General features: G+C 63.9%; 32 protein-coding genes, 1 tRNA gene and 2 rRNA genes. 17 read left to right on the top strand and 18 right to left on the bottom strand.

From position 1 onward, the window contains the following. Positions 1 to 1,680: ribosomal RNA gene (locus AAGD32_09760) — 23S ribosomal RNA — on the bottom strand; the annotation flags it as partial. Positions 1,681 to 2,056: 376 nt separating this feature from the next. Next, complete coding sequence (gene pheS, locus AAGD32_09765; protein MEM8874534.1) at positions 2,057 to 3,094, bottom strand: phenylalanine--tRNA ligase subunit alpha; 1,038 nt, start codon at positions 3,092 to 3,094, stop codon at positions 2,057 to 2,059. 98 nt (positions 3,095 to 3,192) lie between these two features. Here pheS and AAGD32_09770 point away from each other — a divergent pair, with 98 nt between their 5' ends. Next, positions 3,193 to 3,672, top strand: a complete 480-nt coding sequence (locus AAGD32_09770; protein MEM8874535.1) for a hypothetical protein — start codon at positions 3,193 to 3,195, stop codon at positions 3,670 to 3,672. Between the two features lie 216 nt (positions 3,673 to 3,888). Here AAGD32_09770 and AAGD32_09775 read toward each other — a convergent pair whose 3' ends face one another. Beyond that, on the bottom strand, positions 3,889 to 5,388 hold the full coding sequence (locus AAGD32_09775; protein MEM8874536.1) for a polysaccharide biosynthesis/export family protein: 1,500 nt from the start codon (positions 5,386 to 5,388) through the stop codon (positions 3,889 to 3,891). A gap of 28 nt (positions 5,389 to 5,416) precedes the next feature. Beyond that, the gene (locus AAGD32_09780) at positions 5,417 to 6,091 is read right to left on the bottom strand and encodes a sigma-70 family RNA polymerase sigma factor (GenBank protein MEM8874537.1); all 675 of its coding nucleotides are present in this window, start codon (positions 6,089 to 6,091) and stop codon (positions 5,417 to 5,419) included. Positions 6,092 to 6,246: 155 nt separating this feature from the next. Here AAGD32_09780 and AAGD32_09785 point away from each other — a divergent pair, with 155 nt between their 5' ends. Genes AAGD32_09785 through AAGD32_09805 form a run of 5 tightly spaced genes read left to right on the top strand, consistent with a single transcriptional unit; the run spans position 6,247 to position 10,466 of the window. Then, the gene (locus AAGD32_09785) at positions 6,247 to 6,696 is read left to right on the top strand and encodes an SET domain-containing protein-lysine N-methyltransferase (GenBank protein MEM8874538.1); all 450 of its coding nucleotides are present in this window, start codon (positions 6,247 to 6,249) and stop codon (positions 6,694 to 6,696) included. 8 nt (positions 6,697 to 6,704) lie between these two features. After that, a complete protein-coding gene (locus AAGD32_09790) occupies positions 6,705 to 8,327 on the top strand; it encodes a UbiD family decarboxylase (protein MEM8874539.1) in 1,623 nt (540 codons plus the stop codon). Between the two features lie 7 nt (positions 8,328 to 8,334). Further along, positions 8,335 to 8,715: a clan AA aspartic protease gene (locus AAGD32_09795; GenBank protein MEM8874540.1), complete on the top strand. Its 381-nt coding sequence runs from the start codon at positions 8,335 to 8,337 to the stop codon at positions 8,713 to 8,715. Between the two features lie 2 nt (positions 8,716 to 8,717). After that, entirely contained in the window at positions 8,718 to 9,074 is a 357-nt protein-coding gene (locus AAGD32_09800; GenBank protein ID MEM8874541.1) for a hypothetical protein, read from the top strand. Between the two features lie 18 nt (positions 9,075 to 9,092). Continuing rightward, positions 9,093 to 10,466: a glycerol-3-phosphate dehydrogenase/oxidase gene (locus tag AAGD32_09805; protein ID MEM8874542.1), complete on the top strand. Its 1,374-nt coding sequence runs from the start codon at positions 9,093 to 9,095 to the stop codon at positions 10,464 to 10,466. Here AAGD32_09805 and AAGD32_09810 read toward each other — a convergent pair whose 3' ends face one another. Further along, entirely contained in the window at positions 10,467 to 11,219 is a 753-nt protein-coding gene (locus AAGD32_09810) for a hypothetical protein (GenBank protein MEM8874543.1), read from the bottom strand. A 63-nt stretch (positions 11,220 to 11,282) separates the two neighbouring features. Further along, entirely contained in the window at positions 11,283 to 14,081 is a 2,799-nt protein-coding gene (gene polA, locus AAGD32_09815; GenBank protein MEM8874544.1) for a DNA polymerase I, read from the bottom strand. Positions 14,082 to 14,241: 160 nt separating this feature from the next. On the opposite strand from polA, the gene AAGD32_09820 reads away from it, so the two are divergent. Then, positions 14,242 to 15,699 (top strand): hypothetical protein, encoded by a 1,458-nt coding sequence (locus tag AAGD32_09820; protein MEM8874545.1) that lies wholly within the window; start codon positions 14,242 to 14,244, stop codon positions 15,697 to 15,699. A 64-nt stretch (positions 15,700 to 15,763) separates the two neighbouring features. On the opposite strand, the gene AAGD32_09825 is transcribed toward AAGD32_09820, so the two are convergent. Together AAGD32_09825 and AAGD32_09830 are read right to left on the bottom strand one after the other, a co-directional pair. After that, entirely contained in the window at positions 15,764 to 16,150 is a 387-nt protein-coding gene (locus AAGD32_09825; protein ID MEM8874546.1) for a hypothetical protein, read from the bottom strand. Beyond that, positions 16,147 to 17,973 (bottom strand): HEAT repeat domain-containing protein, encoded by a 1,827-nt coding sequence (locus AAGD32_09830; protein MEM8874547.1) that lies wholly within the window; start codon positions 17,971 to 17,973, stop codon positions 16,147 to 16,149. Before AAGD32_09830 ends, AAGD32_09825 begins: the two co-directional genes overlap by 4 nt. A gap of 112 nt (positions 17,974 to 18,085) precedes the next feature. Here AAGD32_09830 and AAGD32_09835 point away from each other — a divergent pair, with 112 nt between their 5' ends. Then, entirely contained in the window at positions 18,086 to 19,273 is a 1,188-nt protein-coding gene (locus AAGD32_09835) for a pyridoxal phosphate-dependent aminotransferase (GenBank protein ID MEM8874548.1), read from the top strand. A gap of 7 nt (positions 19,274 to 19,280) precedes the next feature. On the opposite strand, the gene AAGD32_09840 is transcribed toward AAGD32_09835, so the two are convergent. Beyond that, positions 19,281 to 19,580: a hypothetical protein gene (locus AAGD32_09840; GenBank protein MEM8874549.1), complete on the bottom strand. Its 300-nt coding sequence runs from the start codon at positions 19,578 to 19,580 to the stop codon at positions 19,281 to 19,283. 214 nt (positions 19,581 to 19,794) lie between these two features. Here AAGD32_09840 and AAGD32_09845 point away from each other — a divergent pair, with 214 nt between their 5' ends. After that, entirely contained in the window at positions 19,795 to 20,241 is a 447-nt protein-coding gene (locus AAGD32_09845) for a hypothetical protein (protein MEM8874550.1), read from the top strand. 95 nt (positions 20,242 to 20,336) lie between these two features. After that, positions 20,337 to 20,666, top strand: coding sequence for a thioredoxin (gene trxA, locus AAGD32_09850; protein ID MEM8874551.1), 330 nt, complete (start codon positions 20,337 to 20,339; stop codon positions 20,664 to 20,666). Between the two features lie 78 nt (positions 20,667 to 20,744). Here trxA and AAGD32_09855 read toward each other — a convergent pair whose 3' ends face one another. Beyond that, complete coding sequence (locus AAGD32_09855; GenBank protein MEM8874552.1) at positions 20,745 to 21,935, bottom strand: DegT/DnrJ/EryC1/StrS family aminotransferase; 1,191 nt, start codon at positions 21,933 to 21,935, stop codon at positions 20,745 to 20,747. A gap of 132 nt (positions 21,936 to 22,067) precedes the next feature. On the opposite strand from AAGD32_09855, the gene AAGD32_09860 reads away from it, so the two are divergent. After that, on the top strand, positions 22,068 to 23,942 hold the full coding sequence (locus tag AAGD32_09860) for an ABC transporter ATP-binding protein (protein ID MEM8874553.1): 1,875 nt from the start codon (positions 22,068 to 22,070) through the stop codon (positions 23,940 to 23,942). 60 nt (positions 23,943 to 24,002) lie between these two features. Here AAGD32_09860 and AAGD32_09865 read toward each other — a convergent pair whose 3' ends face one another. Genes AAGD32_09865 through AAGD32_09890 form a run of 6 tightly spaced genes read right to left on the bottom strand, consistent with a single transcriptional unit; the run spans position 24,003 to position 31,818 of the window. Next, positions 24,003 to 25,652, bottom strand: a complete 1,650-nt coding sequence (locus tag AAGD32_09865; protein ID MEM8874554.1) for a sigma-70 family RNA polymerase sigma factor — start codon at positions 25,650 to 25,652, stop codon at positions 24,003 to 24,005. Positions 25,653 to 25,700: 48 nt separating this feature from the next. Further along, complete coding sequence (locus tag AAGD32_09870) at positions 25,701 to 26,921, bottom strand: sigma-70 family RNA polymerase sigma factor (protein MEM8874555.1); 1,221 nt, start codon at positions 26,919 to 26,921, stop codon at positions 25,701 to 25,703. 52 nt (positions 26,922 to 26,973) lie between these two features. Continuing rightward, on the bottom strand, positions 26,974 to 29,298 hold the full coding sequence (locus AAGD32_09875) for a DUF4159 domain-containing protein (GenBank protein MEM8874556.1): 2,325 nt from the start codon (positions 29,296 to 29,298) through the stop codon (positions 26,974 to 26,976). Between the two features lie 42 nt (positions 29,299 to 29,340). Beyond that, entirely contained in the window at positions 29,341 to 30,495 is a 1,155-nt protein-coding gene (gene sppA / locus AAGD32_09880) for a signal peptide peptidase SppA (protein ID MEM8874557.1), read from the bottom strand. 27 nt (positions 30,496 to 30,522) lie between these two features. Continuing rightward, entirely contained in the window at positions 30,523 to 30,903 is a 381-nt protein-coding gene (queF, locus tag AAGD32_09885) for a preQ(1) synthase (GenBank protein ID MEM8874558.1), read from the bottom strand. A gap of 51 nt (positions 30,904 to 30,954) precedes the next feature. Next, entirely contained in the window at positions 30,955 to 31,818 is an 864-nt protein-coding gene (locus tag AAGD32_09890) for an exonuclease domain-containing protein (GenBank protein ID MEM8874559.1), read from the bottom strand. A 96-nt stretch (positions 31,819 to 31,914) separates the two neighbouring features. Here AAGD32_09890 and AAGD32_09895 point away from each other — a divergent pair. From AAGD32_09895 to AAGD32_09920, 6 genes are all read left to right on the top strand, one after another. Further along, positions 31,915 to 31,987, top strand: a tRNA-Gly gene (locus AAGD32_09895). A gap of 62 nt (positions 31,988 to 32,049) precedes the next feature. Beyond that, positions 32,050 to 35,481 (top strand): alginate lyase family protein, encoded by a 3,432-nt coding sequence (locus AAGD32_09900; GenBank protein MEM8874560.1) that lies wholly within the window; start codon positions 32,050 to 32,052, stop codon positions 35,479 to 35,481. A gap of 134 nt (positions 35,482 to 35,615) precedes the next feature. Next, complete coding sequence (locus AAGD32_09905) at positions 35,616 to 36,593, top strand: ABC transporter permease (protein ID MEM8874561.1); 978 nt, start codon at positions 35,616 to 35,618, stop codon at positions 36,591 to 36,593. Between the two features lie 87 nt (positions 36,594 to 36,680). After that, positions 36,681 to 37,706: an ABC transporter substrate-binding protein gene (locus AAGD32_09910; protein ID MEM8874562.1), complete on the top strand. Its 1,026-nt coding sequence runs from the start codon at positions 36,681 to 36,683 to the stop codon at positions 37,704 to 37,706. A 66-nt stretch (positions 37,707 to 37,772) separates the two neighbouring features. Continuing rightward, positions 37,773 to 38,963 (top strand): TIM barrel protein, encoded by a 1,191-nt coding sequence (locus AAGD32_09915; GenBank protein MEM8874563.1) that lies wholly within the window; start codon positions 37,773 to 37,775, stop codon positions 38,961 to 38,963. Between the two features lie 112 nt (positions 38,964 to 39,075). Then, a complete protein-coding gene (locus AAGD32_09920; GenBank protein MEM8874564.1) occupies positions 39,076 to 40,050 on the top strand; it encodes a diacylglycerol kinase family protein in 975 nt (324 codons plus the stop codon). 96 nt (positions 40,051 to 40,146) lie between these two features. Here AAGD32_09920 and AAGD32_09925 read toward each other — a convergent pair whose 3' ends face one another. After that, a complete protein-coding gene (locus tag AAGD32_09925; protein ID MEM8874565.1) occupies positions 40,147 to 40,893 on the bottom strand; it encodes a hypothetical protein in 747 nt (248 codons plus the stop codon). Between the two features lie 59 nt (positions 40,894 to 40,952). Further along, positions 40,953 to 41,581: ribosomal RNA gene (locus AAGD32_09930) — 16S ribosomal RNA — on the bottom strand; the annotation flags it as partial.

Raw genomic sequence — 41,581 nt, forward strand, 5'->3', positions numbered from 1 at the left:
CGAAGTTACAGGGTCAATTTGCCTAGTTCCTTCACCACAGTTCTCTCGAGCGCCTGAGGCTACTCGCCTCGCCTACCTGTGTCAGTTTTAGTACGGACAATGCCATTGTCACCACCACACTCTTCTCGGCCCTTAAGCCGCCTGCTTCGGAATCAAAGCGTCCTCGGCCTTTCGGCACGCCCACGTCTAGTCGGGCGACAGGATCAATAGGGACACATGTGGAGGTTCAACCGCCGGCATCGGCACGGGAATATTAACCCGTTGTGCATCGTCTACGCCTTTCGGCCTCGACTTAGCTCCCGGCTAACCCTGGGCGGATTTACCTTCCCCAGGAAACCTTAGGCTTTCGGCGTGCAGGATTTTCACCTGCATTATCGTTACTCATACCGGCATTCTCGCTAGTACACGCTCCACGACTGCTCACGCTATCGCTTCGACGCCGAGTACTACGCTCTCCTACCGAGCTTTCGCTCCCATCGTTTCGGTATCTTCCTTATTCCCGATCATTTACGGCGCCTCTCTGCTCGACCAGTAAGCTATTACGCACTTTTTAAATGGTGGCTGCTTCTAAGCCAACATCCTGGTTGTCACAGCAGAAAGACATCCTCACGAACTGAGGAAGATTTAGGGACCTTAACGGATGGTCTGGGTTGTTTCCCTTTCGACCGCGAAGATTATCCCTCGCGGACTCACTGCCTGGATAGTCTCACAGGTATTCGGAGTTTGGAAGCGGTGGGTACCCGGGGAAGGGCCCCAGCCACTATCAGTCGCTCTACCCCCTGTGAGTAGTTGCCAGACGCTGCCCCTAGAGGCATTTCGGAGAGAACCAGATATCTCCTGGTTTGATTAGACTTTCACTCCTCCCCGCAGATCATGCCAAAACTTTTCAACGTTTAAGGCTTCGGGCTTCCCACGCCTGTTACAGCGTGTTCACCCTGTCCACGGGTAGATCACCAGGTTTCGGGTCGCAACACCACGACTGATTCGCCCAGTTAGGACTCGCTTTCGCTGCGGCTCCACGTCTAGAAACGCTTAGCCTTGCCGTCATGCTGCACTCGCCGGTCCATTATGCAAAAGGTACGCCGTCACCCGTGCCGCAAGGGCATAGGGCTCCGACAGTTTGTAAGTGTTTGGTTTCAGGTACTTTTAACTCGGCTTGACGCCGTGCTTTTCACCTTTCAGTCGCCTTACTGATTCACTATCGGTCATCGAGTAGTATTTAGCCTTGGGTGGTGGTCCACCCGGATTCACACGGAGTTCCACGAGATCCGTGCTACTCTGGAACGCGCTAGGCCTATCCGGTTGCCGTCTACGGGACTTGCACCCTCTTTGGTGTGGCTGTCAGCTCACTTCGACTAACGTTCAAGGTCCATGTCGCACGCCCGCAACCCCGGGCCGAAGCCCGGTTTGGGCTGTTCCGCTTTCGCTCGCCGCTACTCACGGAATCGTGGTTACTTTCTTTTCCTGCGGGTACTTAGATGTTTCAGTTCCCCGCGTTCGCTCTCGTTGACTATGCGTTCACCAACGAGTGACGGCTATCACTAACCGCCGGGTTTCCCCATTCGGACATCTCCGGATCAACGCTCGGTTGCCAGCTTCCCGGAGCTTTTCGCAGGCTCCAACGTCCTTCATCGCCTCTCGATGCCAAGGCATCCACCAAACACCCTTAGTAGCTTGATCACATTTATCGAACACCGGCGGACATACTTACCGACGTTGCTCGACACTGTGTTCACTTTCAGCTTTCAGGTGCTCGCCAGCCACGGACAACAGAAAGACCTGAAATCAGTCCGTGGCTGCAATGTAAAACATCCATCTCTGGATGTTTTTGAGAACCTTACCTCTTCACTTGTCAAAGAGCGGCAACGGCTGCTGTTGCAAGTGACCGTTTTCGCGTCGTGTGAGCGTCGCGTTGGCGATCAGTTATCCGTTGCGGGTCAGCACGATAGGCACGGCCAGGACAGCGTCAAACGCAGGGGTCGAATTTTTCCGGCCCGGTCGTTTATCGGCCCTGACGGCCCTTCCTGCCGCCCCAGAACGGCTCTTATGGGCCGGGCTAAAACTGTCGCAGGAACCGCACGTCGTTCTCGATGAACAGACGGATGTTGGGGATGCCGTACTTGCGCATGGCGATCCGCTCGATGCCGAAGCCGAAGGCCCAGCCGGAGTATTTCGTCGGGTCGATACCGCAGGCGGTCAGTACGTTGGGATGGACCATCCCGCAGCCACCCAGTTCGATCCACTGCTGCTTGTCCTCGAAGAACACGTCAACCTCGGCCGACGGCTCGGTGAAGGGAAAGAAGCTCGCCCGGAACCGCATCTTCGTCTCCGGCCCGAAGTAGGCGTGGACGAACTGCGTGATGGTGCTTTTCAGGTCCACCATCGTGACGTTCTCGTCGACGACGAGGGCCTCGAGCTGGTGGAACATGCTCAGGTGCGTGTCGTCGTGGGTGTCGGGGCGATAGACACGGCCGGGGATGACCACGCGGATCGGGGGCGGTTGGGTCTGCATCACGCGGATCTGGACCGTGCTGGTTTGGGTCCGCAGGAGCCGCAGGTGCTTCTCGTCACGACCTTCGGGCGGATCGGCGAGGTAAAAGTTGTCCAACGGGTCGCGGGCCGGGTGCTGCTCGGGGATATTCAGGGCGACGAAGTTGTGGAACTCGTCCTCCACCTCCGGCCCGGACGCCACGTCGAAGCCCATCCGGCCGAACAGGTCCGTCAGCTCATCCGCCGTTCGCAGCAGCAGGTGCAGGTTGCCGACCGGCGGTGCGACGCCTGGCTCGGTGACATCAATGGCGTCGGCGGCCTCGGTCGCGCCGGCGGTAAGGGCTTGTTTCTTCTCCTCAAACGCCGATTGTAGCCGCTTTTGCAGGGCATTGACGCCCTGCCCGACGGCCTTCTTCTGGTCGCCGGGGACCTTGCCGAGCAGCTTCATCAGCCCCTTGACGCGGCCCTTTGTGCCGAGGAACTGGATGCGAAACGCTTCGAGCTCGTCGGCGTTGGTCACCGCGGCCAAGCCGGCGTCGGCGTCGGCGGTGGTGGCTTCGATTTCCTGCAGCGGGTCGGCGGTTGGGGCGGAATCTTGGGACATGGTGCTGGTTGAAGTATTCTCATCACAGACGCCGCGACAACCGGCCCACGCCAACAACTGCCCACATCATGGCCCTCGACCCCGAAAAACTGCCGAGCATGAAACGCACCGAGCGACCCGCCGAGTCAGTCGAGCCGGTGACCACCGCGACGCTGCGGTCGGCCGACACGAGCATCGGTTGGCTCAACATCGCGCTGGGCGTGATCTTCCTGATCGTGTTCAACCGGTTTTGGTTCTGGCTGCTCAGCCTGGCGGGGATCGGCGAGTTCACTTGGACCTTTACCGACACCGACGGTTCGCCGTTGGCCTACACGGAAACGCTCTTTTTCTGGGGCGATCTGGCGATTTCACTGTTCTGCTTCTGCATTCTTCTCGAAGGCGTCGCGATCGTCTTTCGCCTGCCGCGTGCAGTGGTTCTCGGGATCGGTGGGCTCATCGCGGTTTCCACGCTGCTCAATGTGGGCTACGTCGGCGTGATGCTGGCAAACGGGTACGGCCTCCAGATTCCGTCGGCGCTCGCGACCGTGTTCGGCATCTTCATGTTCTTCCAGCTACGTGATCTGATCGTCCAGCGCTGAAACATGGCGCGTCCGAAGGAGGCGTGTGGGCGCAGAAAATGACCCCGGGCGTGGGGAAGAAAATGCCCGGGGTCTGGGGTAGGGAGTTTCGTGTATCCGCCGTGGTTCGCGGCGTTTGCGTGACCGTCCTGCTCTGATGTAAATACGCCGCCGACGGGCGAATGTTTCATGTCGTTGTCGGAATTCGGCCGCCGAAACCCGCCCGGCCTGTTCAGGTCACTTCGGCGCGGCCGGCAAGACCGGACGGATCACGATCAGCGTATCGACCACCGCATCACCTCCCGGCGGCATCGGCGGATCGGCGAACGACACCCGCACCTTGGGTTCGGCACCGATGAAGCCCTCGCGATACTGATAGTCAATGAGGTTCGCCAACTCCTGCGGCCGGAAACCGCTGGCAAAGATGGGGTCGAGTTCGGGCACGCTGACCATCCCGGCCGCATCGACAACACGCACTTCGGAGACGTCCCCGAGCGCGATTTCGAGCCGGTCGCCGGGCTTGATGCGTCGGTCTGGATCGACGGGCGTGACTTGGCCGTTCGACTGCCGGCGGACGTTGACCTGCAACGGACCGTCCTCGCCGAGCTGGGATTCGAGCGCGTCGGCGAGTTCCTGCTCGGTCGCACCAGCGGCGGGCAGCGGGCCGACCTCACGTGCAAGCCCGCCGACGACGCGGACGGTGCCGTCCGGCCTCACCTCGACATCGACCGCTTCGGCCTGGGTCGGGTCGTTACGCTTGATCAGTTCGACCCGCAGCGTCTCCCCCGGCTCGATCAAGCCGCCGGCCGACGCCTCGGCGTTGAGCAACGTCACCCGCTCGGCCGACGCCAGCGCATCGGCCAGCATCAATGCGTCCCGCCGAGACATGCGTAGCGCGAACGTCCCATCGGCGTTGCTTTGAACGACCAAGCCTTGGTCGGCAATGAATCGCTCGATCTCCGCCTGAACCGCAGCCGAATCGACGGTCTCGGCGATGACCATCACCGGCCGGACTCGCTCATTCGCAGGCCCGGCAGCGAGAGACGGATTGGGGTCGATATCCAAGGGGTTTCGCGGCCGCGTATCCAGCGGATTACGCGGCTGAAGATCGAACCACAAACCGCCCGGCAATCGCCCCCCGCCGATCCGTGACGGCGTGTCGGCCGCGAACATGTCACGCGTGAACGTCGGCGTGGGATCATCTTCACCATCGACCGGCTCATCCGGTGGCAACGATGGCGTTGGTGTGCCATCCACATCGACTTCCGGCTCATCCATCACCGGCGATCCGGCGTCAGTTTCCTCGCCCGGCACTTCGTCGATGTCCCCGCCGATGCCCCCCCGCGTGGCCGAGTCGCTGGCCGCGGTCTTCACCGACTCGTTCGGCTCGGGCAGTCCGAAAAGGACGAACGCCACCAAGCCGCCCGCGAGCAACAGCACCACGGCTGCAGCCAACGCCAGCGGTCGCTGACGCGCGGGTTTGATCGCAAGACCGGCCGGCTCAAGCAATGCGGCCCGCTCCAACTGACCGAGTACGTCATCCGCCAGCCCGACCGGTGCCGGCTCGGTCGGCAGCCCCTTGACGAGTGCCCGTGCACGACGCATCTGGTCGACCATGGCCGCGTGGCTGGGCCGCTTGGCCAGCGATGCTTCGACAGCGGCACGTTGCTCGGCGTCGAGTTCGCCATCGATGTAAGCCGCGAGCAGCGCTTCGGTATGTTGTTCGTCCACAGCCATCTGCTTTTCCTGACTCGGTGTCCCGCGATCACAACGCCGGGGAACGCTCACTATTCTCCGTCGAACTTGGGGCCGATCGGCCGGTCGGGTCCGGAGCGGACGCCGGTGATCTCTCTTCGACGCCGAAGTACGGGGCAAGTTCTTCGCGAAGTGCGAGCCGGGCGCGAAACAGCCGGCTCTTGAGTGTGCCCAGCGGCAGATCCAGCAAATCCGCCATCTGCCGATAGTCGAAACCCTCCAGATCACGGAGCACGATCAGCGTCCGGTATTCGACGTCCAGACGCCCCACCGCCGCCAACACCAGCGCGTCCCGTTCCCGCCGGTCGAGCCGATCGCCCGGCTCGGGCGCATGATCGTCGGCAACCCGCTCGCTCGGCTCCCGGTCATTGGCGTAGCTGCGAGCGTTGAGCGAAAAAGTCCGATGACGACGCACTTTGCGGAGCCGACTGATCGCCAGATTCATCGCGATGCGGAACATCCACGTGTACGCCCCGGACTCGCCGCGGTGGGTGCCGATGTTCTGCAACGCCTTGAGCAAGGCTTCCTGGACGATTTCCTTGGTTTCGTCGTGGTCACCGACGAGCCGCAGCACGCCGTTGTAGAGCCGATCCTGGTAAATTCGGACAAGTTGCCCGAAAGCCGCCCGATCCCCGGCCCGCGCAGCGTCGAATAGTGCTGCGGGATCCGGTTCGCTGTTTGGCATTTGCAGTGTTCCGTTCAGTCCAGACCTCACGCGCTGCTCCTTCAGACGCCGGGGATGGTTGCAAGTTCTCCCGAACGCTCGGTCCCGCATCTTTGTATCAATCCGGTGCCGTGCAAGCGAAACTTGGTGGCCAATTTCCGAATAGGCTGTGGCCGATGCGACGCCCCGCGCCGATCGCCGTGCAGTCGCCACTGATTGAAGTGAGACGTGTGAACGACTGCGACCCCGCCGGCCGCGGTGTCTTTGCGCGAACCGACATCTCTGCCGGATCGCTCATCGAACGAATGCCGGTCCTGCTGATTCCTCGCAAACAAGTCTTCGGCGCGAACCCGACCGCTAAGCGGGCGGCACGGATTTCGTGGTATGTGTTTGATCGTGGCAAGGTTGATGGTCAACACATGGTCGGCCTCGCCCTGGGCTACGGGTCGCTCTACAACCATGCGACCAACCCCAACGCGGAGTTCGAACACATCTCGCCCGACCTGATGCACGTCAACGCTCGCCGCGACATCACCGCCGGGGAGGAGATCACGCTCCACTACAAAGACGACCCCGGCGTCGAGGTTGACCTGGGGTTTGAACAGCGTGACAGCCAAGTGACGTAAGCTCTCGCATGCCCGACGGCCCCTTCCGCAACTTCGGCGAGTTCCACAAATTTCTCGACGCCAACGACGAGCTTCGGCGTGTCTCCGCGAGCGTCGATCCGGTGCTGGAGCTGGCGGAGGTCAGCGATCGCGTCATGAAGTCGCAGGCACCGCACGGGCCGGAGGCGACGGGCGATCTCGACAAACACGTCCACGCGGATAAGGGCGGGCGGGCGTTGATCTTCGACAATGTGCAGGGCTCGGACATCCCCGTCGCGATCAACACCTTCGGCAGCTACTGGCGCATCACCCGCGCACTCGGCACGGACAACCTCGAAGACCTCGCCGCCCGCATCGGCAAGTTCGTCAAGCCCGTCCCGCCGCCGACGCTGGCGGGGAAGGTGAAGTTCGCGGCAGAGGCCGCCGGCGATTTGAAGGGGCTGCTTCCGTCGATGTCGAAGTTCCTGCCGAGCGTGCTGCGTGGCGGAGCGCCGTGCCAAGAGGTCGTCTGGACCGACGACAAGATCGACCTCGACAAGCTGCCGATCATCCAGTGCTGGCCGCACGACGGAGACATCGACAGCGGGCAGGTGTTTGGGCATCTCGGTGAACAAATCACGGCGTTCAAGGACAAGCCACGCACGGGCAAGTACATCACCCTTGCCGGCATCTACACCAAGGACCCCGACGACGGCACGCCCAACGTCGGCATGTACCGCGTGCAGAAGTTCGACAAGAAAACCTGCGCGATGCACTGGCATATGCACCACGACGGCGCACGCCACTACCGCGGCTATGCGAAGCGCGGGGAGCGAACGCCGCTGGCGATCGTGCTGGGCGGGCCGTCGGTAATGCCCTACTCGGCGACCGCGCCGCTGCCGCCGGGGATTCCGGAGTTGCTCTTCGCCGGCTTCGTCAACCGCACGCCGATCGAAATGGCCCAGTGCAAGACGATCGACATGCAGGTGCCCGCCGAGGCGGAGATCGTCATCGAAGGGCACGTCCACCCCACCGACAAACTCCTCGAAGGCCCGTTCGGCGACCACACCGGTTTCTACTCGCTCGCCGACATGTACCCGAAGTTCGAGGTGTCCGCGATCACGATGCGACGCGAGCCGGTGTATCCGACGACGATCGTCGGCAAGCCGCCGATGGAAGACTACTTCCTTGGCAAGGCGACCGAGCGTGTCTTTCTACCGCTCCTCAAGACGCTCATCCCCGACATACTCGACTACTCGCTACCGATGGCCGGCGTGTTCCACAACTGTGCGTACGTGAAAATCAAGAAAGAGTACCCCCAGCAGGCCCGCCGGGTCATGCACGCGATCTGGGGCGCGGGGCAGATGGCGTTCACCAAGTTCATCATCGTCGTCGACGAACACGTCGACGTACATGACGAGCAGGACGTGCTGTTCCACCTCTTCGCCAACGTCGACCCGAAGCGTGACGTCGAGATGGCGACCGGCGTGCTCGACATCCTCGACCACTCCTCCCCCAAGCTCGGCATCGGTTCCAAGATCGGCTTCGACGCCACCGAAAAATGGGAAGGCGAAGGCTACAACGCCGACGTCCGCACCTGGCCACTGGAACTGCAAATGGACGCCGCGACACGACAGCAGGTGGATGAGCGCTGGAGCGAGTTTGGGTTATAATCCGGACATGGGAATCGTCCACGGTCGTATCCTGCTCTCCAACGCCGCGAAGCCGGATCTCAAGGGGTTGAACCTCGAGGTCATCTGCGACTCAGGGGCGATTGTGACTTGCATTCCGCAGTCGGTAGCCGAGCAACTTCAACTGGAACAGGTCGAGACACGCGTTGCCACGATCACGGATGGGACATCGCATCGCGTTCCCTACGTCGCACCCGTGAAGATCCAGTTCGACAACCGCACGTCCGTCGGCGGTGCGCTCGTGTTCGGCGAGCAGGTCCTGCTCGGCGCCACCGCGGTGCAGGACATGGACCTCATGCTCGACATGCGGAACGAGGAGTTGATTGTCCCGCCGGATCGGCCGAACTTCGCGGTGAATCCGGTGCTTTGACCATGACCCACACCGCACCATCCCCGCCCGAGACACGCCAAACACCGCGGCAAATCTTCATCGCGTGGGAGAAACTTCGTCCGCTCTACATCGCCATCAGCGGCATGCCCGCGGCGATGGTGTTGCTCGGCGAACTCACGCATCCGTCGGGTGAGTTCGGTCGACTCACGCTGGTCGCGCTGCAGGGCGGACTCGTCGCCAACGTGATTTACTTCGCCGGCCCACTCATCGAGGCCTACGCCAACCGCGTCGGCTGGCGGAGCATGATCACGCTGCGCATCTTCCTGTTCTGCGTGTACACGTTCTTCTCGTTCTTCGCCGGGGCATTCCTGCTACTGCGAGCCAGTGGGCGGTACTGACGGCCCATATCCTCCAAGGTGCAACGCGAGGCAATGCTCTCTCAACTCCGCAACGGGTCGTTCGACATTGTCGTCATCGGCGGCGGTGCGACGGGGCTGGGCATTACGCTGGACGCCACCACGCGCGGCTATCGCACCGCCCTGCTCGAACGCTTCGATTTCGGCTCGGGTACGTCATCGCGTTCGACCAAACTCGTCCATGGTGGCGTGCGTTATCTGCGACAGGGCAACATCGGCCTGGTGCGGGACGCACTGCGGGAGCGGCGGCGACTGCTCCGGAACGCACCGCACTGCGTACATCGATTGCCGTTTGTCATCCCGACGTTCTCGTTCTTCGAGACGGCGTACTACCGAACCGGACTGGCGGCGTACGACCTGCTGGCCGGGCGAGACGACTTTCCCAACGCGGGCACGCTCGGCCGCTTCGCCGTTCGCGACGCGATTCCCGGGATCAACAAGGATCGACTTCGTGGTGGTGTGCGTTACTTCGACGGGCAGTTCGACGACGCGCGATTGTGCGTCGATCTTGCCCGCACTGCGGCGGAGCACGGCGCGACGCTGCTGAACTATGCCGAGGTGGTCGGCGTCGAGCGTGGCGCGGTCACGGTGCGTGTCGATGGTGAGACGCTCGGGCTCTCGGCGAAGGTCGTCATCAACGCGGCCGGGCCGTTCACCGACTCGGTCCGCCGACTCGCCGACGCCGATGCTGCACCGATGGTCGCGGCGAGTCGCGGGTCGCACATCGTGTTGCCGCTGCGTTTCCTCGGCGGCGAGACGGCACTGATGGTGCCCAAGACGCCGGACGGCCGTGTGCTTTTTGCCATCCCGTGGCACGGCGTCGCCGTGGTCGGAACGACCGACATCCCCATGGACGCCCCCGTCGCCGACCCGACCGCGACCGACGCGGAGATCGACTACATCCTCGAAACGCTCAATCCCTATCTCGCCCACCCGGCGACACGAGGCGACATTCTCTCGACCTTCGCTGGCATCCGCCCGTTGGTGTCGAACCCGAACGCATCAAACACCGCCGCCCTCTCGCGTGATCACACGATCGTTGTCGACGGCACGCTGCTAACAATCACCGGCGGCAAGTGGACGACCTACCGCAAGATGGCCGAGGACGCCGTTGACCGTGCGGCAACGATCGCCGACTTGCCGGCGCAACCGTGCAAGACCGCCGACCTGCCGATCATCCCGCCGACCGACGTCGACGGCGAACGCCTGCACCCCGACCTCCCGATCACCGGCGGCCATGTCCGCCGCGCGGTTGACGACGAGATGGCCGTCACCGCCGACGACGTGCTCAGTCGCCGTACCCGCTGCGCCCTGCTCAACGCCGCGGCGACCGATGCGATCCGTCCGACGGTCGAGGCGATGATGCGGGCTTGATCAACCGCCGCACCCGCCACAGCCGCCCCCACCGCAACCAGAACCGCCGTCGGACGAACAACCCGAGCCGCAGCCGAACCAGCCGCCGAGGAAGCCACTGTCTCGGCCGCCGCGTCCGGCGCCTCGACCGCGCTTGCCCGAGAGCAGCACAACCAGAAGCATCAGGAGCGCAATCCCGATGATCAAACAAAAGATCGCCGTGATCGCGTCAACGGAAAATGCTGCCAGAGACATCGGCAGGATCACCGCCGCGACACCTGCTGTAAGCATGCGTGGCTTTCGCACCACCCAGTTCCGTTTCACATCCACCCACCGCCAGTCCGCCGCGAAGCGCTTTTCGACCGGCGGCCAAATGTCGGCCGGCGGCGCTTCCCCGAAGACTCGGCGATAGCTTGCCAAGGTCAGTGCGTACCAGTCGTGATACTTGGCGGATTCATCGGCACCGCCTTGAGTGGGACCGTGGTGAAGCGGGCGCTCAAGCACGTTGCCGCACATGTCGTCCCAGTAGCTGCGCGTGTAACACAGGTGCAGGTGCCAGGCTTGGTCGACTTCCTCGCTCGGCGTCACCGAATGCCCGGCCCGCATGGCGAGGTACACGAAATTCTTGTACTCGTCGACCACGCGCTCGGCGAAGTCGACCGACCACTCGTTCTCGCGTGCCAGACGATGCGTGAACGTCAGTGCCGCCCCGGGCACGTCAAGGGAAAAGGATTGAAGCTTCTGCCACAGAACGTCGGATTGAATGGCGTTCATGTCGGCGATTGTCGCGATCGACGCCGGCTCCGCCATTCGAAACTTCGGCCGCGATTCAACCGGTCACTTGGCGTCCTGCCAATTGGGGGCCCAGTTGGCGTCGACCTTGAGGGGGACGCGCAGCCCCATCGCGTTTTCCATGGCGTTGCAGACGAGGCTCGCTTCGACTTCGACGACATCCTTCGGGCATTCAAGCACGAGTTCGTCGTGGACTTGCAGGAGCAGCTTGCTCTTGCTCTTTGCCTTGGTCATCGCGGCGTGGAGATCGACCATCGCGATCTTGATCAGGTCGGCGGCACTGCCCTGGATGACGCTGTTGATCGCTGTCCGCTCGGCGTACTGTCGCATGCTCACGATGCGACTCTCGATCTCGGGGATCGGTCGGCGTCTTCCCTTAATCGTTTCGACATAGCCGTGCTCCTTAGCGTCGGCGATGCACTGGTCGAAGAACTCGAAGATCTTCGGGAAGCGCTGCTTGTAGGTGTCGATGGTTTCCTGGGCCTGCTTCTGCGAGAGGTCTTCGATGCGGCGGGCGAGGCCGAAGGCGGAGACGCCGTAGATGATGGCGAAGTTGATGGTCTTGGCGAGACCGCGCTGCTTGGGCGTGACATCGTCGAGTTTGGTGTCGAAGACGTCGGCGGCGACGGCGCGGTGGATGTCCTCGTCATTCGCAAACGCCTCAATCAGTCGCGGCTCCTCGCAGTAGTGCGCGAGCATGCGCAGCTCGATCTGCGAGTAGTCGCAGGCGAGCAGCACCTCATCTCCACCGCCGGGGACGAACGCGCTGCGGATGAGCGCGCCTTCCTCGGTGCGGATGGGGATGTTCTGCAGGTTCGGGTCGGAACTGCTCAGCCGACCGGTCGCGGCACCAGTCGGGTTGAAGCTTGTGTGAATCCGGCCGGTGTGTTTGTTGATGTCGTTACCGAGCGCGTCGAGGTAGGTGCTCTTGAGCTTTTCGAGTTGGCGATACTCGAGGATGAGCGCCGGGACGGTGTGGTCAGAGGCAAGTTGTTCGAGCACGGCGGCGTCGGTGCTGTAGCCGGTCTTGGTCTTGCGGACCGGCTTGAGGCCGAGGTCGGTGAAGAGGATTTCCTGGAGTTGCTTGGGGCTGCCGATGTTGAACGGCTTGCCGGCCTCGGTGTAGATCTTCTGCTCCAGGTCGTCAATGCGTGCGCCGAGGACTTCGGACTGTTTGGCGAGCACGTCGGCGTCGACGGTGATGCCGTTGAACTCCATCTCGGTCAGCACGTCGATCAGCGGCACCTCGACGTGATCGTGCAGCTTGCGAATCTCAGGGAACTCATCGAGCTTGGGCAGCAAGAGCTCGGCGAGCCGCAACGTCATGTCCGCGTCCTCGGCGGCGTAGTCGGCCACACGGTCAAGCGGCACGTCGCATATGCTGATCTGCTTCTTCCCCTTGCCGATGAGGTCGCTGATGGGCGTCATCATCTCGCCCAGCAGGTCGGTCGCAAGGCGATCGAGGCTGTAGCTGTTGTGGGCAGCGTCGAGGAGAAAGGCGGCGACCATCGTGTCGGTCTCGATGCCGCGCACGTCGACGCCGACACGACGCATGGCCAGCACGTCGTACTTGATGTTGTGGCCGACCTTCTTGAGCCTCGGGTCTTCCAGCACCGGCTTGACCGCGGCAATGACGTCATCCTTCGGCAGCACGGCATCGCCCATGCCCTTGACCGCGACGTACCAACCCTCCCCTGCTTCGGTCGAGAAGCTCATCCCTGCCAGGTCCGCCGACATCGCGCCGAGCCCGTCGGTCTCGGTATCGAACGCGAACCGCTGTGCGGATTTGAGATTGGAGATTCGGGATTTGAGATCGTCGAGGTCGGTGACGAGGTGGTAGCGCGTTGCGGGCTTCTCGTCGGCATCGGGTTGTGGGTCGAACAGGCTTGCCTCGGAGAGCGGCGCGTACTTGCGCGGGGCGGCTTCGACCTTCGGCATGTCCGGCTTCTCGACCGGGCCATCGTCGATCTTCTCCAGCAGCCGCTTGAACCCGAGTTCTTCCAAGTGCCCCCGCAGCGCCGGCGTCGCGAGGGTCTCGAACTTGCACGCGGCCTCGTCGAACTCCGGCAGCTCCAGATCCCGCTTGAGCGCGACTAGCGTCTTGCTCAACTCCAGCTTCTCCGCGCCGTGCTCCTTGACGCGCTCGCTCTGCTTGGGCGTGAGTTGGTCGGCGTTCTCGAAGACGGCGGCTGCGCTGCCGTACTTGTTGATGAGCTTGGCCGCGGTCTTCTCGCCGATGCCGGGGACGCCGGGGACGTTGTCGATGTTGTCGCCCATGAGCGCCTGGACCTCGACGGCCTGCTCGGGGCCATAGTCGAGCTTCTTGCGCATCGCCTCAGCGTCGAACTCCTCGTCTGTGTGCACGTCGTACATCACTACGCGGTCACACAGCAGTTGCCGCAGGTCCTTGTCCTTGGAAACCAAGTACACGTCATGCAAATCCCGTAGCCGATCGGCGAGGGTTGCGATGATGTCGTCGGCCTCGTAGCCGTCGTGCTTCAGGATCGGCACCCCCGCGTCATGGACGATCTGCAGGATCCGGTCCTCCTGCGGCTTGAAATCATCCGGCTTGGGCGGGCGGTTGGCCTTGTACTCGGGGAAGATCTCCTTGCGAAAGACCGTCTCGTCCGACGCGTCGATCACCATCAGCAGGTAATCCGGCTTGCGCAGCTCGACCAGATTGATCAGCATCTGCGTGAACACGAAGGTGCCCTTGGTCGGCTCGCCGGTCGGACTGGTCAGGTCGCGGAACGGGGCGTGGTAAGCCCGGTAAATCTGGGCGTGGCCGTCGATGATGTAGAACGAGGGACGTTTTTGCTCGGTTGTCGACTTGGGCGCGGCCATCGCGGGATGCTACGCCGGCATGGGACCAACACGGGGAAGAGACGGCCGGCCTGTCGTGACAACCGGCCTGCTTGACCGCCTACGACGCATTCGGGTAACGTTGCCCGACCGTCGCAAGGCGGCCCCGCCCTGTTACGTACCCCTCAATCGGAGACGCCCCATGGCCGTTGCTCGCCAAAGTTCATCCACAGGACCCATCGTTTACGCCGTCATTGCCACGGTTCTGTTCGTCGTTGCCGCCGTCTTGGCCGTCATGCAGTACGCCAGCGCCCAGGCGGCCGAGCAGGAACTGGCCGATGTCGAGGCCGAGTATGGCGACATCGTGAGCCGGGCCGACACGCAGGGGGCCGACGTGAACGCGATCAAGGACGCACGAGGCACCGACGTCAACGCGAGCACCCCGGTGGTGCCCGCGGCCGTTCAGATGATCGGCCAGCTCTCGGCCGCCGCGGCCGGCAACGCCGAAGGCAACTACCAGACCGCGATCGAGACTATCCGGACAGCACAGGCCGCCGCGGCCGAGCAGGTCGCCGATGCTCCCGGCGGTGACCAAGTCAACGTCCAGCAGGCCAACGCCGTCGAGACCATCGACTCGCTGACCAACGCCCTGGTCAGCAGCCTCCGCGAGCAGCAGGATCAGCAGGACGAACTTGCCGCGATGGAAGCCCGCCTGGCCGAGATGGAGCAAACCCTCGCCGACCAGAAGTCGACTTTCGACGAGAGCGTCGAAAAGGCTCAGCAGGACGCGGCCGGTGCCTTGGGTGACGCCCAGCAGACCAGCGAGCAGGCCGAGGAAGTCATCAACGGCGTGATCGCGCAGCTGACCGCCGTCCAGGAAGCCGCCGCGGCCGACATCGAAAACATGCAAGTGGAGATCCGCAGCCAGCGCAGCGAGATCGCCCAGAAGGACATCATCATCCAGAACCTCTCGGCCCAGTTGGCCGACCTGCGACCCAGCGGCATGCAGATCTCGCAGATGGCCGACGGGCGGATCGAAGCTGTCGCCGGCGGCAACACGGTCTACATCTCGCTCGGCCGGGGCGACGGCATCACGGCGGGCATGACCTTCGAGGTCTTCGAATCCGACGGCGGCGTGCCCAGCCCGCTGACCGACACCCCCGAGGTCAACGACACGGCGAACCTGCCCCGGGGCAAAGCCAGCATCGAGATCGTTCGCGTCCAGCCCAACAACGCCGAGGCCCGCATCGTCGGCAGCCGTGGCACGCCGGTGCAGGAAGGCGACCTGATCGTCAACATCGCCTACGACAAGAACCTCCCGCTCGAGATGTACGTCTACGGCGAGTTCGACCTCGATCGCGACGGCCGGGCCACCAGCGCCGACACGCAGGTTGTCCGCCAACTCGTCACACAGTTCGGCGGCAACGTCGACAACACGCTCGGCCCCGACACCGACTTCGTTGTCATCGGCCTTGAGCCGGTCATCCCCGAGGGCCTCGACCCGAGCGATCCGATCGACCGCGTGCTGCTCGAAGAGGCCGAAGAAGCCCAGGCCCAGTACGCCGAGACGCTCGCCGAGGCCAAGAGCCTGAGCATCCCCATCCTCAACCAAAACCGCTTCCTCGTGTTCGTCGGGTACTACGACCTGGCACCACGGTGATCGAGACTGAGTTGAAAAGCGGAAGGCGGATCGGAGACAGGTTCTCCGATCCGCCTTTCGCTTTTCACGCCGCCTTCGCCAACAGCTTCTCGACCGCTTCGCGTTCGGCGTCGCCGGCGTTGCGGAGGCTGCGTTTCAACAGGGACGGGCACAGCAGCAACGTCAGTGGCGTGTTGACGCCACGCTGCTTGGCAAAGCGGCGCAAGTCGCGGTGCTGTTCGCGGGTGAGTTCGAGTTCGCGGGCGATCGACCGCTCCATGCGGTGACGCTGATACGCCATCGTGCGGCGATAGATCACGTAGCGGCGGATGAGCATGGCCCCCGCGACCGTGGCTGCGACCAGGAAAACGATGGCCAGGAACATCCCAAAACTACCGGACTCGGTAGGCCTCGGTGCCTCGCCGGAGATGGTGCGGAATACGTCGTTGATGTCGGCCGTCGGTCGGCTCATGCGGCCACCGCCTTTCGTGTGCGCATCCGTGCCGCGGCAAGCCGGAGCGTCGCCAGCGCGGCCTTGCGGACCTTCGGCTCGGCATCGGTGCGTGCCAGGTCCGCGACCGTCGGCAGCGTCGCTGACGACGTCGTTTGCCGAACGGCCCACAGCGCGCTGATGCGGTGCGTCGGCCGATCGTCCTGCAACATCCGCTGGAGCAACGCCCCCGCGTCGACTTCGTTGAGCACATGCAGGGCGGCGGCGGCATTGGCGCGTTCACGGTTCTCCGCCACGTCGGCTCGGCGGCGCAGCAAATCCGCCACCCGCGGCCCGCCGTTGCGTCGCTCGATCAGACGCAAACGCAACGCATCGACCGCGTTGGCCCGCACCCGTGGGTCGTCATCGCCCAACGCCCGCATCACCGGTCCCCCACCGTCCGCGATGCGGCCCAGCAACAACACCGCCTTGGAGCGAATCTTGCTGCGCGGATCACGGCAGAGAAAGTCGAGCGTCGGCTTGAGCTCGTGGGTGACGTTGAGTTCATCGGCGACTTGCAGTGCCTTGAGCCGCGCCGCAACGCTGCCGGTACGGAGCACGCGGTCCAGACGATCCAGCGCGTCGGGCATGACCTTCACCAGCGCTTGTCCGGCCGTCTTCCGGTCGGCCGGGGCCAGTGCGTCGAATCGCTCCCAGAAACCCGCGAAACTCTCCCGCCCGACGATCCGCGAAATCGCCGTCCGCAACGTTCCCGGCGCACCCGGCAACCGGCGCAGCAGGATGCCGTGCAGGCCATCGATGTTCCGCGCGACCAGTTGCCGCAGGGCCATCCGTGCGATCGGTTCGTCGGTGCTGTCGAGCAGTGCGAGCAGCGTGTGGTGCCGTTCGAGCGTGGGCGTTGCACGGAGGGCCGCGAGCCGCAGTGCCCGGTCGTCGGGAAAGTTCCGCACCAGCGCGAGCAACAGCTTATCGCGGTCGGTCGGCACCCCCTTGCCGGCGACGATCCAATCGACGACACCGCAAGCCGTGTCGGGCCGACGCCGGACGAAGCTCATCAGGCTTTCGGCGTCGAACCAAATGCCGCGCCGCGCCCGACTTGCCGCAAGCTCGACGCGTCGATCGCGCAGCCGGTGATGCTGGACCGCGAGGTCGGCCAACGCGGGATGCTTCTCGGTGGAACCGACCGAGACGCCGAAGTGATTGCCGAGCCGATGTCGCGCCGCAGCAAGGCACATCGCCGCCGCCCCGCCGGGCGCGGGCGGGTCCTGAATCCGACGCACAATCACCGCATGGGCGCGGTGCCTCGGCGTATCGAGGATGGCGAGGATTGGGCTGTCAGGATGATCGGCGAGCGAAAGGGCTCGCCGCACGAGGTCGGGGCTGGACGTGCCACCCGGCTGGTCGAGGGCGTCGGCGACAGCTTGCTCGATGGCCGGCCGCTGCTCGGGGGTGGCACGGTCGACAAGCTTGAGCAGCGCCTTGGCCGCCGTCTGGCTCAGCCCTTCGCTGCGACCGCCGATGTTCGTCACCGCCGCGTCGGCCAGCTCGATGTCACCGACCTGCGTGATGTACCGCATGGCCGAGACGCGGAGAGCGATGTCGCCTGCCTTGGACGCACTGCGGACGACCGGCCGCATGACCTCCGACGCCTGCTGGATCTTCTCCTGCAACGGTGTGGAGAGCCGCTCGTAACGCCGCAAAAGGCCCAACAATCCCGTCGCCTTGGCCCGCCGGATCAGCAACGCGAGGGCCGCTTCCTTCTCGTCCTCCTCGCCGAGCGCGAGCGCCTCCAGCAGCGCCTCGTCGACGGCCGGGTTGTCCAGGCGGGCGAGATGTTCGGTCAATCGACGACCCACGATGGTGTTATCGGACGCCCGACGGTCGAAAGATGACCGAATCTCGACGCGGTTCCGAGAGCGTGGCGTGGGTGTGACGTGGGCGTATCATCCCCGCCCCATGCCCGACCAACTCCTCGCCCAACGTGTCCGTCAGATGGCCCCGTCGATCACCCTCGCGATCACGGCCAAGGCCAAAGCGCTCAGGGCCGAGGGCGTGGACGTGATCGGCTTCGGGGCGGGTGAGCCGGACTTCGACACGCCGGCCTTCATCAAGGAAGCGGCCAAGCAGGCGCTCGATGAGGGGATGACCAAGTACACCGCCGTCCCCGCCCTGCCGGTCTTGCGGGAGGCGATCAGCGACAAGTTCAAGCGTGAGAACGGGCTCGACTACCCCGCCGCCCAGGTCAGCGTCGCCGCCGGCGGCAAACACATGCTCTACACGGCGATGCAGGCCCTGCTCGACCCGGGCGACGAGGTCGTCGTGCTCGCGCCGTACTGGGTGAGCTACCCCGAGCAGGCGAAACTGGCGGGCGCGAGCGTGGTCGAAGTCGTCGGCGACGAGTCGCAGGGTTTCAAGGCCACGCCTGAACAGCTCGAAGCCAAGCTCACGCCCAACACCAAGATCGTCGTCCTCAACTCACCCTCCAACCCTGCCGGCCACGGCTACACCGCCGCCGAGCAGGCCGCCCTCGGCAAAGTCATCGCCAAGTTTCCCCGAATCGTCGTCTTCAGCGACGAGATTTACGAGCACCTCATCTACGACGGCTTCGAGCACGTCAGCTTCGCCAAGGCGTGTCCGGAACTCTTGGATCGCACGGTGACGTTCAACTGCCACAGCAAGAGCTTTTCGATGACCGGCTGGCGGATCGGCTACGCCGGCGGGCCGGCCGACATCATCAGGGCGTGCAACGGGCTCATCAGCCAGATGACCAGCCACGTCACGAGCTTCACCCAGCCGGCCGCAGCGCTGGCACTGAGCGACCCGCGCGGGATGGCGGCGATCGCGGAGATGCGCGAGAGCTTCACCCGGCGCCGCGAACTCATGCACCGACTGCTCAACGACTTGCCCGGCGTGACGTGTGTCAAGCCGCAGGGGGCGTTCTATTGCTTCCCAAACATCTCGGCCCACCTGGGCGAGAAGTACGCAACCGCCGTCGAGTTCGCGGCCGCCCTTCTCGACGAAGCCCACGTCGCTGTCGTCCCCGGCAACGACAGCGGCTTCGAAACCCACGTCCGCCTGAGCTTCGCCACCAGCGACGAGAACATCGAACGCGGGATCAAGCGGATCGCGGAATGGCTTCAGTAAGTCCGACCTACAGCTCTTCCGCCGACTCGTCGAGCATCTTCCGCAAATAGGCGTTCTCGCGGCGGGTCGCTTCGAGATCGAAGACAAGGTACTTGGTGCTCAGTCGGAGGTAGTCCAGGGATTCCTGAAGCTGGGCGACGGTGCCTCGAAGGCGTTCGTGGCGCAGGCGGGTCTCGCCGGCGAGTTCCTCGAGCCGACGACGTTCGGGCGTGGGGAGTGTTTCGATCTGACCCATCAGTTCGGTCAGCTTGTTTTCGAAGTCGGCGTCGCTCATCGGTTGCGGTGCGGGTTTGTCGTTGTTGGGCATGACGCCCGGCAAAGGTTCAACGCCAGTGCCAAGTGCGATTTCCGGCTGCTGAGACGGGTCTGGGGGGCTTCGCGTCGGCCGGTTGTTCGGGATGTTTCGCCGGTGCAACACGACGTGTCGGCGGTGCAGCTATGTTGTCCCGCGCGGACCCGGTCTCGGGCAACAAACGCCGACGCCGGCGACAAGCGACCGGCCGAGCGTTACATTGCCGCCCATGAGCCGCGATGCCGACGAACTCGCCAAGGCCCTCGAGGGATTGACCGACGAGGAGCCGACCATCGACACGAGCGAGCAACGCCGTCGACCACCTTCCGCCCCGCGATCCAACGGGCGTCGGCAACGTCCTGCCGCCCCGATTGAGCAACCACCGTCCGCCCCATCGCCCGCAAGACCGTCCGCGCCCAAGCTCTCCCCCACCGCACACGCCCGCGTCCGCGCCCAGTCACAGACCGTCGAACTCAAACGCACGCTCATCCCGCCGCTGATGACGATGGGCGTGGCGTTGCTGATCTGCGGCGTGGCTTGGTTCGTGCTCCCCGACCTGCACCCGCTCCGGCTGGCCGGGAGCCCCGGGTTGGCGTTCACGCTTATCGGCGTGGCGGTGCTATGCCTCGGCCTGACCGTCGTGAACATGCTCGGCGTCAAGAAGGCGATCGGCTGACGCGCCGCACAACCCGAACACACTTCGCACATTGACCCCTTTCACAAGCGGGTCGTAGCATGAGCCATCTCACACCGATCGAAAGGATCACCAAGATGGCAAGCGAAGCAGTGCAAGAATTTACCGACGGCAACTTCGACGACGAAGTGCTTCAAAGCGACACCCCGGTGCTCGTCGATTTCTGGGCCGAGTGGTGCATGCCCTGCCGCATGCTCGCCCCGACCATCGACAAGCTTGCCACCGACTACGACGGCAAGGTGAAAGTCGGCAAGCTCGACACCGACGCCAACCGCGAGATCGCCACCCGCTTCGGCATCAGTGCGATCCCCACGGTGATTCTGTTCAAGGGCGGCGAAGTAGCCGAGAAGTTTGTCGGCCTCAAGCAGGAAGAGGATTTCAAAGCCGTGCTCGACCAGCACGCATAGGTGAACAGGCGCTAGGAGTTAGTAGTTAGGCGCTAGGGCACGCGATGACGCCACATCACGTGCCCTAGCGCCTAACTACTAGCTCCTAGCGCCTATTTTCTCCATCGCATCGAGCTCGTTGCCCAGCACTTCACAAACGTAGTCAATGTCGTCATCGCTGAGCCCGCCGTGAAACGGCAGTGCGACCGTGCGGTCGGCCACATACTCGCAGACCGGAAAGTCTCCCTCGCCATAACCGAAACGCTCGCGGTAGAACGGCTGCAGGTGGATCGGCGGGAAGTAGTTGTTGCACCCGACACCCCGCCGCCGCAGACGTTGCATCAGTTCATCCCGCTCGCCGCGGCCGAAGCGATCGCTCAGCCGAATCACGAATACGAACCAGCTCACATGCTCATCGTCTCCGAGCGTCGGCAACACGATGTCGGGGTGAGCCATGAGTTGCCGCATGTACCGTTGTGCGACACGCCGGCGAGCGTCGAGGATTTCGGTGACACGATCACACTGCACCGAACCGATCGCGGCGGCGATTTCGGAGAGCCGGTAGTTGTAGCCGAGCCTGGCGTGGGCGAGCCAACCCATCTGCCCCGCGGCCTTGAACGTATCGCGACCTTGATTCCGCAAGCTGCGACACCGATCGGCGAACGCGTCGTCATCGGTGACGATCATGCCGCCCTCGCCGGTGGTGATCTGCTTGTTCGGATAGAAGCCGAAGATGCCGGCCCGTCCGAAACTGCCGATCTTGCGTCCGCCGGTCGGCAGCTCGACGTGCCCGCCGAATCCTTCACAGCAATCCTCGATGAGTTGCAGCTCGTGCTTTCGGGCGATCTGCTCGATCTCGGCCATGCCGCCGGGATGGCCGAAGCACTCCACGGCGACGATCGCCTTGGTCTCTTCCGTGATCGCGGCTTCGACCTTGGCCGGGTCGAGGTTGAGGGTCTGGGAATCGATGTCGACGAAGACCGGCCTGGCGTTGACGAACAGCGCTGCGTTGGCCGAGGCGACGAAGCTGAACGGGGTGGTCAGCACCTGGTCGCCGGGCTTGATCCCGGACGCGAGCATGCAAAGGTGCAAGCCGGACGTGCCGGAGTTGACGCCGATACCGTGCCGTCGACCGGCGATGGCGGCACACTTGTCCTCGAACTCCACGAGCCGAGGCCCGATCGAGAGCGTGCCGCTCCGCATGACGTCGGTGACCGCCTGAATCTCGCGATCGGTGATATCGGGCTGTGAAAGCGGGATGGAAACGTCGCGCGAGTTTGCGGGGGGCATGGAGAAGTTCCGGGAAGGCGTACACTGCATCGGCCGAATCGTCCGATAATCATCATTCGCGATCGGTTGTGATCGCGTTTTCCGAAGTTCCACCCACCTCACCGCCCCGCCAGAACCCCGCCAAGACACCGCATGAGCCGCCGCAAGAAGAAATCCAAGCTCGGTCAATTCTGGAAGACCGTGCGGTTTCTCAAGCCGTATCGCGGCCTCATCGTCGTCAGCGTGATCTGCGCCTTCCTCGCGGCGGGTACCCTCACCGGGGGGCTCGCGGCTGCCCTGCCGGTCATGAAGATCATGATCGAGGGTCGCGACGTGCAGGAGTGGATCGCCGAGTCGGTCGTTTCACTGCGGACCGACTCGCCGGTACCGACGTTGCTGATCGACACCATCGAGGCCGCCGGCGGATTGATCCCGACCGACCCCGTCTGGGCCGTCGCGGCGATCATCGGCGTCGTACTCGGCATGACCGTGCTCGGCAACGTCTTCCGCTTCTTCCACGAGTTCTTCATCGAGAAGACCGCCGTCGGTGCGACCAACGACCTTCGCAAGGAACTCTACGGCCGCACGCTCCGCTTGCCGCTGGACTACTTCGGACGCATCGGCACTTCCGATGTCACAAGCCGACTGACCACGGACGCGCTGAACGTGCAGATGGGTCATCAGGTTCTGCTGGGACGCGGCATTCAGGAACCACTCAACGCCATGTGGGCGTTCGCGTTTGCGTTGTTCATCGACTGGCGGCTCACGCTCTTCATCGTGTTCTTCGCCCCGTTCATGGTGCTGCTCCTGCGCAAGCTCGGTAAGAAAGTCCGCCGCGCCGCACGGGCCGCACTGACGGAGAACGCCGAGATGCTCGGGCAGATCGAGGCATCGCTCGACGGCATCAAGGTCGTGAAGTCCACCGCGGCCGAGAGCTTCGAGGGTCGCCGCTACGGACGGATCATGGACCGCCTCCAGCATCAACAGATCCGCACCGCGCTGTACGAGGCGTTCGTCACGCCGCTGATGGAGACATTCGCCGTTCTCGCCGTCGGACTCGTCGCGGTGGTCGCGGCGTACTTCGTCACCAAGCAGCAGTCGCTCACGCCCAGCGAGTTCATCCTGATCCTCGCGTGCCTCGGCGCGGTCGGCGAAGCGATGCGCAAGCTCTCGAAACTCAACACGTCGCTGCAAAAAGCCAACGCCGGCGCGGGGCGCATCATGGAGCTTGTCGACCTGCGGACCGAAGTCGAAGGCAAGCACGCTGGTGGCAAGTCATGGTCGGCCGACTCGTTTGAGCACATCGCTTTCGAGAATTTGACCTACACCTACCCCGGCGCGAACGAGCCGGCCGTGCGGGACGTGTCGATCGACGTCGCCCGCGGACAATCGGTCGCCATCGTCGGCCGCAACGGCAGCGGCAAAACGACGCTGCTCGGCCTGCTGCCACGCTTCTTCGACCCCGACACCGGCCAGGTCACTATCGACGGGACAGACGTCCGCGATCTCGACCTCGAAGACCTACGCAACGCCATCGGTATCGTCACGCAGGAGGGCGCGCTCTTCCCAGGCACGATCGCGGAAAACATCGCCTATGGGCTGGATGACGTTCCGATGGAAGCCGTCCAGGACGCCGCCCGACGGGCATATGCGGACGAGTTCATTCGGCAAAAGCCCGACGGTTACGACACGATGATCACCGGCCTCGGCGGCCAGCTCTCCGGCGGGCAACGCCAACGCCTCAACATCGCCCGTGCCATCCTCCGCGACACGCCCATCCTCATCCTCGACGAAGCCACAAGCCAGGTCGACGCCGAGAGCGAACACCTGATCCAGAAAGCGCTGACCGAACTGATGGCCGACCGCACGACGTTCGTCATCGCACACCGCTTCAGCACGATCCTCAGTGCGGACGTGATCGTCGTGATCGACGAAGGCCGCATCGTCGGCACCGGCACCCACGATGAGCTCCTCGCCGACTGCCCGACCTACCGCCAGCTCTACGAACGCCAACTCACCGCGGCTTGAGCGCAACGAAAAACCCACGCCTTCGGGCGTGGGTCGTGCGGGATCTCGGCTGCGTGACGGTCAGTCCCATTCGCGGTTGAGTTTGACAAGCTCGCGGCGAAGTTCAGCAGGGTCTTCAAAGCGTTGGGCATGGCCGTCGAGGTAGCCGACCCACACGCCGCCCTCGGCAGGCATCCGGTCCGACTCGAACACGATCGGCAAGTCGCCGGGTAAACGCCCCAGTTCGCGGATCGTCGGGATGTGATAGAACGCTTCGCTCGGTAGCGTGAGTCCATCCAGTGATTCCCGGACTTCAAACAGGCTGCCATGCCATCGCTGATTCTCAATTTGCTCGACGTAAATTTCGAGCGCCGCGGCACGAATCGCCTCAACGCGGTCTCGTTCCTTCCTCATGGCCCCGGCCAACGCATCTCCCGCCCCGAGCCGACGGACGACGCCGGTCACCCGCCGCGGTTCAGCCTCGGCGTCAGCGGTCAGCCGAATCGTCCCGAACTCACCCGTGTACGTCCTGTACAAAACCAGTTGCTCAGTCCCGGTCGGCAGTGGCACCTCGTGAAACCCGCCGCTGGGTTCGCTACGCAACATTGTCTGACGTCGCTGTAGAACTTCCCAGAAGGCATCGGACGACTCGATCTGCCCGCCTTGCGGCAAGAAGTAGAGCTTCGTCCCGCGAGCCATCAGCTTCGCGCGTTGTCCGTCATTGCGGAACTCGGCCATCAGCTGCGGGCCGATCGCGTCCATGTTGGCGTGCAGCGTCTCGCGGTCAGCGCCGCGGCTGTGTGACGACATTTCGAAATCGCCGTACAGACCGAGCGAGAGGAACCGGTCCGGTGCTTCGTCGGGCAGCGCGGCGCCCATGTCCGGAAGTGAGAACTCTTTGGAAGCGACCGTGTCCACCGCCGCCACGGCCGGCTTCTCGGGCAAGCGTGTCCGTTGAAAAGCAACGACCGTCGCAGTCCCGGCGGCGAGTGTGGCACCGGCGACAACGGCGGCGGTGAGTTTGAGCTTGATCATGGTCAGGGTTCCTTGTGCGATTGAGACGGCGGCGGTCGATGCGCCGGCGGCGGTGAGAGAAACGGCCGGCGGCGAGGCCGACACGGCATGGGTGGTGAGCAAACCGACGAGCGTGGCGTGTTCGACGCCCACGCTTCGACGGTCGATGCGATCACGCAGCCGACCGACGGCGCGGCTGACACGCTTGCGTGCGGCGGACTCGGTGATATCCAGCCGGCTGGCGATCTCCGCCGTCGAGCAGCGGTCGAAAAACTTCAGTGTGATCGCGCTGCGGTCTTGCCGCGGCAAAGCGAGGATGGCCGCATCAAGCACCTCGGCGACCTCACGCCAAGCAAGCACGTCCGACGGGTCACCGCCGGCCAGATCATCGCGGCAGGCGGCGGTTTCGTGGTAGTCGCGCCGACGTTGACGTTTGGCCGCGTTGGCCGTGACGTTTCGCACCGTGGCGAGTAGCCAGGGCACGAGCGTCCCGTCGCGCTCGGCGGACCGCCGTGCTGAGCCAAGACGCTTGAGCAGGACGAGCAACGCCGCCTGCGTTACGTCTGACGCCGGCACACCGGGTACCGACCGCCGCAGCGCGGCCGCGTGGATCACGGCGACGTGACGTCGAACCAGCCGGTCCAGCGCATCACGATCGCCGGCTGCTCCTTGTCGAAGCAGCTCGGCGTCGTCGGGCGTCAGTGTGCGGCGATCCACACTCGGTAATGTACGGCCACCCAAAAGCGTGACCGACATTATCCGACGTCACTCGCCGGCGGTCTCGAAGATCAACAGGTACGGCTCGGCTTTGATCTTCGTCTCGTCGGTGAACGCGTTGAACGGCGGGTAGTTGAGACGAAGCACGTAGCTCGTGTTCGGCTCGAGCTTCACCGGGAGCACGAACGTCTGATCCTGAGCGATGTACCTCGGCTTGCCGGTCGTCTCGGGAAAGCTGTCGTCGCTGACCTGGGCGAACGAGTAGCTGTCCGACACCATGGGCTTGCTGAAAGTGACGCGGATTTCGTCGAGCGTCGGATCGACGGCCGTGTCGCCGGCGCGGGGCACGGTGGCGACCACGACCGCCGGGTTGTTCATCACCGAATAGCGGTCGGTGTTCGGTTCAGCCGGTAGCGGCTCGACCGCGGCAACGGCTGGCACGGGGTCTTGTGTGGCGATGACGGTGCCGGTGAAGGCGGCGACGCCGGCGATACCGGCGGCGGAAACGACAAGAAGTTTGGCGTTGAGCATGGCAAATGTTCCTTTGGAAAGTGCAACGGCCGATGTGGAAGCGACCGTGTGGGCGGTGCTGCCGGCCGCGGCGATCGTGGCGGCCTGAGCGATGACAGTGGTGGGTGCCGCGGTGGCGACGTGGGCGGTGAGCAAGCTCCCGAGCGTGGTCGTGCTGAGCGCGACGCCTCGCCGTTCGAGCACGTCGCGGAGCCGGCCCAACGCACGATGCAGACGTTGCCGCGCGGCGTTGGGCTTGAGCCGAAGGCAATGAGCGATGTCCGCGACGGGACGGTTCTCGAAGTACCGCAGCGTGAGCGCGGTGCGATCGGCACGGCCGAGGCTCAACAACGCATCGTCGAGTCGGCCGGCGAGGTCTTGCCAGTGGATCACATCGGTCGGGTCCGCCGAGGCAACGGCGTCGGCTTGGCGCATGCCACCCTCCTGTTCATGGTGTCGCCGATGGCGATCCCGTTTGGCCGCGTTTGCCGCGACGTTTCGGACCACCGCCAGCAGCCAGGGCACCAACGTCCCGTCCCGCTCGGCGGCACCCAGCGCGGCACGATCCCGGCGGATCAGCACGAGCCAGGCCGCCTGCGTGACATCCGCGGCGGTGTCCCGACAACCGACACGACGACAGGCGGCGGCATAAACCACGCCGACCCGTTGCTCGATCAACTGACCGAGTGCGGCCCCGTCGCCCCGCCGATGGCGGCGGAGCAACTCGGCATCATCGGCAATCGCCAGCGGCGCGTTCATCACTCGGTAATGTACTGACGACGCGAACCGTTACGGAAAATCCGCGAAGGCGTCAGTCCGCCGCGACGTGTTTGATGATCGCGGCCATCAAGTCCTGGGCCGACTCGGGGCGATAGCCGTTGACCCCGTCCACGGGAGCACCGAGCAGGCCGGCACTGAGGTCGAGCGGGCTGTACACGACGGCGAGCTTGCCGTCGATCTCGTAGCCGCGAAGGGCCGGACGATCGAGGCTACCGGTGAGGCGGGCCTGGGCGAACGAACGGTACCCGACGTCCATCACCTCGCCGCCATAGACCGCGTGGTCCGCGAGCAACAGGTTGGCCAATGCGTCGGTCGCGTCGGCACCGAAGGTCTTACCCATCGTCTTCTCGAAGCTCGTCGCGAAGTCGCTGTCACCGCCGGCCGCATCGGCGATCAGTACTCCACCGGCGTCGACGTAGGTCTTCAGCGCGGCGACGAGTTGCTCGTCGGAGATCGGGCCGGTGCCGGTCATGTGAACGACCGGATACTTCTCCGCATCGAGGTCGGCTGCGACGACTGTTTCGACCACGAGCTCGGTGCGATGCTCGTTGTGCATCACGTTGGCGAACTGCTCCCACCCGGCCGGCTCAGGGTTCCAGTTGCCGTTGTACTTGACCCGCCCGACCGTGATCTGTTTGGTGGGCTTGCGGGTGTTCTTCTCGACCAGGTACGTGTCGCCCTTGTAGAACGTTTGGGTCTTGTCGATGGCGTAAAGGTACAGGTTGGCCGCGAGTTGGAAGTCTTCCTCCTTGCGGAGCGACACGTCGGTCTGCCAGGTACGAGCAAGGTCGTTGGGCAGGAGCAACACGAGTTCGCGCACGCCGTTGGAGAGCCCCTGCATGTTCGGGCGGCGCTTCCAGTTGGCGGCCTTGAACTGTTGCTCGGTGTAGATCGGGTGGTTCGGCGGAAGCGTGCGCCAATCCCACGGCTGGTCGGGGAACAGCTCCGTCGCCAGCGTCATGACCGACCGCTTGAAGCCCCCGTTGTTGCAGTCGGGGTTGGCCACGAGCATGCCGCCCTCGAGCAGGTACTGGCGGATCTTGTCCTTCTGCTCGTCGTTGAGGAAGAGCGGTTGGTCACCGGAGATATAGAGGATCGGCGCGTCGTGGAGGTCACCGACGTCGCCGGCGTTGATGTCGATGATCTGCCAGTTGAGCGTGCGCTCGGCGCGGCTACCGGTGTATCGAACGGCGTTGGCGACGTCGCGGGGTCGTTGATTCCAGCGAGCTTCGACTTCCTTGCCACGCGGCGGCGTGAGGGTGTACTCGAGCTTGTTCATCATCACCGGCTCTCGGCCGCGCGCGAGAAACAGCAAGGCGAACGAGGTGTTCACCGTGCTTCCCCAGCCGCCGTTGGGTTCTTGCAGGGAAAGGATGTGCTCCGCGCCCGCCTGATACCAGTCGTACTCGCCGAAGTACTTCAGCCCCGATGCGACGCCGATGCGCTCGACGCCGTAGAGCGTGTAGAGGTTCTGCCGCCCGGTCGCCGCGCCGTAGATGCCGAAGTCATTCATCGGTGCGTCGCCGACGATCTGCGGAAAGTTGGAAGCCAGAAGGTCCATCGCCTTATCGATGGCCGGGTTCGAGCGATTGCCGTTGCACCGGCCGGCGTTGCGATCGGGGATCATGTCCTGCGTCAGGAACAGCGTCGCGATACCGGCGGTGGTCATGCTGGCAACGACGGGCTTCTCCGCGCGTGGATGCCCGCTGTACGCCCAACCTCCGCTGGGCTGCTGCCAACTGAGCCACGCGTCCTGGACGATCCGCCAATACGCAGGCGGGATTTCGACGAACTCGCTCACAGCCCACATCCCCAGCACGCCGTACTGACTCACGGACATGTCCACGCGTTCGCTTTCGTCGCCGAGGTAGTCGTATAGGCCCAGATTTCGTTTAACGCCCTGGTTGCCGCGGACAGGCTGGCCCGTTGCGGTGAGCCCCTGTGTCGCGGCGAGGAGAAGTTGGGCGTCCTTGAGCGCGGCTTGCTTGTACTTGTCGGTCTTTGGCATGTACGGCCAGACCGACGCACGCATGCCCAACGCATAGGTGCCGATGATGTCGGCCTCGATCAGCCAGTCGACCGAGCGTTGGATTCGTCGGCTCTGTGGGTCCTCGCCACAGGCGAGCAATGTATAGGTCGCGAGCGCGGTGTGGCCGCCCCACTGCCCACCGGTAACCTTGTGACGCTCGGGCTCGTTCCGCGCGGGCACGTCATCGATCCGGCCGTCGGCTTTCTGCTTGGTGTAGAGAAACGCCACACCGCGCTGAATCGCCCTGTCGACCTTTTCCGGATCGGCGGCGAACGCGGGGGTGGCGACCAGAAACACCCAACAAACCATCAGCCAAGTCACTCGCATACCGAACATGGTACACGATGGCCGACGCGACCGGGCTCGATGTCAGTTACCCCGCCAAAGGTAGAGCAGGCGTGGGGTCGTGAGCTCGTCGATGAGATCGCCGCCGAGTTCGATGTTCAGGCCGGCCTTGCCGCCGATGGGTGCATCGACACCGAGCAACCCCTCGAACGGCGACACCGGCATGTCGTAGCGGATCACCGTCGCGTTGTTGATCCCGGCACCCGCCTCGGCACGGGCGTAGGCATCGGCGCGATATCCCTGGACGTCGATCAGCCCGAGCTTCTGGGCCTGATCGGAGCTGAAAATCTTGCCATTCGCAACTTCGTCAATCGACGCGCCGGCGCTATTCATAGCCGGCTGACGGGCGGCGGTCACCACGGTCTTGAACGTCGTGAAAGAATCGTCGATCACGCTGGTGAGATATTCACGTTCGTCGGTCGTGAGTTGGGAGAACGGATCGCCGGTCGTCTTGTAGGCAGCCCCGGTCGACACGATGGAGCCGTCAGCGATGCCGACCTTATCCGATAGGCCGGTCAGGTCGTAGCGTTGCAGGAGCACGCCGATGCTGCCGGTGAGGGTCGTGCGCTGGGCAACGATCTCGTCGGCGGCGCAAGCGACGTAGTACCCACCGCTGGCGGCGAGGCCGTTCAAATGGGCCACAACGTAATCCCCGGTGTCGGCCTTGTACTGAAGAATGTCCGCGTAGATTTCGTCGCTCGGCGTCACGCCGCCGCCGGGGCTGTCGATGCTCAGGACGATGGCCTTCACGTTGGGGTCCTGACGGGCGCGGTTGAGGAACGCCCGAACATCGTTCGCCTTGTCGTTGGTGATGATGCCCTCGATCGGGATCACCGCGATCTTCGACCGACCGCCCTCGTAAGCCGTCGTCTGAATGATCTGCAAATCAACCGGGTCGATGCTCTTCGACGCGAAGTAGCCGAGGAGGATGAAGCCGAGGAAAAGCACGTTACCGAAGAGCGAGACGGCGAAGAGCACGGTCGCGCAGCTGGTAAGGATCGCGCTGCCGATGTTGCCACGCTGCTTGGGCGGCGGGCCCTGCAGAAATGGTGGCGGGCCCATCGGTGGGCGCGGGGGCATCGGGGGCTGGGGTGGCCGCAGCGCATTGCCCGGCGGCGGTGGCGGGACATCGCCAAACGCCTGACGCGGATCGATCGGTCCGGAGTTGCTGTCGCTCATCGTCGTAACCTCACCTTCCAGTATGCGCTACCCGGCCGATGGATGCGTCACCGTGACGATTCCCTTGGTACCGCCCCGCACCGCGAAATCACCGATGACCGTCATCGACGCCGGTTTTACCACGTCTACGAGGTCGTCGAGGATCTGGTTCGTCACCGCCTCGTAGAACATCCCCTTGTTGCGGAACGCGAGGAAGTACAACTTCAGCGACTTCATCTCGACGCATTTTTGGTCCGGGACGTAGATCACGGTGACCGTCGCGAAGTCCGGCTGGCCCGTCACGGGGCACATGCTCGTGAACTCGGGAAACTCAAAGCGGATTTCAAACCCACGCCCCGGCCGCGGCGAATCGAACGTGTCCAGAATCGACTTCGGGTCGGCAACCTGTGCCTCGGTCAACACCGACATTTTCCCCAGGTGCGCGGGGTCTAACTCTGCCATGAGCCATCGTAGGACGGTTCACGTCACCCGCGTGATCGACACGATCCGCGCCAGCTTGAACGTCCGCATTTCGTTACGCAGGTGACAGAAGCACACGAGCGTGTCGTCCTCGGGGTTGTTGCGGTTGCGCTTCACGTCCATCGGCTCGATGACCCGTTCGGTTCTTCGCTTCCGCGCGTCCAGGTACTCCATTCGCACCGCGCATCGGGACTGCAACGCCTCGGCGAGTTCCAGGGGCAACGTCGATGTGGCCGGCTCTTGGCGCGTCGCCTCCCGGCTCAACGGCACCGAGCCGCCCTGCAACTCGAGCACGTCAACCACCGGCAACCGCCAGCCGCCGATCGGTGCGAGCAGGTGACCCAGAACGTGCCCCGTCGTAATCGCGTCCGAGAGCGCGCGGTGCGCGGAGCCCGGATCGATCTCGAACCGCGCGGCCAACCGCTGCAACCCGTTGCCGCCGCGGCCGAACCGCTTGCGGGCGATCTTCACCGTGTCCAGCACGGCCGACCGGCCCCATGCCGACTCGATGCTCTGGCCGGCCAGTACATACTCCTTGTCGAGAAACGAGAGATCAAAACGAACGTTGTGCCCGACCACCACGCAATCGGTCATCAACGCCGACACGTCGTCGGCAATCTCGCGGAAAGTCGGCTGGTCCGCGACCATCGCGTCGGTGATACCGGTGAGCGCGACGACGCCCGGGTTGATCCGCCGACACGGGTTGATCAACTGTTGGTATGTCTCGACGCACGCCCCGCCCCGCCAGATCGCGATACCGACCTCGGTCACCCGGTCCCCGTAGTACGCACTGCTCCCGGTCGTCTCGACATCCACGACAGCGACCGGCACATCCGCAAGTTGATCCATCAACGAAATCGGCATGGGTCGGCCGATGTTAGCCCAACACATCGGTCGCCACCTCGCATTCCTCGTTCCCACATTTCCCGACAACCCAACCGCGCCTAACGTCTCCGATCTGCGGGAGTAGCTCAATTGGCAGAGCATCAGCCTTCCAAGCTGAATGTTGCGGGTTCGACCCCCGTCTCCCGCTTTTCCCCGCTGCGTAACTTTGCCCGATCGGGCGGCGTCGTTCACAATGTGGACGGGACGCCCATGAGTAAAACAACGCCGTGCCTTTTCGATCTCGAATCGCTTGAAGAACGCCGACTGCTGACGACGCCGGACGGAGTCCGGCCGGACAACGTCGAGTGGCTCGACCGCTCCATGCGTGCGGACCTGGTTGCCCGCCTCGACAACTTTGGCGATCAAGCCCTGCTCGAATCGAAGCTGCCGTCGGGATCGTCCCGCGCCTTCGGCGCGTTCGACGAGTTGCTCTTCAACCACATAAAGGACCGCACGAACGTGGCGTGGTACTTCGACGACGAAGACGCCGCCGCGCTGGGCGACTACCTGCGGGTCAACCTCGACGAGTCCAAGCCGATCGGCTACTCGGACAGCATGGTCGACGATCGCCGCTTCCCCGCGGACAACTCCTCCAACAGCTTCATCGTCGAACTCGCCGGCGACATCGACTGGTCCAACCCGGAGAACAACGGCACCCTCGCCGGGGCCGGCTCGGAGTTCGTCAACACGCTCAACCGCTTCGAGTACTGGTACCACCTCACCGACGCGCTGCAGGCCGCCCCGAGCGGCGAGGCGAAGTATGCGGAAGAAATGCTCTACCACCTCGCCGACTGGTCCGGCGAGCACCGCACTGACGTCGATTCGACCGACAACTTCCTCGACCTCTCGCTGCGGACGCAGTCGTGGACGTGGGGCTACTTCCACCTGCTCGGGTCGCCGCACATGACCCAGCAGGCGAACACGCTTTTCCTCTACAAGCTCATCCAGCACGGCGACGCGCTCAACCGCTACGCCAACGAGCTGCGCGCCTCCAACAGCATCGCCAACAACCGCGTGCTGTCGCTGGGTCGGGCGCTGCACGGGCTGGGCGTGATGCTGCCCGAACTCGACAACGCCGCGGCGTGGGAGCAGACCGGTCGGCAACTGCTCATCGACTCGATGAACGCCCAGGTCTACCCCGACGGCGGGCACATCGAACAGTCGCCCGGCTACCAGCTCGTCATCGCCAACGAGCTCATCGAGTCGTACCTGCTCGACCAGCGCAACGGCAAGGCCGACGCCTGGGGCGATGCGGTCGACACGATCGACAACGCCGTCGAAGCCTACCGCCAGCTCGTCAGCCCCAACGGTGAACGCCCCGGCATCGGCGACACCTACCGCATCCCGAGCTACACGCTCTTCCTCAAAGCCGGCACCGCGCTAGGCAAAATCAACGCGTTCGAGACGACGTTCAACGGCTCGGTCAACACCGCCACGGTGAGCTTCCCCGTGACCAACGCAGCGGGCTTCGAGGTTGGCGACTTCCTCGCGACCACCAAGCAGCGCGAGGTCATGCGCGTCACCGACGTCAGCGGCAACGTCGTCACCGTCGAACGCGGCGTGTCCGACACGACGCCCAACACCTACCTGCCGGGGGAGACGCTCTACAACCTCGGCAGCGAGCCGTTCGCCAAGCCGCGGACGCGGGACGTGTGGTTGCTCGGCGAAGAGAAGACGCGGCCGTTCATGAAGGTGCCACCCAATCCGCCGGGCGCGCTCGGCGCACGCGGCAATACGTTCGCGCTGACCGACGCGGGCTACTTCGTGCTGCGCAGCGACGACGGTGCCGATGCGACGCAGATTACCTTCGACGCCGGGCCCAAGGGCGGCTTCCACGGACACTACGACCCGCTGGGCATCGAAGTCTTCTCCGGCGGCCGACCGCTCGTGATCGATCCCGGCCCGTACCAGTACGACGACTCGGCCGAGCGCGACTACGTCATCTCCACCCGCGCACACAACACGCTCAACGTCGACGGGCAGAACGTGGCCGTCATGGAAGACCCCGACGGCACCGGCCCGCAGCGTCATCCGGGCATCACCTTCAGCCACGACTTCGCGCGGGACTACGCACAAGTCACCGCGAGCCACGACGGCTACGCCAGCCTCGCCGGCTCACCGAAGGTCACGCGTTCGATCTGGTACGACTACGGTGGCAACTTGCTCGTCGCCGACTTCGTCGCGGCGTCGGCGGTACACGACTACGAAGTCTCGTTCAGTCTCCCCGACGAAGCCGCCGCCGAAACGACCGGCACCTCGCTCGGCTACGCCAAGACGCGCTACGCCGACGCCGGCCGAAACGTGGCGATCACGCCGATCACTTCCACCGACTTCGGCTTCGAGAACACCTTCGTCACCGATATCAACGCGTCGGGACTAACCACGCCGGCCAAGCGGTTCACCTTCAGCCGGGACGCGAAGACGGCGATCTTCCTGACGCACGTGGAGCTCTACGACGGGCGCACGACACCGGACGCGACGGTGACGATCGACACGCCGCAGCTCGAAGCCGATCAGCCGTTCGCCGTCACGCTCACCACGGGCGGCAAAACGCACAGCATCACCTTTGACCCCGCCGGCGTGACGCCGACCGACGCGGGCTTCGGCTTCGACGGCACGTTCAACGACATCGCCGCCGACGCCTCGGGCAACCTCCACGCCGTCTGGCTCGACCGAACCACGACGCACCTGAACCACAGCGTCCGCAACGTCGCGACCGGCACTTGGAGCACCGCGACGATCGTCGACGACAGCGCGCCCTTCGTCGGGCAATACCCTGACCTTGCGATCGACAACGCCGGCCGACCGGCCGTCGCCTACTTCGACGGCAACGCCGGCGATCTGAAGTACGCCATCCTCGACGCCGGCGTCTGGCAGACACGCACCGTTGACAGCACCGGCAGTGTCGGCCAATACCCGTCGCTGATCTTCTCGCGCGACACCAACGTCCCGATCATCGCGTACTACGACCGCACCTCCGGCTCGCTCAACATCGCCGACGCTCAAGGTGCTAGCGGCGACGACGCGATCACCGCCGGCTGGAAGATCGACGTGTTCATCGACGGCGTCCACGGCGGCACCGACGTCGGCCGCTTCCCGGAATTGCGTAACGACCCCAACGAGCCCGGCCGCGACTACGGCTTTGTCGTCGGTTTCGAGAACACCTCGAACGGCCAGTACGAGTACGCCCACCGCCTCGACGGCAGCTGGGTCGTCGAGACGATCAGCGATCCCGAGATGAGCATCGCCGGCGGGTACCTGTCGATCGGCTTCGACGTCGTCGGCTCACGCTGGGAGCCGCGCGTGAGTTACTACGAGTCCTCGCCGGACACGTCGCTGAAGTTCGCGGAGCGCGACAATGCCGGCGTCTGGTCGGTGGTCCGCCTCGACGGGGTCGGCTCCGGGCGCAGTGCCGGGATCTACAGCGAGCTGCGCGTCGACGGTGGCGTGACTTCCATCTTCTACCGCGACGCGAAAGACGATCGCCTGGTCCGTGCGACCCGCGAGGCCGGGCAGTCGGGCTGGGCCTACGACTTCATCGACAACGGTGGCCGTGAGATTCACACGGCGCGTGCCGGCGACCGCATCTACATCACCAACCTCGACGAAACCAATGGACGCCTGTCGGTGTTGATTCGGTAGGTCCCTTTGTAGCGCATCAAGTAGCCGGGTGACTACGTCGCCCTGGCCGCGATGACGCTCGCGGCCAGGGCGATGTAATCGCCCGGCTGCTAAGTGGAGTGGTGAATCAGACGCGAGCTTTTACCATCGGCGCCGTGTCCGCCCTGCAACGCCTGCCCGCATGGATCTGGTCCGCGCTCGTGCTCGGACTGCTTGTGCTCATCACGGGTATTCTTCAACCCAACTTCCTCTCCGCCGCCAACCTCTCGCAGATCGTCGAGTCCAATGCGCCGCTGGGCATCGTCGCGGTCGGGATGACGCTGGTGATCCTGCTTGGCGGCATTGATCTGTCGGTCGGCTCGCTGCTCGCGTTTGCCGGAGCCGTCGGGATTCTCGCGCTCAACGCCAGCGGGAGCTTCCTTGTTACCGCTGCGGTGACCGTCGGCGTTGCATCGCTCGGCGGCTTGCTCCACGGCGGGCTCATCGGCTACGGCAAGATCGCCCCGTTCATCGCGACGCTCGGGACGCTCGTCGCTTTCCGATCCGCGGCGGTGTTGCTCGCCGATGGCGGGATGGTGCCGGCCGAGGAGAACGCCATCTTCCGCGCCCTCGGCGGCGGCATCGCCATCCCCGGCACCGACATCGCCCCAGGCCCGGCGCGTGTGCCCTACCGCATCCCCTACGCCGGCCTCGCGTTCATCGCCGTCGCGGTCGTCGGGCATGTCGTGATCACGCGGACGGTGTTCGGCCGAAAGCTCGTCGCGGTCGGGTCCAACGAAACCGCCGCCCGCTTCTCCGGCCTGCACGTCGAACGCGTCAAGCTCATGACGTACGTCTTGCTCGGCGTGTGCGTCGGCATCGGCGCGCTACTGCTCGCGTCGGACTTCGAGTCGATCAACACGGCCAACTCCGGCACGCTCCTCGAGCTCGACGCGATCGCCGCAGTGGTCATTGGCGGCACACGCATGACCGGCGGCCGAGGCTCGGTCGTCGGCACCGTCATCGGCGTTCTGCTGCTGGGCGTGATCCGAAACGTCATGGTCTTCCTCGGCATCCCCGACGATGCAAGGGGCTTGGTCACCGGCGCGATCATCATCGCGGCGGTACTGGTGCAGAAGCTCAGCCGGGAATGAAGTGAGACGGGTGAAGTTGAGGGACTCGTGCTTTGCCACTTCACCCTCCCCCTTCAAACTTTCTCGGCCTTGCGATACGCTGATGCCATGCTGAGGAGCCTTCTCGTTTTCCTGCTCGGACTTTCCCTGCTCGGCTGCGCCGGCGACGAACCCGTCGGCGAGAGCGATGCCCCGCCGAAGGTCGGCGTCTCGATCCCGACCGCGACACACGGCTGGCCCGCCGGCGTCGGGTACTGGGCCCAGGAAACCATCGACGCCTATCCCGACATCGAGTGGACCTACCAGAAAGCCGACTCCGCCGAGAAGCAGTCGGCGCAGATCGACGCAATGGTCGAGGCAGGCGTGCAGACGCTGGTCGTGTTGCCGATGAACAGCGACACGCTGTTGCCGGCGCTGCGTCGGGCGAAGGATCGCGGCGTGTACATCGTCAGCGTCGACCGCGGGCTCTCCGACCCGATCGCCGACCTGTACGTCGCCGGCGACAACGCGCGCTTCGGCCAGGTTGCCGCGGAGTTCATGGCCGAGCAACTCAACGGCACCGGCAAGATCGTCGTCCTACGCGGCATGACCGTCGAGATCGACAACGAACGCTTCAGCGCCTTCGAAGAAGAAATCGGCAAGCACGCCGGTATCGAGATTCTTGACGTCCAGCACGGTGAGTGGAATCGCGAGAAGTCGTACAACGTCTTCGCTGCGATGCTCCAACAACACCCCGAGATCGACGCGGTCTGGGCGAGCGATGACGACATGGCACTAGGCGTGGAAAAGGCGCTGAACGAAGCGGGCCGGACCGAGGAGATGTGGATCCTCGGCGGGGCCGGGATGAAGGACATCGTCAAGCGGGTGCGTGACGGCGATCGACTGTTCCCGGCGAACGTGACTTACCCACCCGGCATGATCGCGGCCGGCATCCACCTCGGCGCCGCCCACGCCACCGGCCAGCCCGAGACCGCCGTCGCCGACGCGATCCCCGACCACCTCAACCTCGATACCACGCAACTGAGTGACGAACCCACCAGCACCGGCGGCGACCAACGCGACGTCCGCATCGGCATCCAACTGGTCACGCCCGAAAACGCCGAGCAGTTTTACTTCCCCGATTCGGTCTACTGAGTCGATTTGCGATTTGGCGCTCGCCAGACGCAAGTTCTCAAATCACAAATCACCCAATCCATCCCCATGCCCATTCAAGACGACGCGCTGACCGCGCTGGACGAGTTCAAGATCGAGTTGCCCAGCTGGGGCTTTGCCGACACGGGGACGCGGTTCGGCAAGTTCCACCAGAAGGCGGCGGCACGGACGACCGCGCACAAGTTCCACGATGCTGGGCTGGTCCACAAACTCACCGGTGCGTGCCCGACGGTCGCGGTGCACGTGTTGTGGGACTTTGACGTGAGCCAGGCCACCGAGACCGCCGGGGCCGAGACGAAAAAGCTGGCCGAGTCGCACGGCATCGCCGTCGGCTCGATCAACCCCAACATCTTCCAGGACCAGCAGTACAAACTCGGCAGCTTCTGCTCGCCCGACGCCGCGGCACGCAAGTCGGCCGTCGATCACACGCTCTACTCGGTTGAGCTGATGAAGCATACGGGCAGTGACCTGCTGAGCATGTGGCTCGCCGACGGCACGAACTACCCCGGCCAGGACAACATCGTCGCCCGCAAGCGCCGCCTCGAAGACGGGCTCAAGACAGTTCACGACGCGCTGCCCAGCGATGGCACGATGCTCGTCGAGTACAAGCCGTTCGAGCCGGCGTTTTACCACACGGACATCGCCGACTGGGGCATGGCCGCCGCGTTCAGCCGCAAGGCCGGCAAGCAGGCAAAAGTCCTCGTCGACACCGGCCACCACCTCCCGGGCTGCAACATCGAGCACATCGTCTCGTTCCTCTTGGATGACGACATGCTCGGCGGCTTCCACTTCAACGACCGCAAGTACGCCGACGACGACCTCACACTCGGGTCCATCGACCCCTACGCCGTCTTCCGCATCTTCAGCGAGATCGCCCAGTTCGCGGCCGACCGCAACGCCGAACCGGCCATCGCGTACATGGTCGACCAATCGCACAACCTCAAGCCCAAGCTTGAGGCGATGGTGCAGACCGTCGACCAGGCCCAGAAGCTCTACCTCAAGGCCCGCCTCGTCGATCGTAAGAAGCTCGCCGACGCTCAGGCCAAGGGGGACATCACCGCCGCCGAGGAGTGCCTGCGCGACGCCTACGAGAAGGATGTCCGCCCCATGCTCGCCGAATGGCGCAAGGGCAACGGTCTGCCCGAAAACCCCCTGGCCGAGCTCCGCACCAGCGGCGTCATCGACCGACTCGCCGCCGACCGCGACACCGGCGAGGAAGTGGTCAGCAGCTACGCGTGAGATAGTGCTGAATGACGAGTTCCCGAATGACGAAGGAGCGGCGTATCTTTCATCATTCGGACTTTGAATTTGATTCGTCATTCGGGAACTCGCCATTCGTCATTCCTCCCCCATTCTCGTTTGCTTCAATCCGATCGCCGGCCGCGGGAAAGGGCGTGCCGTGGCGGAGGCAATCGCGCGGCGGTTGCCGGGAGCAGTTCTGGAACCACGGATCGCACACGAAGTCGAGACGGAACGCTGGGCCAGCGCGAATGGCGTGCTCGCGGTCGGTGGGGACGGAACGCTGCGGACGGTGGTGTCGGCACTGCTCGCGGCATTGCCGGGTGAACTGCCGCCGATCGGCGTGGTGCCGCTGGGAACGGCGAACCTCATGGCCCAGCACGTGGGCATGATTCCGCCGGGCTTGTTTCGGCCGGACCCGACGGACCTGCTCGGGTTGCTCGGGCCGGTGCAACGAATGGTCACGGGCACCGATACGCTTTCACCGTTGGGAATCGAAAAACGCGCCGAGATCGCCGCTGCTGCGGTGCGACGGGGACGGGTTCAACGTCTCGACATCGCGGACACCAATCAAGGGTTGTTCTTACTCATGGCCGGCGTCGGCCTCGATGGCCACGTCATCCACGCACTGCAGACCGCCCGCAGCGGGCCCATTCGCAAGATCGACTATGTCCCCGCCGCCCTCTCCGCTGTGCTGCGCTACGACTTTCCTGAACTGACGATCACCGTCGATGGCGAACGCATCGCCCCGCCCACACGCGGCCTCGCCTTCTGTGCCAACGCCCCCGAGTACGGCACCGGCTTTCCTCTGCTCCCCGACGCCCGCAGCGACGACGGCATCCTCGACGTGTGCCTGCTGCCCGCAAGCCACATCGGCCACCTGCTCAAACTCACCGCCGCCGCTTGGGCCGGCCACCACCACCGCCTCGAAGGCGTCACCACCGCCCGCGGCAAGCAAGTCCGCATCGATGCCGACCGCCCCGCCCCCGTGCAAATCGACGGCGAAGCGGCAGGCAAGACGCCCTTGACCATCACCATCTCCGACCGTCAGCTTCCACTGTTAACCGGGGAGGCTTCGGTGTCCTGAAGGTTTGGACTCACGCCTTCCCGCCGAACAGTCGCGGCTAGGAAAACCGAATCGGCCGGGGAAGAAGCGATGAGAACTCATTGCGAAATGCTGCCTTCAACCCGGCATCAGACTTTGTGCGTTCAACGACTTGAGTGATTTTCGTGCATTGGCCGCCACCGATTTGCGCGTATCCGATGCGAGGCGATGAAGGTGTGGAAGCATCCATTCGGCCAAACCGTCGACATGTGCCGACCATTTGGTAAGCGTTTTCATCGAGTTGTTAAGCACGATCCAATCGTCGTGGTCCGCAAGATTGCGTTTGACGATACCGGTCGCCCTAGCGAACTGCTCTCGGCCCATTTGACCCCGCAAAAGGTCAAACACGATCGCAAGCGTCCATTGCGTTGAAGGCTGATCAATGTCGGCGATCCACGACAGGAGATCTTCAATGTAGTCGGCGACCCACGTCGGCTGGGCTATCGTAACGCGTTTGAGTGCGTTGGACACCCGCAACCGAACAAGCTCATCGCTAGAGCGATAGCAATCAAGGAGATTCGCGAGAAGTTTCCGATCGGCAAGCACAAGTTCGACCACCTCGATCGTGTGGCCGAGCGAGTTGTGATGGCCTCCGCTGAGCAGTGACTCAAAGTCATGCATTGCGGTTATCCCAGTTTTCGAGAAGTCGATAAGCCATGCACAGTGGAGCATACCGAACGACCGGGCGCAACAAAAACAACCGCCGCTCCGTGAAGAGCGGCGGCTGCGTGTTTCAACAAGTGAATAGGCGGGATGCCATTCGATGCCGTTACCGACACCGTTTCGGAGAGTAAACTCCGGCGAGGTAATGCTGACTAGTTTCACGGCTGGTTCGCACCAGCGGAACCCGAAGGTTCTGTTACGTGTTCTAAATAATCCCTTAGAAAGGAGGTGATCCAGCCGCAGGTTCCCCTACGGCTACCTTGTTACGACTTAGTCCCAGTCATCGAGCCTGGCTTCGGCACCTCCGTAATGAGGCGACTTCGGCCATTCCCGACTCCCATGACTTGACGGGCGGTGTGTACAAGGCTCAGGAACACATTCACCGCGGCATAGCTGATCCGCGATTACTAGCGATTCCAACTTCATGCAGGCGAGTTGCAGCCTGCAATCCGAACTGGGGCAAGGTTTTTGTGATTTCCACCATCTCGCGATCTTGGTTCACTTTGTCCTTGCCATTGTAGCACGTGTGTAGCCCTGGATATAAAGGCCATGAGGACTTGACGTCATCTCCACCTTCCTCCGGTTTGACACCGGCAGTCCCGTTAGAGTGCCCACCATCATGTGCTGGCAACTAACAGTAGGGGTTGCGCTCGTTGCGGGACTTAACCCAACATCTCACGACACGAGCTGACGACAGACATGCACCACCTGTGTATACGTTCCAACAGGCACTTTCTTCTTTCAAAGAAATTCGTATCATGTCAAACCCTGGTAAGGTTCTTCGCGTTGCATCGAATTAATCCACATGCTCCACCGCTTGTGCGGGCCCCCGTCAATTCCTTTGAGTTTC

It is taken from the genome of Planctomycetota bacterium (genome assembly GCA_039182125.1).
Classification (GTDB): domain Bacteria; phylum Planctomycetota; class Phycisphaerae; order Tepidisphaerales; family Tepidisphaeraceae; genus JBCDCH01.

Excerpts from the sequence above, each read along its gene's own strand:
- AAGD32_09780 (MEM8874537.1), bottom strand. The coding sequence starts at position 6,091 with ATGCCAAACAGCGAACCGGATCCCGCAGCACTATTCGACGCTGCGCGG.
- sppA (MEM8874557.1), bottom strand. The coding sequence starts at position 30,495 with ATGAGCGACAGCAACTCCGGACCGATCGATCCGCGTCAGGCGTTTGGC.
- AAGD32_09795 (MEM8874540.1), top strand. The coding sequence starts at position 8,335 with ATGGGAATCGTCCACGGTCGTATCCTGCTCTCCAACGCCGCGAAGCCG.
- AAGD32_09825 (MEM8874546.1), bottom strand. The coding sequence starts at position 16,150 with ATGAGCCGACCGACGGCCGACATCAACGACGTATTCCGCACCATCTCC.
- AAGD32_09810 (MEM8874543.1), bottom strand. The coding sequence starts at position 11,219 with ATGAACGCCATTCAATCCGACGTTCTGTGGCAGAAGCTTCAATCCTTT.
- AAGD32_09870 (MEM8874555.1), bottom strand. The coding sequence starts at position 26,921 with ATGAACGCGCCGCTGGCGATTGCCGATGATGCCGAGTTGCTCCGCCGC.
- AAGD32_09835 (MEM8874548.1), top strand. The coding sequence starts at position 18,086 with ATGCCCGACCAACTCCTCGCCCAACGTGTCCGTCAGATGGCCCCGTCG.
- AAGD32_09775 (MEM8874536.1), bottom strand. The coding sequence starts at position 5,388 with ATGGCTGTGGACGAACAACATACCGAAGCGCTGCTCGCGGCTTACATC.
- polA (MEM8874544.1), bottom strand. The coding sequence starts at position 14,081 with ATGGCCGCGCCCAAGTCGACAACCGAGCAAAAACGTCCCTCGTTCTAC.
- queF (MEM8874558.1), bottom strand. The coding sequence starts at position 30,903 with ATGTCGGTGTTGACCGAGGCACAGGTTGCCGACCCGAAGTCGATTCTG.
- AAGD32_09890 (MEM8874559.1), bottom strand. The coding sequence starts at position 31,818 with ATGCCGATTTCGTTGATGGATCAACTTGCGGATGTGCCGGTCGCTGTC.
- trxA (MEM8874551.1), top strand. The coding sequence starts at position 20,337 with ATGGCAAGCGAAGCAGTGCAAGAATTTACCGACGGCAACTTCGACGAC.
- AAGD32_09860 (MEM8874553.1), top strand. The coding sequence starts at position 22,068 with ATGAGCCGCCGCAAGAAGAAATCCAAGCTCGGTCAATTCTGGAAGACC.
- AAGD32_09845 (MEM8874550.1), top strand. The coding sequence starts at position 19,795 with ATGAGCCGCGATGCCGACGAACTCGCCAAGGCCCTCGAGGGATTGACC.
- AAGD32_09785 (MEM8874538.1), top strand. The coding sequence starts at position 6,247 with ATGCGACGCCCCGCGCCGATCGCCGTGCAGTCGCCACTGATTGAAGTG.
- AAGD32_09855 (MEM8874552.1), bottom strand. The coding sequence starts at position 21,935 with ATGCCCCCCGCAAACTCGCGCGACGTTTCCATCCCGCTTTCACAGCCC.
- AAGD32_09875 (MEM8874556.1), bottom strand. The coding sequence starts at position 29,298 with ATGCGAGTGACTTGGCTGATGGTTTGTTGGGTGTTTCTGGTCGCCACC.
- AAGD32_09820 (MEM8874545.1), top strand. The coding sequence starts at position 14,242 with ATGGCCGTTGCTCGCCAAAGTTCATCCACAGGACCCATCGTTTACGCC.
- AAGD32_09800 (MEM8874541.1), top strand. The coding sequence starts at position 8,718 with ATGACCCACACCGCACCATCCCCGCCCGAGACACGCCAAACACCGCGG.
- AAGD32_09840 (MEM8874549.1), bottom strand. The coding sequence starts at position 19,580 with ATGCCCAACAACGACAAACCCGCACCGCAACCGATGAGCGACGCCGAC.
- AAGD32_09910 (MEM8874562.1), top strand. The coding sequence starts at position 36,681 with ATGCTGAGGAGCCTTCTCGTTTTCCTGCTCGGACTTTCCCTGCTCGGC.
- AAGD32_09790 (MEM8874539.1), top strand. The coding sequence starts at position 6,705 with ATGCCCGACGGCCCCTTCCGCAACTTCGGCGAGTTCCACAAATTTCTC.
- AAGD32_09770 (MEM8874535.1), top strand. The coding sequence starts at position 3,193 with ATGAAACGCACCGAGCGACCCGCCGAGTCAGTCGAGCCGGTGACCACC.
- AAGD32_09900 (MEM8874560.1), top strand. The coding sequence starts at position 32,050 with ATGAGTAAAACAACGCCGTGCCTTTTCGATCTCGAATCGCTTGAAGAA.
- AAGD32_09915 (MEM8874563.1), top strand. The coding sequence starts at position 37,773 with ATGCCCATTCAAGACGACGCGCTGACCGCGCTGGACGAGTTCAAGATC.
- pheS (MEM8874534.1), bottom strand. The coding sequence starts at position 3,094 with ATGTCCCAAGATTCCGCCCCAACCGCCGACCCGCTGCAGGAAATCGAA.